This window comes from Aeromicrobium sp. EU05-FHT14F07, assembly GCF_058790455.1.
On sequence record NZ_JBYTCR010000002.1, the window covers coordinates 1 to 54,302 of the forward strand.

Annotated in this window: 50 protein-coding genes and 1 riboswitch; of the genes, 11 read left to right on the forward strand and 39 right to left on the reverse strand. The window is 72.0% G+C overall.

Translation table 11 applies throughout. The features are described 5' to 3' along the window. Positions 1-316 precede the first annotated feature (316 nt). The 13 genes from metK to AC3WRM_RS02395 all read right to left on the reverse strand — a co-directional run bounded on the left by metK (position 317) and on the right by AC3WRM_RS02395 (position 14,034). Positions 317-1,504 carry a methionine adenosyltransferase gene (metK, locus tag AC3WRM_RS02335; protein ID WP_492247319.1) on the reverse strand — a complete coding sequence of 396 codons (1,188 nt, stop codon included), beginning with the start codon at positions 1,502-1,504 and terminating at the stop codon, positions 317-319. Between the two features lie 83 nt (positions 1,505-1,587). Beyond that, on the reverse strand, positions 1,588-2,841 hold the full coding sequence (gene coaBC, locus AC3WRM_RS02340; RefSeq protein WP_492247318.1) for a bifunctional phosphopantothenoylcysteine decarboxylase/phosphopantothenate--cysteine ligase CoaBC: 1,254 nt from the start codon (positions 2,839-2,841) through the stop codon (positions 1,588-1,590). Positions 2,842-2,851: 10 nt separating this feature from the next. After that, on the reverse strand, positions 2,852-3,160 hold the full coding sequence (gene rpoZ / locus AC3WRM_RS02345; protein ID WP_083516376.1) for a DNA-directed RNA polymerase subunit omega: 309 nt from the start codon (positions 3,158-3,160) through the stop codon (positions 2,852-2,854). Positions 3,161-3,196: 36 nt separating this feature from the next. After that, a complete protein-coding gene (gmk, locus tag AC3WRM_RS02350) occupies positions 3,197-3,793 on the reverse strand; it encodes a guanylate kinase (protein ID WP_492247317.1) in 597 nt (198 codons plus the stop codon). After that, the gene (mihF, locus tag AC3WRM_RS02355; RefSeq protein ID WP_492247316.1) at positions 3,783-4,106 is read right to left on the reverse strand and encodes an integration host factor, actinobacterial type; all 324 of its coding nucleotides are present in this window, start codon (positions 4,104-4,106) and stop codon (positions 3,783-3,785) included. Before mihF ends, gmk begins: the two co-directional genes overlap by 11 nt. Positions 4,107-4,167: 61 nt before the next feature. Then, on the reverse strand, positions 4,168-4,611 hold the full coding sequence (locus AC3WRM_RS02360; RefSeq protein ID WP_492247315.1) for a hypothetical protein: 444 nt from the start codon (positions 4,609-4,611) through the stop codon (positions 4,168-4,170). Positions 4,612-4,677: 66 nt separating this feature from the next. Continuing rightward, a complete protein-coding gene (gene pyrF, locus AC3WRM_RS02365) occupies positions 4,678-5,529 on the reverse strand; it encodes an orotidine-5'-phosphate decarboxylase (protein ID WP_492247314.1) in 852 nt (283 codons plus the stop codon). After that, positions 5,526-8,846 (reverse strand): carbamoyl-phosphate synthase large subunit, encoded by a 3,321-nt coding sequence (carB, locus tag AC3WRM_RS02370; RefSeq protein WP_492247313.1) that lies wholly within the window; start codon positions 8,844-8,846, stop codon positions 5,526-5,528. The genes pyrF and carB overlap by 4 nt, the downstream gene beginning before the upstream one ends. After that, entirely contained in the window at positions 8,846-10,048 is a 1,203-nt protein-coding gene (gene carA, locus AC3WRM_RS02375; protein ID WP_492247312.1) for a glutamine-hydrolyzing carbamoyl-phosphate synthase small subunit, read from the reverse strand. The genes carB and carA overlap by 1 nt, the downstream gene beginning before the upstream one ends. Next, positions 10,045-11,358, reverse strand: coding sequence for a dihydroorotase (locus AC3WRM_RS02380; RefSeq protein WP_492247311.1), 1,314 nt, complete (start codon positions 11,356-11,358; stop codon positions 10,045-10,047). Before AC3WRM_RS02380 ends, carA begins: the two co-directional genes overlap by 4 nt. After that, a complete protein-coding gene (locus tag AC3WRM_RS02385; protein WP_492247310.1) occupies positions 11,355-12,362 on the reverse strand; it encodes an aspartate carbamoyltransferase catalytic subunit in 1,008 nt (335 codons plus the stop codon). The genes AC3WRM_RS02380 and AC3WRM_RS02385 overlap by 4 nt, the downstream gene beginning before the upstream one ends. Beyond that, positions 12,359-12,967 carry a bifunctional pyr operon transcriptional regulator/uracil phosphoribosyltransferase PyrR gene (gene pyrR, locus AC3WRM_RS02390; protein ID WP_492247309.1) on the reverse strand — a complete coding sequence of 203 codons (609 nt, stop codon included), beginning with the start codon at positions 12,965-12,967 and terminating at the stop codon, positions 12,359-12,361. Before pyrR ends, AC3WRM_RS02385 begins: the two co-directional genes overlap by 4 nt. Positions 12,968-13,056: 89 nt before the next feature. Beyond that, a complete protein-coding gene (locus AC3WRM_RS02395) occupies positions 13,057-14,034 on the reverse strand; it encodes a hypothetical protein (protein ID WP_492247308.1) in 978 nt (325 codons plus the stop codon). A 142-nt stretch (positions 14,035-14,176) separates the two neighbouring features. On the opposite strand from AC3WRM_RS02395, the gene AC3WRM_RS02400 reads away from it, so the two are divergent. Beyond that, complete coding sequence (locus tag AC3WRM_RS02400; RefSeq protein ID WP_492247307.1) at positions 14,177-15,349, forward strand: HNH endonuclease; 1,173 nt, start codon at positions 14,177-14,179, stop codon at positions 15,347-15,349. 40 nt (positions 15,350-15,389) lie between these two features. Then, positions 15,390-15,962, forward strand: coding sequence for a GNAT family N-acetyltransferase (locus tag AC3WRM_RS02405; RefSeq protein ID WP_492247306.1), 573 nt, complete (start codon positions 15,390-15,392; stop codon positions 15,960-15,962). Positions 15,963-15,965: 3 nt separating this feature from the next. Here AC3WRM_RS02405 and AC3WRM_RS02410 read toward each other — a convergent pair whose 3' ends face one another. From AC3WRM_RS02410 to aroC, 10 genes are all read right to left on the reverse strand, one after another. Then, positions 15,966-16,937 (reverse strand): glycine betaine ABC transporter substrate-binding protein, encoded by a 972-nt coding sequence (locus tag AC3WRM_RS02410; RefSeq protein ID WP_492247305.1) that lies wholly within the window; start codon positions 16,935-16,937, stop codon positions 15,966-15,968. A 1-nt stretch (position 16,938) separates the two neighbouring features. After that, positions 16,939-17,730 (reverse strand): ABC transporter permease, encoded by a 792-nt coding sequence (locus tag AC3WRM_RS02415; RefSeq protein WP_492247304.1) that lies wholly within the window; start codon positions 17,728-17,730, stop codon positions 16,939-16,941. Beyond that, positions 17,727-18,920, reverse strand: a complete 1,194-nt coding sequence (locus AC3WRM_RS02420; protein ID WP_492247303.1) for a betaine/proline/choline family ABC transporter ATP-binding protein — start codon at positions 18,918-18,920, stop codon at positions 17,727-17,729. Before AC3WRM_RS02420 ends, AC3WRM_RS02415 begins: the two co-directional genes overlap by 4 nt. Then, positions 18,913-19,560 carry an ABC transporter permease gene (locus tag AC3WRM_RS02425; RefSeq protein WP_492247302.1) on the reverse strand — a complete coding sequence of 216 codons (648 nt, stop codon included), beginning with the start codon at positions 19,558-19,560 and terminating at the stop codon, positions 18,913-18,915. Before AC3WRM_RS02425 ends, AC3WRM_RS02420 begins: the two co-directional genes overlap by 8 nt. Positions 19,561-19,689: 129 nt before the next feature. Then, positions 19,690-20,094: a transcription antitermination factor NusB gene (gene nusB / locus AC3WRM_RS02430; protein WP_492247301.1), complete on the reverse strand. Its 405-nt coding sequence runs from the start codon at positions 20,092-20,094 to the stop codon at positions 19,690-19,692. Then, a complete protein-coding gene (efp, locus tag AC3WRM_RS02435; RefSeq protein ID WP_492247326.1) occupies positions 20,094-20,660 on the reverse strand; it encodes an elongation factor P in 567 nt (188 codons plus the stop codon). The genes nusB and efp overlap by 1 nt, the downstream gene beginning before the upstream one ends. After that, a complete protein-coding gene (locus tag AC3WRM_RS02440) occupies positions 20,657-21,766 on the reverse strand; it encodes a M24 family metallopeptidase (RefSeq protein WP_492247300.1) in 1,110 nt (369 codons plus the stop codon). Before AC3WRM_RS02440 ends, efp begins: the two co-directional genes overlap by 4 nt. Next, on the reverse strand, positions 21,763-22,941 hold the full coding sequence (locus AC3WRM_RS02445; protein ID WP_492247299.1) for a 3-dehydroquinate synthase family protein: 1,179 nt from the start codon (positions 22,939-22,941) through the stop codon (positions 21,763-21,765). Before AC3WRM_RS02445 ends, AC3WRM_RS02440 begins: the two co-directional genes overlap by 4 nt. After that, positions 22,938-23,453 carry a shikimate kinase gene (locus AC3WRM_RS02450; protein WP_492247298.1) on the reverse strand — a complete coding sequence of 172 codons (516 nt, stop codon included), beginning with the start codon at positions 23,451-23,453 and terminating at the stop codon, positions 22,938-22,940. Before AC3WRM_RS02450 ends, AC3WRM_RS02445 begins: the two co-directional genes overlap by 4 nt. Further along, positions 23,450-24,655: a chorismate synthase gene (gene aroC / locus AC3WRM_RS02455; protein ID WP_492247297.1), complete on the reverse strand. Its 1,206-nt coding sequence runs from the start codon at positions 24,653-24,655 to the stop codon at positions 23,450-23,452. The genes AC3WRM_RS02450 and aroC overlap by 4 nt, the downstream gene beginning before the upstream one ends. Positions 24,656-24,746: 91 nt before the next feature. Then, positions 24,747-24,811, forward strand: a riboswitch (guanidine-III (ykkC-III) riboswitch). An 11-nt stretch (positions 24,812-24,822) separates the two neighbouring features. Here aroC and AC3WRM_RS02460 point away from each other — a divergent pair. After that, positions 24,823-25,137 carry a DMT family transporter gene (locus AC3WRM_RS02460; RefSeq protein ID WP_492247296.1) on the forward strand — a complete coding sequence of 105 codons (315 nt, stop codon included), beginning with the start codon at positions 24,823-24,825 and terminating at the stop codon, positions 25,135-25,137. A 35-nt stretch (positions 25,138-25,172) separates the two neighbouring features. On the opposite strand, the gene AC3WRM_RS02465 is transcribed toward AC3WRM_RS02460, so the two are convergent. The 8 genes from AC3WRM_RS02465 to AC3WRM_RS02500 all read right to left on the reverse strand — a co-directional run bounded on the left by AC3WRM_RS02465 (position 25,173) and on the right by AC3WRM_RS02500 (position 33,877). Further along, complete coding sequence (locus AC3WRM_RS02465) at positions 25,173-25,880, reverse strand: prepilin peptidase (protein WP_492247295.1); 708 nt, start codon at positions 25,878-25,880, stop codon at positions 25,173-25,175. A 9-nt stretch (positions 25,881-25,889) separates the two neighbouring features. Next, positions 25,890-26,723 carry a shikimate dehydrogenase gene (locus tag AC3WRM_RS02470; RefSeq protein WP_492247294.1) on the reverse strand — a complete coding sequence of 278 codons (834 nt, stop codon included), beginning with the start codon at positions 26,721-26,723 and terminating at the stop codon, positions 25,890-25,892. Continuing rightward, positions 26,716-27,843, reverse strand: coding sequence for an endolytic transglycosylase MltG (gene mltG, locus AC3WRM_RS02475; RefSeq protein WP_492247293.1), 1,128 nt, complete (start codon positions 27,841-27,843; stop codon positions 26,716-26,718). The genes AC3WRM_RS02470 and mltG overlap by 8 nt, the downstream gene beginning before the upstream one ends. A 7-nt stretch (positions 27,844-27,850) precedes the next feature. Beyond that, positions 27,851-28,297: a Holliday junction resolvase RuvX gene (ruvX, locus tag AC3WRM_RS02480; RefSeq protein ID WP_492247292.1), complete on the reverse strand. Its 447-nt coding sequence runs from the start codon at positions 28,295-28,297 to the stop codon at positions 27,851-27,853. A gap of 38 nt (positions 28,298-28,335) precedes the next feature. Next, positions 28,336-31,014: an alanine--tRNA ligase gene (alaS, locus tag AC3WRM_RS02485; RefSeq protein ID WP_492247291.1), complete on the reverse strand. Its 2,679-nt coding sequence runs from the start codon at positions 31,012-31,014 to the stop codon at positions 28,336-28,338. Next, the gene (locus tag AC3WRM_RS02490) at positions 31,014-31,346 is read right to left on the reverse strand and encodes a DUF6167 family protein (protein ID WP_492247290.1); all 333 of its coding nucleotides are present in this window, start codon (positions 31,344-31,346) and stop codon (positions 31,014-31,016) included. Before AC3WRM_RS02490 ends, alaS begins: the two co-directional genes overlap by 1 nt. After that, on the reverse strand, positions 31,343-31,867 hold the full coding sequence (locus tag AC3WRM_RS02495; protein ID WP_492247289.1) for a hypothetical protein: 525 nt from the start codon (positions 31,865-31,867) through the stop codon (positions 31,343-31,345). The genes AC3WRM_RS02490 and AC3WRM_RS02495 overlap by 4 nt, the downstream gene beginning before the upstream one ends. Positions 31,868-32,506: 639 nt before the next feature. Then, the gene (locus AC3WRM_RS02500) at positions 32,507-33,877 is read right to left on the reverse strand and encodes a replication-associated recombination protein A (RefSeq protein ID WP_492247288.1); all 1,371 of its coding nucleotides are present in this window, start codon (positions 33,875-33,877) and stop codon (positions 32,507-32,509) included. A 74-nt stretch (positions 33,878-33,951) separates the two neighbouring features. Between AC3WRM_RS02500 and AC3WRM_RS02505 the strand changes: the two genes are divergently transcribed. Next, complete coding sequence (locus AC3WRM_RS02505) at positions 33,952-35,007, forward strand: DUF695 domain-containing protein (protein ID WP_492247287.1); 1,056 nt, start codon at positions 33,952-33,954, stop codon at positions 35,005-35,007. A gap of 77 nt (positions 35,008-35,084) precedes the next feature. Beyond that, complete coding sequence (locus tag AC3WRM_RS02510; protein ID WP_492247286.1) at positions 35,085-35,393, forward strand: putative quinol monooxygenase; 309 nt, start codon at positions 35,085-35,087, stop codon at positions 35,391-35,393. 47 nt (positions 35,394-35,440) lie between these two features. Here the strand turns inward: AC3WRM_RS02510 and aspS are convergent, their stop codons facing one another. The 3 genes from aspS to AC3WRM_RS02525 are packed head-to-tail and all read right to left on the reverse strand — an operon-like array spanning position 35,441 to position 39,361. Then, positions 35,441-37,246 (reverse strand): aspartate--tRNA ligase, encoded by a 1,806-nt coding sequence (gene aspS, locus AC3WRM_RS02515; protein ID WP_492247285.1) that lies wholly within the window; start codon positions 37,244-37,246, stop codon positions 35,441-35,443. Then, a complete protein-coding gene (gene hisS, locus AC3WRM_RS02520) occupies positions 37,243-38,649 on the reverse strand; it encodes a histidine--tRNA ligase (RefSeq protein ID WP_492247284.1) in 1,407 nt (468 codons plus the stop codon). Before hisS ends, aspS begins: the two co-directional genes overlap by 4 nt. Before the next feature lies 1 nt (position 38,650). After that, positions 38,651-39,361: an MBL fold metallo-hydrolase gene (locus AC3WRM_RS02525; RefSeq protein ID WP_492247283.1), complete on the reverse strand. Its 711-nt coding sequence runs from the start codon at positions 39,359-39,361 to the stop codon at positions 38,651-38,653. 117 nt (positions 39,362-39,478) lie between these two features. Between AC3WRM_RS02525 and AC3WRM_RS02530 the strand changes: the two genes are divergently transcribed. Further along, positions 39,479-40,711, forward strand: a complete 1,233-nt coding sequence (locus AC3WRM_RS02530) for a DUF349 domain-containing protein (RefSeq protein WP_492247282.1) — start codon at positions 39,479-39,481, stop codon at positions 40,709-40,711. 48 nt (positions 40,712-40,759) lie between these two features. Here AC3WRM_RS02530 and AC3WRM_RS02535 read toward each other — a convergent pair whose 3' ends face one another. Then, positions 40,760-42,334, reverse strand: coding sequence for an alkaline phosphatase D family protein (locus AC3WRM_RS02535; RefSeq protein WP_492247281.1), 1,575 nt, complete (start codon positions 42,332-42,334; stop codon positions 40,760-40,762). Between the two features lie 889 nt (positions 42,335-43,223). On the opposite strand from AC3WRM_RS02535, the gene AC3WRM_RS02540 reads away from it, so the two are divergent. The 5 genes from AC3WRM_RS02540 to opgC are packed head-to-tail and all read left to right on the forward strand — an operon-like array spanning position 43,224 to position 49,612. After that, complete coding sequence (locus AC3WRM_RS02540) at positions 43,224-44,471, forward strand: PP2C family protein-serine/threonine phosphatase (RefSeq protein ID WP_492247280.1); 1,248 nt, start codon at positions 43,224-43,226, stop codon at positions 44,469-44,471. Continuing rightward, a complete protein-coding gene (locus AC3WRM_RS02545; RefSeq protein WP_492247279.1) occupies positions 44,468-46,423 on the forward strand; it encodes a glycosyltransferase in 1,956 nt (651 codons plus the stop codon). The genes AC3WRM_RS02540 and AC3WRM_RS02545 overlap by 4 nt, the downstream gene beginning before the upstream one ends. After that, positions 46,420-46,749, forward strand: a complete 330-nt coding sequence (locus AC3WRM_RS02550) for an STAS domain-containing protein (RefSeq protein ID WP_492247278.1) — start codon at positions 46,420-46,422, stop codon at positions 46,747-46,749. Before AC3WRM_RS02545 ends, AC3WRM_RS02550 begins: the two co-directional genes overlap by 4 nt. Further along, complete coding sequence (locus tag AC3WRM_RS02555) at positions 46,749-47,174, forward strand: ATP-binding protein (RefSeq protein ID WP_492247277.1); 426 nt, start codon at positions 46,749-46,751, stop codon at positions 47,172-47,174. The genes AC3WRM_RS02550 and AC3WRM_RS02555 overlap by 1 nt, the downstream gene beginning before the upstream one ends. Next, positions 47,171-49,612: an OpgC domain-containing protein gene (gene opgC, locus AC3WRM_RS02560; RefSeq protein ID WP_492247276.1), complete on the forward strand. Its 2,442-nt coding sequence runs from the start codon at positions 47,171-47,173 to the stop codon at positions 49,610-49,612. Before AC3WRM_RS02555 ends, opgC begins: the two co-directional genes overlap by 4 nt. A 33-nt stretch (positions 49,613-49,645) precedes the next feature. Here the strand turns inward: opgC and AC3WRM_RS02565 are convergent, their stop codons facing one another. The 4 genes from AC3WRM_RS02565 to secF all read right to left on the reverse strand — a co-directional run. Beyond that, positions 49,646-51,979: a RelA/SpoT family protein gene (locus tag AC3WRM_RS02565; RefSeq protein ID WP_492247275.1), complete on the reverse strand. Its 2,334-nt coding sequence runs from the start codon at positions 51,977-51,979 to the stop codon at positions 49,646-49,648. 165 nt (positions 51,980-52,144) lie between these two features. Next, positions 52,145-52,669, reverse strand: a complete 525-nt coding sequence (locus AC3WRM_RS02570) for an adenine phosphoribosyltransferase (protein ID WP_492247274.1) — start codon at positions 52,667-52,669, stop codon at positions 52,145-52,147. Positions 52,670-52,674: 5 nt separating this feature from the next. Further along, entirely contained in the window at positions 52,675-53,124 is a 450-nt protein-coding gene (locus tag AC3WRM_RS02575; protein ID WP_492247273.1) for a hypothetical protein, read from the reverse strand. A 50-nt stretch (positions 53,125-53,174) separates the two neighbouring features. Continuing rightward, the coding region (gene secF, locus AC3WRM_RS02580) for a protein translocase subunit SecF (RefSeq protein ID WP_492247272.1) at positions 53,175-54,302 on the reverse strand (1,128 nt) is incomplete at its 5' end.

Below are 54,302 nucleotides of genomic sequence, written 5' to 3' on the forward strand. Positions count from 1 at the left end.
AAGATTCTGCATTCACGCGAACCAGACCGAACGCTTCTGCGTTCACGACGGGATCCCGTAGCAAACGCAGCATCCTTCGAGTCCCAACGCACGAACGCAGAATCCTGCGTCCCACGCGAGCCACAGCCCGAGACCCGAAACCGACCCCCGCCCAACCGCCCGGTCGAGGCCCTTTCGGAGCGCAGGACGAGGACAAGCCGCGCCGACGCAGCCGCAGGACGACGCCGAACCGCGCAGCCCCACCCGCAGGACGATCACCCCCACGCACCACCGCCCGCCACCCCTCAGGGGCGGCGGGCGGTGGTGAGGTGCGGAGTCAGGCGTGCGCGGCGGCCTTGAGCGCCTCGGCGCGGCTGGTGTCCTCCCACGGCAGGCCGGGGCGGCCGAAGTGGCCGTAGGCGGCGGTCTGCGCGTAGATGGGGCGGAGCAGGTCGAGGTCGCGGACGATGGCGCCGGGACGCAGGTCGAAGACCTCGAGGACGGCCTCGCGGATGGTGTCGACCGGGACGGTCTCGGTGCCGTAGGTGTCGACGTAGAAGCCGACCGGCTTGGCGACGCCGATCGCGTACGCGACCTGCACCTCGGCCTTGGTGGCGAGGCCGGCGGCGACGATGTTCTTCGCCACCCAGCGCATCGCGTACGCGGCGGAGCGGTCGACCTTGCTCGGGTCCTTGCCGGAGAACGCGCCACCGCCGTGGCGGGCGTAGCCGCCGTAGGTGTCGACGATGATCTTGCGGCCGGTGAGGCCGACGTCGCCCATGGGGCCGCCGATGACGAACCGGCCGGTCGGGTTGACGTGCAGCTTGTAGTCGCTGGAGTCGATGTCGTACTGGCCGAGGACGACGTCGATGACGTGCTCCTTGACGTCGCCGCGCAGCTGGCCGTCGAGGTCGATGCCCTCCTCGTGCTGCGTCGACACGACGATCGCCTCGACACGCTTCGGCTTGTCGTCGTCGCCGTACTCGATGGTCACCTGGGTCTTGCCGTCGGCGCGCAGGTAGGGCAGCGTGCCGTTCTTGCGCACCTCGGTGAGCCGCTCGGCGAGCCGGTGGGCGATGGTGATCGGGAGCGGCATCAGCTCGGGGGTCTCGTCGATCGCGAAGCCGAACATGAGGCCCTGGTCGCCGGCGCCCTGCAGGTCGAGCGGGTCGACGGAGCCGTCGGCGCGGTTCTCGAACGCGGTGTCGACGCCCTGGGCGATGTCGGGGCTCTGCGCGTCGAGGGTGATCTGCACGGCGCAGGACTCACCGTCGAAGCCCTTGACGGACGAGTCGTAGCCGATCTCGAGGACCCGGTCGCGGGCGATGCGGGCGATGTCGGCGTAGGCCTCGGTGGTGACCTCGCCGCCCACGAGGACGAGACCGGTCGTCACGTACGTCTCGCACGCGACACGGCTCTTGGGGTCCTCGGCGAGCAGCGCGTCGAGCACGCTGTCACTGATCTGGTCGGCGATCTTGTCGGGGTGGCCCTCGGTCACCGACTCGGACGTGAAGAAGCGGCTCACTCGATCTCTCCTGTTGACTGGATGCGCTGGCGCCCGACGGCGTCGGACGGTGTGCGGGGTGGCTCCCCGGAGTGTAACGACGCTCAGCGCGAAGGGTTCTGCCGTCCCGAGCGTCGGACGATCTCGTCCCACAGGGTGTGGGCGAGCCTCGACTTGGAGCCCGGCGGGACGGGCACCTCGCTGCCGTCGGCGGCCAGGATGACGGCCTCGGTGTCCTCGCGTCCGAAGACCTTGCCGTCGCTGACGTCGTTGACGACGAGCAGCTCGCAGCCCTTGCGCTCGAGCTTGGCGCGGCCGTGCCCGGCGACGCTGGCGTTCTCGTCGCCGGTCTCGGCGGCGAAGCCGACGATGAACGGGCGTCGGGACTCGGCACGGTCGCGGACGAGGCCGGCGAGGATGTCGGCGTTCTCGACGAGCTCGACGACCGGGGTGCGCCCGTCGTCGCGCTTCTTGATCTTGCTGCCGGAGACGTCCGCGGGCCGGAAGTCGGCGGGGGCCGCCGCCATGACGACGACGTCGGCGCGGGCCGCGGCCTCGACCACGGCCGCGTGCAGCTCGGCGGTCGTGACGACCTCGACCACGTCGACACCGGCCGGCGCGGGCAGCCCGACGTTGGCGGCGACCAGGGTGACCGTCGCGCCGCGCGCGACGGCGGCCTGGGCGATGGCGATGCCCTGCAGCCCGGACGACCGGTTGCCGAGATAGCGCACCGGGTCGAGGAACTCGCGGGTGCCACCGGCGGAGACCACGACGTGCTGCCCGACGAGGTCCGGCTCGTGCGCGTCGAGCACGTCCTGGCAGACCGCGAACAGCTGGTCAGGCTCCGGGAGCCGACCCTTGCCGGTGTCGGTGCCCGTGAGCCGTCCGGCGGCGGGCTCGACCACGAGCACGCCGCGCGAGCGCAGCGTCTCCACGTTGGCCTGGGTGGCCGCATGCTCCCACATCTCGGTGTGCATGGCCGGAGCGAGCACCACCGGGCATCGCGCCGTCAGCAGGGTGTTGGTGAGCAGGTCGTCGGCGAGACCGTGCGCGGCCTTCGCGAGCAGGTCGGCGGTCGCCGGTGCGACGACCACGAGGTCGGCCCCCTGACCGAGCCGGACGTGGGGCACCTCGTGCACGTCGGACCACACGTCGGTGGCGACGGGCTGGCCGCTCAGCGCCTCCCACGTGGGCGCGCCCACGAACTGCAGCGCGGACCGGGTCGGCACGACGCGGACGTCGTGCCCCGACTCGGTGAACAGGCGCAGCAGGGACGCCACCTTGTAGGCGGCGATGCCCCCGCCCACGCCCAGCACGACACGGGGACGTCGGACGTCACCCTGCACGGGATCGCTCATGCGGCGCAGGTCAGACCTGGGACGACGCGGCAGCCCCGTTGCTTTGGTAGCCCTCGCTGCCGTCGGTCTCCTCGACCGTCAGCAGGTCCGCGTTGATCTCGCGCAGGGCGATGGAGAGCGGCTTCTCCTGGACCTCGGTCTCGAGCAGCGGTCCGACGTACTCCAGCAGGCCCTCGCCGAGCTGGGAGTAGTACGCGTTGATCTGGCGCGCACGCTTGGCGCTGTAGAGCACCAGCTTGTACTTGGAGTCGGCCTTGTCGAGCAGGTCGTCGATGGGCGGGTTCGTGATGCCCTCGGCCACGGAACGCGTGCTGGTCACTGTGCCTCGCAGAGAATGGATGGCGGAAAGTTCGGGTCAGGCCCGCGCGGGCCCGTCGAACAAGTCTATCAACTCCCGGCACGCGGCCCGGACGTCGGTGTTGACGATGGTGAGATCGAACTCAGCCTCGGCCGCGAGCTCCTCGCGGGCGGTGCGCAGTCGGCGCTCCCGCTCCTCGGGGCCCTCGGTGCCACGCCCGACGAGCCGTCGCTCGAGCTCCTCGAACGACGGCGGCGCGAGGAAGCACATGAGGGCGTCCGGCATGGCGTGCCGCACCTGCCGCGCACCCTGCAGGTCGAGCTCGAGGAGGGCGGGCTCCCCCGCGTCCAGGCGCGCCTCGACCGGGCCGCGCGGCGTGCCGTAGCGGTGCCGCCCGTGCACGACGGCCCACTCGAGCAGCCCGTCGGTCTCGACCAGCCGGTCGAACTCGGTCTCGCTGACGAAGTGGTAGTGCACGCCCTCCCGCTCGCCGGGTCGCGGGGGGCGGGTCGTCGCGGACACCGAGATCCAGATGTCCGGTCGCTCCCGGCGCACGCACGCGGCGACCGTCCCCTTGCCGACCGCGGTCGGACCGGCGAGGACGACGAGCCGGGAGCGGCCTGCTGACTCGGACGTGGCCGGGTCAGCGCTCACGGCTGCCGAACTCGCGCAGCAGCGCCTGCACCTGGTTGACGCCCAGGCCGCGCAGCCGGCGGCTGTCGGCGATGCCGATGCGCTCCATGATCTCCTTCGCGCGGACCTTGCCCACGCCCGGCATCGACTGCAGCAGGTCGCTCACCTTGAGCTTGGCGATGACGTCGTCCACCCGCGCCTCGTTGATCACGTCGGCCAGGCTGGCGCCGGAGTGCTTGAGGCGGTTCTTCACCTCGGCACGCACCTGCCGGGCCTGCGCGGCCTTGGCGAGGGCGGCCTGCCGCTGCTCGGGGGTCAGCTGTGGGAGGGCCACGATGTCGTCCTCTCTCGTGCCGGGCGCGTCGTCGGGCCGGCGTGGGCGGGATGCGGGGCGGTCACTTGAGGGTGATCTCGCACTCGGTCTTCGCGTTCTTCACGACGGCCGTCCGCTGGGCCGAGGTGTCGTTGAACTTCTCGTAGGCGTCGTTGAGGGTGCTGAGCTGCGTCTCGTCCAGCTTGGCCACGACGGCCTTGTCCTTCATGTCCTCCAGCGGCAGGCCGACCTTCTTCTGCGCCGCGAGCACGCCGTCGGTGACGTCGGCCAGCGCGGCCCAGTCCTTGCGGACGGACGCGGGCGCCTCCTTCGCGACGGTCCGGAAGGCCTTCGCGTAGGACGTGTAGCCGGCGTCGGTCCGGGTCTTGCCGAAGGAGTTGAGCGCGTCCGCGTTCTTCTCGATGGCCGAGCAGTACGGGCTCTGGCCGCTGCACCCGGTGAGCAGCAGGGTCGTCAGCGCGGCCGCGGCAGCCGTGGCGACGTGCTTCGCACGGGGTCGCGTCATGCGGGTCTCCTCGAGGGGGTCGGGATGCTCTGACCAGGGCCGACGGACGTCGGCCACGAGGGGAGCCTACAACTGCAGGGAGTCGTTCACGGCGACGGCGGCGCCGCGCAGGGCGGCCACGTCGGGTCCGGCCTGCAGCACCTGTCGCGACGTGGACGGCAGCACGTGCCGGGTGACGCCGGCGAAGATGCGGCGCAGGTCGTCGACGGTCCCGCCCTGGCTGCCGAACCCGGGCACGAGCAGCGGCCCGTTCACGTCGAGGTCCTCGTCGGTGGACCCGATGGTCGCCCCCACGACGGCGCCGTAGGAGCCCATCGGCGTCGCGCCCGCGTTCGCCTCGCGCAGCGCCGCGAGGACGTCACCGGCGACGGTTCCAGTCTGCCGCCCACGGCCCGGCACCCCCGCCGCGCGGCCGTGCTGCACGAGGGCGTGCTGCACCTCGGGCCCCTCCGGGTTGGAGGTGAGCGCGAGGACGAAGACCCCGGCGTCGTTCTTCTCGGCCTCCTCCAGGAACGGCGCGAGCGAGCCGAACCCGAGGAACGGGCTGACGGTCACCGCGTCGGCCGCCATCGGGCTGTCCTCGTCGAGGTAGGCCTCGGCGTAGGCCGCCGCGGTCGAGCCGATGTCGCCGCGCTTGACGTCGAGCACGGTGAGCGTGCCCGTGTGGCGCAGGTCCTGCAGCGTGCGCTCGAGGATCGCGACGCCGCGTGACCCGAAGCGCTCGAAGAAGGCCGACTGCGGCTTCACGAACGCGACCTGGCCGGCGAACGCCTCCACGCACGCGGCGGCGAACCGGTCGAGCCCCTCGAGCGTGTCGCCCACGCCCCACGCCTCCAGCAGCGACGCGTGCGGGTCGATGCCGACGCAGACCGGGCCGTACGCGTCCATCGCGGCACGGGCCCGCGAGCCGAAGCTCACGACGCGGTCACCTGCGCCGCCCAGTCCTGCAACGAGCGGACGCCGACCCGCTGCTCCAGCAGGGCCTCGATGCCCTGCACGGCGGCCGCCAGGCCCTGGACCGTCGTGATGCACGGGATGCCCTCGGCCACCGCGGCCGTGCGGATCTCGTACCCGTCCATGCGGGCGTTCGTACCGGCCGAGATGCCGTGCGGCGTGTTGATGATGAGGTCGACGTCCTGCTCGCGGATCTTGTCGACGATCGTCGACGGCTCCTGGCCGGGAAGCGGCGTCTCGTGCAGCTTGCGGATCACCGTGGCCTGCACGCCGTTGCGCGCGAGCACGACGGCGGTGCCGCTCGTCGCGAGGATCTCGAAGCCGAGGTCCGCGAGCCGCTTGATCGGGAAGATCATGTGCCGCTTGTCGCGGTTGGCGACCGAGACGAACACCTTGCCCGACGTCGGCAGGCCGTTCTGGGCGCCGGCCTGGCTCTTCGCGAACGCGGTGCCGAACGTCGTGTCGAAGCCCATGACCTCGCCCGTCGAGCGCATCTCCGGCCCGAGCAGCGTGTCGACGTAGGTGCCCTCGTAGGTGCGGAACCGGTTGAAGGGCATCACGGCCTCCTTGACCGCGATCGGTGCGTCGTCGGGCAGCCGCCCCCCGTCGCGGCCGGTCGGGAGCAGGCCCTCGGCGCGCAGGTCGGCGATCGACTCCCCCAGCATGATCCGGGCGGCGGCCTTGGCGAGCGGGGTCGCGGTCGCCTTGGAGACGAACGGCACCGTGCGGCTCGCCCGCGGGTTGGCCTCGATGACGTAGAGGATGTCCGAGGAGAGCGCGAACTGGATGTTCACGAGCCCGCGCACGCCGACGCCGCGCGCGATGGCCTCCGTCGCCTCGCGGATGCGGTCGACCTCCAGCCCGCCGAGGGTGATCGGCGGGAGGGCGCAGGCGGAGTCGCCCGAGTGGACGCCGGCCTCCTCGATGTGCTCCATGACGCCGCCGAGGAACAGCTCCTCGCCGTCGAACAGCGCGTCGACGTCGATCTCGATGGCGTCGTCGAGGAATCGGTCGACCAGCACCGGACGCTCCGGGGTGATCTCCGTGGCCCGGGAGATGTACTCCTCGAGCGTCTGCTCGTCGTAGACGATCTCCATGCCGCGGCCGCCGAGCACGTACGACGGGCGCACCAGCACCGGGTAGCCGATCTCGTCGGCGATCTGCCGGGCGTGCTCGAACGTCGTCGCCATGCCGCTCCTGGGCGCGACGAGTCCGGCGGCGTCGAGCACCTGGCCGAACGCGCCCCGCTCCTCCGCGAGGTCGATGGCCGACGGCTGCGTGCCGACGATGGGCACGCCCGCCGCCTCGAGGCCCGCAGCGAGGCCGAGCGGGGTCTGGCCCCCCAGCTGCACGATGACGCCCGCCACCGGGCCGGCCTGCTGCTCGGCGTGCACGACCTCCAGCACGTCCTCGAGCGTCAGCGGCTCGAAGTACAGCCGGTCGGCGGTGTCGTAGTCGGTCGAGACCGTCTCGGGGTTGCAGTTGACCATGACGGTCTCGTACCCGACGCCGCTGAGCGCCTGGACGGCGTGCACGCACGAGTAGTCGAACTCGATGCCCTGGCCGATCCGGTTGGGGCCGCTGCCGAGCACCAGCACCGCCGGCGTCTCCCGCGGCTCGACCTCCGTCTCCTCGTCGTAGGAGGAGTAGTGGTACGGCGTCCGAGCCGCGAACTCCGCCGCGCACGTGTCGACCGTCTTGTACACGGGGCGCACGCCGAGCGCGTGCCGCACCCCGCGCACGACGTCGGCCGACATGCCGCGGATCCGGCCGAGCTGCGCGTCGGAGAAGCCGTGCCGCTTCGCGCGGCGCAGCAGCGCCGGCGACAGCTCGGGCGCCTCGATCAGCTCCGTGGCCACCTCGTTGATCAGGGCGAGCTGGTCGACGAACCACGGGTCGATGCTCGTGGCATCGAAGATCTCGTCGGGCGTCGCGCCGGCGCGGATCGCGTCCATGACCTTCTTCAGACGGCCGTCGTGCGGACGCCTGATCTCCTCGAGCAGGCTCGCCTTGTCGAGCTCGACCCACTCCTTGCTCCAGTCGAACTCCGCTCCCGGGCGCTCCAGCGAGCGCAGCGCCTTCTGCAGCGCCTCGGTGAAGCTGCGGCCGATGGCCATCGCCTCGCCGACGGACTTCATGTGCGTCGTCAGGGTCGAGTCGGCGGCCGGGAACTTCTCGAACGCGAACCGCGGCACCTTGACCACGACGTAGTCGAGCGTCGGCTCGAACGACGCGGGCGTCTCGCGCGTGATGTCGTTCGGGATCTCGTCGAGCGTGTACCCGATGGCCACCTTGGCGGCGATCTTCGCGATCGGGAAGCCGGTGGCCTTGGAGGCGAGCGCCGACGAGCGCGACACGCGCGGGTTCATCTCGATGACGACGATGCGGCCGTTCTCGGGGTTGACCGCGAACTGGATGTTGCAGCCGCCGGTGTCGACACCGACCTCGCGGATGACGCCGAGGGAGATGTCGCGCAGCCGCTGGTACTCGACGTCGGTGAGCGTCAGGGCCGGGGCGACGGTGATCGAGTCGCCCGTGTGGACGCCGACCGGGTCGAAGTTCTCGATGGAGCAGACGATCACCACGTTGTCGGCGGTGTCGCGCATGACCTCCAGCTCATACTCCTTCCAGCCGAGGATCGACTCCTCCAGGAGCACCTCGGTGGTGGGGCTCAGCGCGAGGCCGGACCCGGCGATGCGGTGCAGGTCCTCCTCGTCGTAGGCCAGGCCGGAGCCGGACCCGCCCATCGTGAACGACGGACGCACGACGACGGGGTAGCCGCCGAGCTGGTCGACGCCGGCGAGGCACTCGTCCATCGTGTGGCAGATGACCGAGCGGGCCACCTCGGCGCCCCACTCCTTCGGCAGGCCTTCGACGATCCGCTTGAAGATCTCGCGGTTCTCGCCCTTCTCGATCGCCTCGACCGACGCGCCGATCAGCTCGACGCCGTACTTCTCGAGCGTCCCGGCCTTGTCGAGCGCGATGGCCGCGTTGAGCGCGGTCTGGCCGCCGAGCGTCGCGAGCAGGGCGTCGGGACGCTCCTTCGCGATCACCTTCTCGACGAACTCGGGCGTGATCGGCTCGACGTACGTGGCGTCGGCGAACTCGGGGTCGGTCATGATCGTCGCGGGGTTGGAGTTCACGAGGATCACGCGGATGCCCTCCTCGCGGAGGACGCGGCACGCCTGGGTGCCGGAGTAGTCGAACTCGCAGGCCTGCCCGATGACGATCGGGCCGGAGCCGATGACGAGGATCGAGGAGATGTCGGTGCGCTTGGGCATCAGTCGGTCACCTTCGCGTGGTCGGGGGCGTGGTCGGTCATCAGCTGGACGAACCGGTCGAACAGGTAGGCCGCGTCGTGCGGGCCGGCGGCCGCCTCCGGGTGGTACTGGACGCTGAACGCGGGGCCGTCGACGAGCGCGACCCCCTCCACGACCTGGTCGTTGAGACCGACGTGGGTCACGTGCGCGTCGCCGTAGGGCGTCTCGAACGTGCCGTCGAGCGGCGCGTCGACCGCGAAGCCGTGGTTCTGGCTCGTGATCTCGACCTTGCCGGTGGTGCGGTCCTGCACGGGCTGGTTGATGCCCCGGTGGCCGTACTTGAGCTTGTAGGTGCCGCGGCCGAGGGCCCGGCCCAGCATCTGGTTGCCCAGGCAGATCCCGAAGTACGGGATGCGTCGCTCGAGCACCTCGCGCAGCACGCCGACGACGTGGTCGGCGGTGGCGGGGTCGCCCGGACCGTTGGACATGAAGACACCGTCCGGCCCCTTTCCGTCGGCACCGACCGCCAGCACGTCGTCGATGGTCGAGGAGGCGGGCAGCACGTGCACCTCGATCCCGCGCTCGGCCAGCCGGCGCGGGGTCATGCCCTTGATGCCGAGGTCGACGGCGGCCACGGTGAACCGCTTCTCCCCCACGGCGGGCACCACGTAGGGCTCGGGCGTGGTGACGTCGTCGAGGAAGCTGGAGCCCTCCATCGGGGGTGCCTCGTTGACCAGCGCGACGAGCGCGTCGAGCGAGCCCTCGACGTGCTGCGGCTCGCTGCTGATGGCCGCGCGCATCGAGCCGCGCTCGCGCAGGTGGCGGGTGAGGGCGCGGGTGTCGACGGCGCTGATGCCGACGACGCCCTGCTCGGTGAGCAGGTCGTCGAGCGACCGGTTGGAGCGCCAGCTGCTCCGCACGCGGGAGGGGTCGCGCACGACGTAGCCGTCGACCCACACGCGGCGGGACTCGAAGTCCTCGTCGTTCACCCCGGTGTTGCCGATGTGCGGCGCCGTCATGACGACGATCTGGCCACGGTAGGAGGGGTCGGTGAGCGTCTCCTGGTACCCGGTCATGCCGGTGGCGAAGACGATCTCGGCGATGGTCGTGCCCTGGGCGCCGAAGGACTCGCCGCGGAAGGTGCGACCGTCCTCGAGCACCAGCACGGCGGGGGTGCCGGGCGCCGGGCGGCGGGAGGAGCCGGCTTCGTGGGTCTGGGTCATGCGTGGACTCCTTCGGTGAGCTCGCCGGACAGGACGGTGGGGACGCCGCGCAGGAAGGTGGCGACGACCCGGCCGGGCAGCTCGTGCCCGGCGTAGGGGGTGTTGCGCGACAGCGACGCGGTGTCACCGGGGGTGACGGTGCGCGTGGCCTCCGGGTCGTAGAGCACGACGTTCGCCGGCTCGCCGACGGCGAGGGGACGTCCGTGGTCGGGCACGCGCCCGATCCTCGCCGGACGTGCCGACATCACCTCGGCGACCTGCTCCCAGGTGAGCGCGCCGGTGTCGACCATCGTCTGCTGCACGATCGACAGCGCCGTCTCGAGGCCGATCATCCCGAAGGCGGCCGCGGACCACTCGCACTCCTTGTCCTCCATCGGGTGCGGGGCGTGGTCGGTGGCGACGATGTCGATCGTGCCGTCGGCCAGGCCCTCACGGACCGCGGCGACGTCGTCGGCGGTGCGCAGCGGCGGGTTGACCTTGTAGATCGGGTCGTAGCTGCGCACGAGGTCGTCGGTGAGGAGCAGGTGGTGCGGCGTGACCTCGGCGGTGACGTCGATGCCGCGGCTCTTGGCCCAGCGGACGATCTCGACCGAGCCGCGGGTGGAGAGGTGGCACACGTGCAGGCGCGAGCCGACGTGCTCGGCCAGCAGCACGTCGCGGGCGATGATCGCCTCCTCCGCGACCGCCGGCCAGCCGACGAGCCCGAGCTCGCCGGACAGCGCGCCCTCGTTCATCTGGGCGCCCTCGGTGAGCCGCGGCTCCTGCGCGTGCTGCGCGACGACGCCGTCGAAGGCCTTGACGTACTCGAGGGCCCGGCGCATCAGCACCGCGTCGGACACGCAGATGCCGTCGTCGGAGAAGACGCGGACGCCGGCGGCGGAGTCGGCCATGGCGCCGAGCTCGGCCAGCCGCTCACCCTTCAGACCGACGGTGACGGCACCGACCGGCTGGACGTCGCAGAACCCGCCCTCGCGGCCGAGCCGCCACACCTGCTCGACGACGCCTGCGGTGTCGGCCACCGGCGAGGTGTTCGCCATCGCGTGCACGCAGGTGAACCCGCCGCGCGCCGCGGACTGCGTGCCGGTGAGCACCGTCTCGGCGTCCTCCCGGCCCGGTTCGCGCAGGTGGGTGTGCAGGTCCACCAGACCGGGCAGCGCCACCAGGCCGGACGCGTCGATGGTCTCCAGCGGCACGCCCTCGCGGGCGTGCGCGAGGTCGGCACTGAACGCGGCGATCACGCCGTCGCGCAGCACGAGGTCGGTGGGCTGCCCGCCCAGCAGCCTCGCGCCGAGGATGAGGTAGTCGGTCATGCGTGTCCTTCGTTCTGGAGCTCGGTGGCCGGCGCGGGCGCCCCGCCGAGGAGGAGGTAGAGCACGGCCATGCGGACGGCGACGCCGTTCGTGACCTGCTCGACGATCACGGAGCGGCCGGAGTCGGCCACGTCGGCGCTGATCTCCATGCCGCGGTTCATCGGCCCGGGGTGCATGACGATCGCGTGGTCCGGCAGCCGGTTCATGCGGGCGACGTCGAGGCCGTAGCGGCGGCTGTACTCGCGGGCGCTCGGGAAGTACGCGGCGTTCATCCGCTCCCCCTGCACGCGCAGCATCATGAGGGCGTCGGTGCCCTCGATCGCCTCGTCGAGCGAGTACGACGTGCTCACCGGCCAGGAGTCGACGCCCACGGGCAGCAGCGTCGGCGGTGCGACGAGCGTGACGTGCGCGCCGAGCGTGTGCAGCAGGAGCGCGTTGGAGCGCGCGACCCGGCTGTGCAGCACGTCGCCGACGATCGTCACGCGCTTGCCTGCCAGGTCGGTCCCCGTCCCCGCGCCGGCACCATCCGCCGCCCGCGGCCCGGCACCCCCGCCGACCAGATGGCGGCGCATCGTGAACGCGTCGAGCAGGGCCTGGGTCGGGTGCTCGTGGGTGCCGTCGCCGGCGTTGACGACGGCACCCTTGGTCCACGCCTCGTGCGCGAGCCGGTGCGGGGCGCCCGAGGCGCCGTGGCGCACGACGACGGCGTCCGCACCCATGGCCTGCAGCGTGAGGGCCGTGTCCTTGAGGCCCTCGCCCTTCGAGGCGCTCGACCCCTTGGCGGAGAAGTTGATGACGTCGGCGGACAGCCGCTTGGCGGCCGCCTCGAAGCTGATGCGGGTGCGCGTGGAGTCCTCGAAGAACAGGTTCACGACCGTGCGGCCACGCAGCGTCGGGAGCTTCTTGATGGGCCGCTGGGCCACGCCGAGCAGCTCCTCGGCGGTGTCGAGGATGCGGACGGCCTCGTCGCGGCTCAGGTCGCCGGCGCTCAGCAGGTGCTTCACGCGACCCCTCCTCGGATCGACACGGAGTCGGCCTGGTCGTCGACCTCGGCGAGCCGGACCCGGACCTTCTCCGCGAGCGACGTCGGCAGGTTCTTGCCCACGAAGTCGGCACGGATCGGCAGCTCCCGGTGGCCCCGGTCGACGAGGACCGCCAGCTGCACGGCCTTCGGCCGGCCCAGGTCGGCGAGCGCGTCGAGCGCCGCACGGATCGTGCGACCGCTCATCAGCACGTCGTCGACGAGCACGACAGTGCGTCCGTCGACGTCCTCGGGGATCTCGGTGTGCTCCAGCGACCGGACCGGCCCGCTGTGCAGGTCGTCGCGGTACATCGTGATGTCGAGCGCCCCGGCGGTGATCGTCCGACCCTCGACCTCGCTCATGCGCGCCGCGATGCGGCGCGCGAGCGGGACACCCCGCGTGGGGATGCCGAGGATGACGAGGCCGTCGGCGTCGCGGTTGCGCTCGAGGATCTCGTGGGTGATGCGGGTCAGCGCCCGCGAGATGTCAGTCTCGTCGAGGACCGTGCGACCGGCCTCGTCTGCAGCGGATGCGCCGGGTGCCGGGTCACGCGTGTCAGGACCGGGAGTGCCGTCGGGCACGACCATGTCTGACCTCCTTCTCCGCCTCACGGGACGGTGGTTAAAGGACGTCGGATGGAACGGGTCGAGCGTAGCAGCGGCGGGCCTCGGTCCGATCAGGGGTCGGGGGTGGTGGACAGGGCGCGGGTGCGGGCCTTCAGCTCCAGGACGAGACGCTCAGCGGCATCCGAGGTCACGCCGATCGCGCCGGTCGACCATCGCCAACGTTCGTCGGTCCACGATGTACTCCCACCGTCATCCTCGTGGTCCCAAGGGTCGTCCCGAGGCGAACGGAAGAGGTGGAAGCTGCCCTGGGCGTGCCAGTCCAGCCGTACGCGACCTGGACCGGACTCGTCGACGAACGCCATGACGTCGCCGTGAACCGGGACCGTGAGGTCGTCGAGCGGGATCGACTCGACGACCTCTCGCTCTGCGGCGCGGTGACGTGCGAAGACCTCTGCAAGGGGCTCGGGGAGGTCGTCACCCTCCCCGAAGGTGACGAGTCCCGTCTCGAACGGACCGTCCCAGGCGAAGAGCTCGGGCGGGTGCGGATCCACGACCGACACCTCTTCCCAACGGAACAGGATCCCTGATTCCTCGTGCTCCGAGGACAGCGTCCGGCCGTCGACGACGTCGACCAGGAAGCGCATCTCACGCCGGCTCCCAGGGAGGAGGAGCCGAACCTCCCAGACATCGTCGCCGAGGTAGCTCGTCTGTTGAGGCGGCGCAGCGAGCTCGGTCGCGTCGTCGTACCGAAGGTCGCCGCCGATCACCCAGTCGACCGGCCGAGGCCTGCTGAGCGCCTCCCCGACGGGACCATGCATGCGGCCCATCCCTCGAGCAACGCGCTGTGGCGGCCGATCGGAGTCGGTCTCGGGATCGAAAACATAGCCATGACGGTCGCCCTGGATGCTCCACGGGCGACCGGAGTCGTCGTCGACGCGCCACCGATGGCCGTGCTTGCGGACGTGGAAACGCGTGAGCTCCTCGGACTCCTCGTCGAGTCGGACGGCGAGCACGCCCTCCGTCGGCTCCTCGGACGCCTCCCCCGCCACCATGCGGACGAGGATCTCCAACCACTGCGCGTCGGTCATGGAGGAAGCGTCGCACGCCCGAGGTCCGACGAGATCGTGAACGAGTTCAGGACCTTCGGACGGCATCGAACCCACTGAAATCCGAAGGGAAACAGGACTTCGTCGTCTATGTTTTCGAACGTCTCTTCGGTATCATGGAGGCATGTCCAGCACCGCGCTCGTCGTCCGGCTCGAGGCCGTCGCTGCCGAACTGCGGACCTACCCGACGACCACCGATGCTCTGCGGCTGCTGCAGGGACTGTCGAACGCGATCGACGCGGAGAAGGTCGCGCTGGTCGCGGAGATGGACGAGCATCGGGACTTCGAGGCCGAGGGCTGCTCGAGCCTGAAGAACTGGCTGCGTGACCAGCTGCACCTCGACGGCAAGCAGGCTTCTCAGCTGGTCCGCTCGGCGCGGACCCTGCGGGACATGCCCGACCTGGAGTCACTCGCCAGTGAGGGGGCCGTCTCCCTGGACCACGTCGACGCGTTCACGTACGCCGCGAAGCACATCGACCCCATGGTCGTCGAGCAGTGCATGAACCCACTGCTCGACCTGGCCACCCACGCAGCGCCCACGACCGTGCGTCAAGCCGTCAAGAAGCTGCGCGCCACCGCCCACCCCGACGACCTCGACGAGGCCTGGATCAAAGGGATGGACCGCCACGACATCACCCTCACCCCCGTCGGCGACGGCGTCCACCTCACCGGGTTCCTGCCCGCCGACACCGGCACCAAGTTCCACACCGTCCTGCAGTCGCTCTCCGCACCCACCTGCGCCGAGGACGACCGACCTGCCGCCGAACGACGCGTCACCGCCCTCGACGCCCTGCTCTCATCCGTGCTCGCATCCGGTCTGCCGCAGGACAAGGGCGTGCGCCCGCACGTCACGCTGACCGCCGACCTGACCGACCTCGCCCAGGACGCGGACACCGCGACCGCCGAGCTCGCCGGGTTCGGGTCGATCGGCCCCGCCCAGCTCCAGCAGATGCTCTGCGACAGCGACCTCACGCCCATCCTGACCGCCGGCAGACACGCTGTCCTCGACGTCGGCCGCACCCACCGACTCGCCACACCCCACCAACGCAAAGCCGTCGTCAACCGACAAGGCGGCACCTGCGCCGGACCCGGCTGCCACGGACCCGTCGTCCACGTCCACCACATCGAGTACTGGTCCGAAGGTGGCGCCACCGACCTCGCCAACCTCATCGGGTTGTGTCCCCGCTGCCATGCGGCCGTGCACCGGGGGTTCTTCACCATCGACCCCCACACCCACCAGACCCACCGCAGCCTGCGCACCCGACGCACCAGCTCCCGCCGCACCCGCGCCGGCTGAGGCCCTGGAGAACGTCGGACTCCCGCCCCACACTGTCCCCATGACGGTCACCACCCGACCCGCCACCTCCTTCGACGACGTCCGCACGATGGTCGGACCCAAGCGGCCCGACGCGAACGTCTGCTGGTGCCTGAGCTACCGGCTCACGTCGTCGAAGGAGAACCGCGAGCTCGTCGGCCCCGCCCGCGGCGAACGCGTCCGCACCCTGATGTCCGAGGGGCCGCCCGGAGTGCTCGCCTACGACGGCGATGACGTGGTCGGGTGGGCCGCCGTCCACCCCCGGCGCGACACCTCCTTCGCCCGCAGCCGGACGATCCCGCACGTCGACGACCTCGACGTCTGGTCGATCTGGTGCATCCGCGTCCGCCCCGGCCACCGCGGCCAAGGCATCTCCCACGCCCTGCTCGCCGGGGCCGTCGCCCTCGCCCGCGACGCAGGAGCCCCCGCCGTCGAGGGCTACCCCGTCGACAACCAGGGCCAGAAGGTCGACCAGACCATGGCCTACGTCGGCACCAAGGCGCTCTTCGCCTCCGCCGGCTTCACCCAGGTCGCCACCACGACCTCGAGGCTGGCAGGCCACCCGCGCGTGCTCATGCGCCTCGACCTACAGTGACCGTTACTCGGTCACGAGTCCTTCGGACACCAGCCAGTCCCGTGCCACGATGGCCGGGTCCTGGCCCTCGACGTCGACCTTGGCGTTCAGCTCGAGCATGACGTCGTTGGTGAGCTTCGGAAGCACCTGGGCGAAGATCTCCGCCACCTCCGGGTGCTCCTTCAGGAACGCGGTCCGGGCGACGAAGCTGAGGTTGTAGAGCGGGAAGAACTCCTTGTCGTCCTCCAGCACGCGCAGCTTCAGGCCCGGGATGCGGCCGTCGGTCGTGAAGACCTCGCCGAAGGTGCAGGTGCCCCGCGCGGTGGCGGCGTAGATGACCCCGGTGTCGAGGGTCGTCACCTTGCCGAGGTCGGACTCCGTCAGCCCGTACGTCTTCAGCATCGGGACGAAGCCGTCGTCGCGCTTGGCGAACTCGCTCTCGACGCAGAACGTGCGCTGGTCCTTCGGCAGGTCCTTCAGCTGCGAGAGCTTGGTGATGCCGAGCTCCTCGCCCTTCTTCTCGGCGATCGCGAACGCGTACGTGTTGTTCATGGGGGCGTACGGCAGCCAGGTCAACCCGTTCTTCAGGTCGGCGTCGTACACCGCCTTGTACTGCTGCTCCTCGCCCTTCACCGGCTTCTGGTTGCCCAGGTAGTTGATCCAGCCGGTCCCGGTGTACTCGGGCGAGACGTCGACGCGACCGTCGAGCAGCGCCTGGCGGACGCCGAAGCTCCCGGGCGTGTTGCTGAGGTTCGTGACGTCCGCACCGGCGACGCTGAGCACCGTCGACATCATGTTGCCGAGCACGAGCTGCTCGGTGAAGTCCTTCGCCGCCACGGTCACCGGGACGCCCTCGAGGGACTTCACCGGCTTGATGGTGCCGGGCTCGGCGCCGAGCACCGCCCCGGAGGCCGATTGCAGGCCGCAGCCCGCGAGGGCAAGGGCGGCCAGGCCGACGACGGACGCGGCGAGCTTCCTGCGCAGATGACCTCGCACGTCAGCTCACTCCCTTCGGGGCGGCGGCGATCTCCACGAGACGCGCCACCCAGTCGATCAACAAGGCCAGGGCAGCGACGAGGATCGCGCCGACGACCAGCACGACGTCCTGCTGCAGCTTGATGCCGGTGGTGATGAGCTCGCCGAGCCCACCGCCGCCGGTGAACGACGCCAGCGCCGCCGTGCCGACGATCAGCACGAGCGCGGTGCGCACACCGGCGACGATCACGCGCAGCGCCAACGGCAGCTCGACCCGCACGAGGGTGCCACCGGCGGAGACGCCCATGCCGCGCGACGCCTCGACCAGGCGCTGGTCGACGCCGTCGAGCCCCGTGACCGTGTTGGCGACGATCGGCAGGATCCCGTAGACGGCGAGGGCGACGACGGCTCCGGTGGTGCCGATGCCGAAGATCACCGCACCGAGCGCGATGAGGCCGATGGCGGGCGCCGCCTGCCCGAAGCCGGCCACGGTGATGATCGGCTTGGAGAACCGTCGCATCGGACCCCGGGTCAGCGCGATGCCGAGCGGGATCGCGACGAGGCAGGTCAGGAGCGTCGCGACGACGCTGATCAACAGGTGCTGGCCGGTCAGGTCGACCAGGTTGCCGACCGTCAGCGAGCGGCGCTCGACGTCGGTGACGTCCGCGGTGTTCACGTACACCAGGCAGCCGACGACCGCGGCGACGACCACGAGCGGCTGGCCGATCCAGCGGCCGATGCCCGGGCGGTCGACGACGACGGTCGGGGTCGCTGCCTCACCGGTGGTGGACGGGGCGGCGGTGGCGGCGCTCACGGCTGCACCGGGTCGGCGTCCGCGGCGCTGCTGCTGAGCTGCTGCATCGCCTGCATGATCGTCTCGACGCGGATGACGCCCTGGTAGACGTTGCGACGACCGGTCACCACGACGACGCCGTGCGAGGAGGTGAGCATCTCGTCGAGTGCGTCGTTGAGCGTCGAGGCGGAGCTGACCGTCTCGAGCTCCAGGTCGCGCGACACGCGGTCCAGCGCTCCGCCCCGCTCGAGGTCGCGGACGGAGACCCATCGCTGCGGACGGTCCTGAGCGTCGAGGACGATCACCCAGTCGCGGCCCTTCGCGCGCGCGTCCTGCGCCGCCTCGGCCGGGTCGCCGCCGACGTGCGCGACGGCCGCCTCGTGCAGCTCGACGTCGCGCACGCGGGTGAGCGTGAGCTGCTTCAGGGCGGCGCCGTGGCCGACGAAGCCCTCGACGAACTCGTTCGCGGGGGCGGTGAGGATGGCCTCCGGCGTGTCGTACTGCACGATCCGTGAGCCGACGTCGAGGATCGCGATCCGATCGCCGAGCTTCACCGCCTCGTCGAAGTCGTGCGTGACGAACACGATCGTCTTGCGCAGTTCCTCCTGCAGGCGCAGCAGCTCGTCCTGCAGCCGCTGGCGCGTGATGGGGTCGACGGCGCCGAACGGCTCGTCCATGAGCAGCACGGGCGGGTCGGCGGCCAGGGCCCGGGCCACGCCCACGCGCTGCTGCTGCCCGCCGGACAGCTCCTTGGGGTAGCGGTCGCGGTACTGCTCGGGATCGAGGTTGACGAGGTCGAGCAGCTCGTCGACGCGGGCGGCGACGCGGTCCTTCTTCCAGCCGAGCAGCCGCGGCACGATGGCGATGTTCTCGGCGACCGTGTAGTGCGGGAACAGCCCGGCGCCCTGGATGACGTAGCCGATGCGGCGGCGCAGGTCGTCGGCGTCCTGGTCGGTGACGTCCTCGTCGCCGATGTAGATGCGACCGCTGGTCGGCTCGATCAGCCGGTTGATCATCTTCATCGTGGTGGTCTTGCCGCAGCCCGACGGGCCGACGAGCATGACGATCTCGCCGGCCGGGATCTCCAGCGTGACGTCGTCGACCGCGGCGGTCGGCTGGCCGGAGTACTTCTTGGTGACGTTCTCGAGCAGGATGCGCTGCCCGTGCGACTGGTGCCCGGAGGCGGAGGTGGAGGTGGTGGTCTCAGACACGGATGCCCCTGGAGGTCGTGGCTCGGGTGAGCAGGTTGAGGACGAGGTCGAGCACGACGGCGAGGAGGATGATCCCGACCGTGCCGGCCACGATGGAGTTCGTCGCGTTGGCGCCGCCGGTGCGCGAGATGCCCGAGAAGATGTAGCCGCCCAGGCCGGGTCCCAGCACGTAGGCCGCGATGGCGGCGATGCCCATGAGCATCTGGCCCGACACGCGGACGCCCGTCATGATCACCGGCCACGCGAGCGGCAGCTCGAGCCGGAGGAGGGTGGCCACGCGACCCATGCCCATGCCGCGCGCGGACTCCACGAGCGCCTGGTCGACGCCCGTCAGGCCCACGATCACGTTGCGCAGGATCGGCAGGAAGCCGAAGAAGACCAGCGCGATGACGGAGGGCAGCACCCCGATGCCGACCACGCCGACCAGCAGGCCGAGCAGCGCGTACGACGGGAGCGTGAGCCCGACGGAGGAGAGCGCCTGCGCCGCGGCGGTGCCCCAGCGCGACCGGTAGGCCAGTACGCCCACCACGATGGCGAGCAGGGTGGCCGCGGCCAGCGTCTGCACCACGAGGCTCAGGTGCTGGTAGGCCAGGAACGACAGCACCGACCACCGTTCCTGGACGAAGTCGAGGAAGCCCACACGTCACCTCTCGTCAGGACGGCGACGCAGGCGAACGCCGTCGTCCGCCGTCGCGGGTGACTCGACGGTAGCGAACCTGGCGGAAGGTGCAACTGCGCGTGACGGCGCGCCTGGGCGGCGCGCAGGGCGTCAGGCGGGGGTGGCGACCTCGAGGATGCGGCTGAGGAGGCCGCCGACGAACTTGGGGCTATCGTCGGTGGAGAGCTCCGCCGCGAGCTCGACGGCCTCGCTCACGGCAACCGGTCCGGGCACGTCGTCGACGTAGACGATCTCGAACACGGCCACACGGACGAGGTTGCGGTCGACCCCGGGCATGCGCTCGAGGGTCCAGCCGCGGGAGTGCTCCGCGATGAGGCCGTCGATGCGCTCCTGGTGCTCGACGACGCCCTCGACCAGCCGGACCGTGTAGGGGTTGACCGGCGGGTCGTTGGTCTCGCGCCGCACCGCGAGGGTCCCGCCCAGGGGCAGCCCCTGCAGCTCGGACTCGAAGAGGATGTCGAGGGCGCGCTTGCGGTACTTGGTGCGCGCGCCCATCAGGCCTTCACGCGGCCGAGGTAGTTGCCGTCGCGGGTGTCGACCTTGACCTTCTCGCCGGTGGTGACGAACAGCGGCACCTGGATCTCCCGGCCGGTCTCCAGACGCGCGGGCTTCGTGCCGCCGCTGGAGCGGTCGCCCTGCAGGCCCGGGTCGGTGTGCTCGATGACCAGCTCGACCGACAGCGGGAGCTCGACGTACAGCACGCGGCCCTCGTTGGTGGCCACCGTGGCCTCCTGGTTCTCCAGGAGGAAGTCGGGCGCGCTGCCCATCGCCTCGGGGGCGATCTCGATCTGGTCGTACGTCTGGACGTCCATGAACACGTAGTTCGTGCCGTCGTTGTACAGGTACTGCATGTCGCGCTTGTCGACGGTGGCGGTCTCGACCTTGGTCCCGGCGTTGAAGGTCTTGTCGACGACCTTGCCCGACTCGACGTTTTTCATCTTGGTGCGCACGAAGGCGGGGCCCTTGCCCGGCTTGACGTGCTGGAACTCGACGACGGTCCAGAGCTGGCCGTCGATGTTCAGCACCATGCCGTTCTTCAGGTCGTTCGTGGTGGCCATCAGGCGATCTCCAGGAGCTCGGTGGTCAGGTCGGTCAGCACCTCGGGGGTGCCCGTGGCGGCCGGCGTGACGAGGACGGTGTCTTCGATGCGCACTCCCCCGCGGCCCGGGACGTAGATGCCCGGTTCCATGGTGAGGACGGTGCGACGCTCCAGTGTACCGACGTGCGCCGCGGCGATGAACGGGTCCTCGTGGATCTGCAGGCCCACGCCGTGGCCCAGGCCGGTGGTGAAGTGCTCGAGCCAGCCGGCGTCGTCGAGCACGCCCCGCGCGACGGCGTCGGCCTCGGCCACCGGACGACCCTCGCGGAGCGCGTCGACGCCGGCGGCCTGCGACGCGCGCACGACGGCGTGGACCTCCCGCTGCCAGGCGTCGGAGGTGCCGAGCACGACGGTGCGCGTGCAGTCGGCGTGGTAGCCGGCGACGCGAGCCCCGAAGTCGGTCTTGAGGAGGTCGCCGGGCTGCAGCACCCGGTCGGTCGGGTGGTGGTGCGGGACGGCGGTGTTCGGGCCGGAGGCGAGGATCGTCTCGAAGGCGACGGCCTCGGCTCCGAGCTCGAGCATGCGCCACTCGAGGTCGCGCGCGACGTCGCGCTCCGTCCGGCCCACCAGCGGGCCCGCCCAGAGCGCCTCGAGCGCCGCAGCCGAGATCCGGCAGGCCTCGCGCAGCGCCGCCACCTCGACGTCGTCCTTCGTCTCGCGCGCCCGCTCGACCACCCGCCCGGCGGCGACGAGGTCGACCCCGGGCGCGGCGTCACGCAGCGTCGCGTGGGCGTCGACGCTCAGCGTGTGCGTCTCGACGGCCCACTCGCCGCCGACCTCGGAGAGCTGCGCGCCGGCGACGCCGACGAGGTCGCGCGTGATGGTGTGCTCGAGAGCGGGCACCTCCGCCGCAGCCTGGTCGCGGTAGCGGCCGTCGGTGAGGAACACGCCGCTGCCGTCGGCCCGCAGCACGAGCGCGGCGTTCGAGCCCGTGAAGCCGGTCAGGTACCGCACGTTGACCAGCGTCGTGACGACCATGCCGGCCCGTCCCGCCTCGGCGAGCGCCGCACCGACCCGCTCGCGACGTCGGCGCAGGGTCGTCGCGTCCGGCGCCAGGATCGCGCTCATCGCCCGGCGCCCGGCGACGGCGAGGGCGCGGCGAGCGCGGCGAAGGAGTCGCGCAGCGTCTCCTCGTCGGGCCCGGCGAGGATCGTCGTGCGCCCGAGGTCCTCGAGCACGACGAACCGGAGCTGGTCACCGCGGGTCTTCTTGTCCAGGCGCATCGCGGCGAGCAGCGGCGAGAAGGCACCCGCCCACGTGGTCGGCAGCGACAGCGACGACAGCACGTCGCGGTGGCGCTGCACGAGGTCGGCGTCGATGAGCCCGTGCCGGTGCGCCAGCTCCGCGACGTAGACCATGCCGATGCTGATCGCCTCGCCGTGGCGCACCGTGTACCGCTCCTCGCGCTCGATCGCGTGCCCGAGGGTGTGCCCGTAGTTCAGGGCCTCACGCCCGATCGTGTCGTCGTCCCCACCGGCACCCCCGCCGCCGCTCTTCGCCGCCCACGGCCCGGCACCCCCGCCGGTCTCGCGCAGGTCGCCGGCGACGGTCTGCGCCTTCACCCTGATGCCCTTGGCGACGAGCTCGGCCAGGATCGCCGACGTCGGGTCGAGCACGGCGCCGGTCCCGACGCTCTCGATGAGCTCCAGGATCGACGGGTCGGCGATGAACCCGCACTTGACCACCTCGGCCAGCCCGCTGCGCAGCTCGGCGGACGGGAGGTCGACCAGCAGGTCGAGGTCGCACAGGACGCCGACGGGCTCGTGGAACGCGCCCACGAGGTTCTTGCCCGACGCGGTGTTGATGCCCGTCTTGCCGCCGACCGCCGCGTCGACCATGCCCAGCACGGTGGTGGAGACGTTGACGAACCGGACGCCACGCAGCCAGCTCGCGGCCACGAAACCGGCCAGGTCGGTCGTGGCCCCGCCGCCGAAGCCGACGACGACGTCGGAGCGGGTGAAGCCGGAGCGCCCGAGCACGTCCCAGCAGTACTGCAGGACCTCCGCGTTCTTCGCGGCCTCGCCGTCGGGCACCTCGACGAGGTGCACGTCGAGCGCCTGCGTCGCCTGCTGCCGCAGCAGCGTCGAGCGGAGACGAGCGGCGCGCTCGCGCAGCACCGTCGGGTGCACGATCGCGACCCGGCGCACGTCGTCCCCGACGAGCGACGCGAGCTGGTCGCTCACGCCGGAGCCGACGAGGACGTCGTACGGGGCGGACGTCTCGACCCGGATGCGGACGGTCATGGGGTGGCGTTCTCCTGGATCAGCTGGTGGATGCGGGCGGCGACGTCCTCGGCGGTGAGGTCGTCGGTGACGACGGTGTGCGTGGCGAGGTCCTCGTAGACCGGGCGGCGCGCGTCCAGCAGCGCCTTCATGGTCGCGCGGACGTTGCCGAGGAGCAGCGGCCGGTTCGTGCCGAGGCCGACGCGCTGCGCCGCTGCGGACAGGCTGACGTCGAGGAAGACGACGCGGTGGTCCCGCAGCAGCTCCTGGGTGCGGGCGTGCAGGACGGCACCACCACCCAGCGCCAGCACGCCGTCGTGCTCCTGCAGCGCGGCTGCGACCGCGGCGGCCTCGAGCTCACGGAAGTGCGCCTCGCCGTGCTCGACGAACAGGTCCTGCACGCTGGCGCCCGTCGAGCGCTCCACGTCGACGTCGGTGTCGCGCACCGACGTGCCGAGCCGGTCGGCGAGGTGGTGCGCCACCGTCGTCTTGCCGGCCCCGGGTGCGCCGACGAGCACGACGACCGGCGTCACCGGTACCTCAGGTGCTCGCGGTACGCCTCGACGTTGCGCCGGACCTCCTCGACGGAGTCGCCGCCGAACTTCTCGGTGATCGCGTCGGCGACGACCAGCGCCACCATCGCCTCGGCGACGATGCCCGCCGCGGGCACGGCGCACACGTCCGAGCGCTGGTGGTGGGCGCGCGTCTCCTCGCCGGTGCTGACGTCGACGGTGCGCAGGGCACGCGGCACGGTGGCGATGGGCTTCATCGCGGCGCGCACGCGCAGCAGCTCACCCGTCGTCATGCCGCCCTCGGTCCCGCCGGAGCGGCCGGACGTCCGCCGCACCGTGAGGCGGCCGTCGGCCGAGCCGTCGGGCTCCTCGGCGGGCACGATCTCGTCATGCGCCGCGGACCCGCGCGTGCGGGCGAGCTCGAAGCCGTCGCCGACCTCGACGCCCTTGATGGCCTGGATGCCCATGAGCGCCGCCGCGAGACGTGCGTCGAGGCGCCGGTCCCAGTGGGTGTACGAGCCGAGTCCGGGCGGCAGCCCCTCGACGACGACCTCGACGACGCCGCCGAGCGTGTCGCCGTCCTTGTGGGCGGCGTCGACCTCGGCCACCATCGCCGCGCTGGTCGCGGCGTCGAAGCAGCGCACCGGGTCGGCGTCCAGCGCCTCCACGTCGGAGTACTGGGGCACGAGACCGGCCGGGGCGGTGACCGTGCCGAGCTCCACGACGTGCGACAGGACCGTCGCGCCCGTCGTCTGCTCGACGAACTTGGCCGCCACCTCGCCCAGCGCGACGCGTGCGGCGGTCTCGCGGGCGCTGGCCCGCTCGAGGACGGGACGCGCCTCGTCGAAGCCGTACTTCTGCATGCCCGCGAGGTCGGCGTGGCCGGGGCGCGGGCGCGTGAGCGGGGCCCCGCGCTTGAGGCCGTCGAGCACCTCGGGATCGACGGGGTCGGCCGCCATGACCTGCTCCCACTTCGGCCATTCGCTGTTGCCGATCCGCAGGGCGACCGGGCTGCCCATCGTCACGCCGTGACGGAGTCCGCCGATGACCTCAAGCTCGTCGGCCTCGAAGCTCATGCGGGCGCCGCGGCCGTAGCCGAGACGACGACGCGCCAGCGCGTCCTGGACGTCCTTGCTGGTCACGTGCACGCCGGCGGGAAGTCCCTCGAGGATCGCGACGAGCGCAGGTCCGTGGGACTCACCGGCAGTCAGCCATCGAAGCATGGGGGTCATTGTGTCAGGAGCCGTCCTGCCGGGGCCGAGGCGCCCGTCCCCGTGGACCCGGGCGGGCGTCCGCTCCGTCGTGCGATCATGGTCGCGCCCCCTCCCTGGGGGCTCGGACGAGGCTGCCGTACCCGACCAGCGCAAAGACGGCAGGTCAGGAGCCTGTCATGTCCTGGATCGTGCTCGTGGGGTCCGGCCTCCTCGAGGCGGTGTGGGCCACGGCCCTCGGCCGCTCGGAGGGCCTCAGCCGTCTCGTGCCCACCATCGTGTTCGCCGTCGCGCTCGTGACCAGCATGGTCGGGCTCGCGTGGGCCATGCGCGAGCTGCCGACCGGCACGGCGTACGCGGTGTGGGTCGGCATCGGCGCGACCCTCACCGCCGCGTGGGCGATGGCGCAGGGCGACGAGCCGTTGTCGGTGGCCCGGGTGCTGTGCCTGCTCGCGGTCGTCGGCGGCATCGTCGGCCTCAAGCTGACCCACTGAGCCGACCTCGCGCGACCTCTCGCGGGGCGGCGGGGTCAGCCGTGCACGAGCGCGGCGAGCGGCGGGCCGAGGAACGCGCCGACCAGGAGGTAGGGGCCGAAGGCGAACGGGTCGCGTCGGCCGATGCGACCGGTCCGGTAGAGGACCACGCCTGCGACGGCGCCGACGACGAAGCCCGCATAGGTGCCGTAGAGCGTCGCGCTCGGTCCGACCGCGCCGAGGAGCAGTCCCATGAGGGCAGCGAGCCGGACGTCGCCGAAGCCGAAGGGCTGGCGGACCCAGCGGCCCAGCGCGTAGACGGCACGGAACACCGCGAAGACGGCGACGTTGCCGACGAGCCCCCTCAGCAGGATGCCGAGGTCGTCGGCCAGCAGCGCCGCGAGCGCGACGAGCGCGAGGCACGCGGCGTGCAGCGGCAGCGTGAGGAGGTACGGCAGCAGGCGGGTGCGCAGGTCGATCCACGCCAGCCAGCTGCCCGCGCCCGCGAACGCGGTCCACGCCGGCAGCAGCCACGGCTCGTCCAGACCGGGCGCGGCCACCAGGACCAGCAGCGCGGACGTCAGCGCCAGCCCCGGCGCGAGGTGCCGGCGGCGGGCGAGGTCGACGTACGGGACCTTGGGCGGCTCGTCCGGGTCGTCCTCAGGATGCGGCGCGGGCTCGGGCAGCCGGGCGATCGCGACCGGGCCGAGGGCTCCCAGGATCCCGGCGCCCAGGGCGGCAGCCACGACGTACGCGATGTCCACGCCCGCAGACTATGCGCTCGCGAGGACCTCCAGCGCCGCCCCGCGCACGACGTCGACGTCGACCGACGCACCCGTCATCAGGAGCAGCTGCAGCACCGCCTGGTGCGCCAGGAGGTCCAGACCGGTGACGACCGGGAGGCCCGCTGCTCGTGCGGCGACGCTCAGACGCGTCGGCCAGGGGTCGTAGACGACGTCGAAGACCGCGGCCGCGCCGGCGGCCCAGGCGTCAGCCCGCTCCCCCGCGACGGCCTCGGGCACGGTGGAGACGAGCAGGTCGACCGTCCCGGGCAGGGTCGCGGCGTCGAGCACGCGGACGTCCAGGCCCGCGTCGTGGATCGACGCGACCGTCTCCTCGGCCCGGCCGGCGTCCCGCACGACGAGCTCGACCCGCCCGGCGCCCAGGCCCGCCACCGCATGCGCGACGGACGCTGCCGTCGCACCCGCCCCGAGGATGCGGACGACCGGCACGTCGACCACGCCGGCCTCCGAGAGCGCGGCCCGCGCGCCGGGGACGTCGGTGTTGTCGGCGCGCACGTGGCGACCGTGCGGACCGTCCTCCAGCAGCAGGGTGTTGGCCCCGCCCGCGACGCGCGCGACGTCGGTGGCGCTGTCGGCGAGGTCGAGCGCGTCGCGCTTGTGCGGTGCCGTGACCGCCAGCGCCCGCCACGAGGAGTCGAGCGCGCCGACGTGCTCGCGCAGCCCACCGGGGGCGACGTCGACGGCCTCGAAGGTCCAGTCGAGCCCGAGCACCGCGTACGCGGCCCGGTGCATCGTGGGCGACAGGGAGTGCGCGACCGGGTGGCCGACGACGGCGCAGCGCCGCCCCGAGCCGTGGTCAGCCACCGCAGGAGCCGGCGCCGTAGACCTTCTGGCAGTCGGCGGTGTGCTTCGCGAAGCTCGTGTTGAAGATCGTCACGCCCTGCTTGTCGGCGAAGAAGTACAGCCAGTCGCCCTGCGCCGGGTTCAGCGCGGCCTCGATGGTCTTCTCGCCGGGCGAGCCGATCGGCCCGGGCGGCAGGCCGGTGTTCTGGTACGTGTTGTACTCCGACGGGTTCGCGCGCTCCTCCGGCGTGGTCCAGACGTCGCCCTCGCGCTTGCTCACGTACGACACGGTCGAGTCGAGCTGCAGCGGCATGCCGTCGGCGATGCGGTTGTAGAGCACCCGCGCGACCTTCGGGTAGTCCTCGTCGCGGGCGGCCTCGTACTCGAGGATGCTGGCGACCGTCAGCACGTCCTCCTTCGAGAGCCCGAGCGCCTTCGCACGCGTGTCGATGTCGAGGTCGTTCTCGACGTCGAGGGTCTTCTTGACCATCTGCCGCAGCAGCTGCAGCGCCGTGGTCCCGGGCTCGACCGTGTAGGTGGCGGGGTACAGGTAGCCCTCGGGGTTGCCGTTCGCCTCCGGCGGGAGGCCGAGCTCGCTCGGGTCGTCGAGCACCTTCGTCACGTCGGCCTCGCGGATCTCCGAGCCGGCGGCGATCGCCTTGACGATCTGCCCGACCCTGGACCCCTCGGGGATGACGACGCGGCCCTCGACGCGGTTGGACGTGTCCGTCAGGCCGTCCAGGGCCGCCGCCGCCGACATCTTGCGGCGCAGCTGGTAGAAGCCGGGCTGGATGGTGGAGAACCGGTCGTCGTTGAGCGAGAGCTGGTAGAACGCCTCCGCGGACTTGACGACGTCCTGCTTGGCGAGGATACGGGCCATGGCCTGCCCGTCCGCGCCGGACGGGATCTCCACGACGACCTCGCCGCTCCCCCGGCCCGTGTAGTCCTGCGGACCATTCAGGTAGGTGCCGGCCTTGTCCCAGAGAACCTTGCCACCGAAGACGAGGCCGCCGAGCAGCGCGAGCACGAGGATGATGCGTCCCCACCGCGGACCTCGCCGCGGGGCGCGTCGGCCTCCGGGGCGGGTCGCGCGACGGTCGCCCGGCTCGCTGCCGAGGATGTCGAGTCCGCTGTCGCTCACGTAGACCTCAGATCGTCTCGCCCGGGGCGCTGCCCCGGGTCCGTTCGGTGTCCAGGGCGGTCTGCAGGATCACCGCGGCCGCGGTCTGGTCGATCACCTGACGTCGTTTCCGTCCCGGACGCCCGCCCTCACGGAGCAGGCTGTCGGCAGTCATCGTAGACATGCGCTCGTCGAACAGCCGGACAACCCGCGGATCGACGGCCTCGCGCAGACCCGCCGCGAACCCGCGGACCTTCACCGCGGCAGGCCCCTCGCGACCGTTCAGCGACACCGGCAGACCGACGACCAGCTCGAACGCGTCGACCTCCTCGGCCAGGGCCACCAGCCGCGCGACCGCGTCCGGTCCGGCGGCCACCGTCTCGAGCGGCGTGGCGACGAGACCGTCGGGATCGCACACGGCGACCCCGATGCGCACGTCGCCGACGTCGACGCCGAGCCGACGGCCCCACCTCATCGGCCCTTCCTCATCGGTCCGTCCTCATCGACGCTCCGTCATCGTCCGGCCGCCGCGCGGACCGCGTCGTGCACGGCGGCGAACGCCGCGTCGATGCCGCCGACGTCGGTGCCGCCGCCCTGCGCGACGTCGGGCTTGCCGCCGCCCTTGCCGCCGATCCGCTCACCCACCACGCCGACGAGGGCGTTGGCCGCGAGGCCGCGCTCCTGCGCGGCGGGCGTGACCGCCACGACCACGGAGGGGCGGTCGTTCGCGGTGCCGACCACGACGACGACGGCGGCGCGGTCCTGCAGCCGGCCGCGCACGTCGAGGGCGAGGCTGCGCACGTCGCCGCCGCCGACGCCGTCGGCGCGGTGGGTCACGACCGCGACCCCGTCGACGTCGACCGCAGCAGCGGCGACGTCGCCGGCCGCACCCTGCAGCTGGGCTGCCTTGAGCCGTTCGAGCTCCTTCTCGGTGGCCTTCAGGCGGGCCAGGAGGTCGTTGACCCGGGTGGGCACCTCGTCGGGACGTGCCTTGAGCACGTCGGTGAGCTGCAGCACGAGGTCGCGCTCCTTGGCGAGGTAGGCAAAGCCCTCGATGCCGGTGAGCGCCTCGATCCGTCGGTTGCCGGCGCCGACGGAGCCGTCGGACGTGACGACGACGGTGCCGATCTGGCTGGAGCGGTCGACGTGCGTGCCGCCGCACAGCTCGCGCGACCAGGGCCCGCCGATCTCGACGACACGCACCTCCTCGCCGTACGTCTCGCCGAAGAGCGCGAGCGCGCCCCACTCCCGCGCCTCGGGCAGCGTCATGTACTGCGCCGAGACGGGCAGGTCCTCGCGGAGCGCCCGGTTCGACACGTGCTCGACGTCGTGCAGCTGCTCGGGCGAGAGCGCGCCGCTCCACCCGAAGTCGAGGCGCAGGTAGCCGGGCCGGTTGTACGAGCCCGACTGGAGCGCCGTGGGGCCGAGCACCTCGCGCAGCGCGGCGTGGACGACGTGCGTGCCCGAGTGCGCCTGGCGCGCGCCGAGACGCCACTCGGGGTCGACGTCGGCCGAGAGCTGCTCGTCGACCACCAGCTCGCCCTCCAGGACGCGCACCTGGTGCACGACCAGGCCCTTGATGGGGCGCTGGACGTCGAGCACCTCGGCCGTGCCGCCGCCGTGGCCCGACCACGTGAGGGTGCCGGCGTCGGCGTTCTGACCACCGGACTCGGCGTAGAAGGGCGTGCGGTCGAGCACGACCTCGCCGATGCTGCCGGCCGTGATGACGGGGACGTTCTCGCCCTGGCTGAGCAGCGCCAGGACCCGCGACTCGGTCGAGAGCGTCGTGTAGGCCTGCCAGTCCGTCGGGCCGTTGGCGTCGAGGGCCGCACGGTAGGCGTGGGTGTCGGCGTGGACGCCCTTCTTGGCCTTCGCGTCGGCCTTGGCACGCGCCTTCTGCTCGGCCATGAGGGCCCGGAAGCCGTCGGCGTCGACGCTGAGGCCCTGCTCCTGCGCCATCTCGAGGGTGAGGTCGATCGGGAACCCGTAGGTGTCGTGCAGGGTGAACGCGGCCTCGCCGGACAGCCCCGTGCCGCCGTCGGCCTTCACCTTCTGCGCCGCGACGTCGAAGATCTGCGTGCCCTTGCCGAGCGTGGAGCGGAAGGCGTCCTCCTCGGCGTAGGCGACCTGCTCGATGCGCGCGAAGTCGGCCTCGAGCTCGGGGTAGGAGGCCTTCATGCGCTCCTTGCTCACCGGCAGCAGCTCCGGCAGTGCCGGGTCCTCGAAGCCGAGCAGCCGCATGGAGCGCACCGCGCGACGCAGCAGGCGGCGCAGCACGTAGCCCCGGGCCTCGTTGCCCGGCGTGACGCCGTCGCCCATGAGCATGAGACCCGAGCGGACGTGGTCGGCGACCACGCGGAAGCGCACGTCGTCGTCGTGGTTCGCGCCGTAGCGGCGGCCGGTGAGCTCGGAGGCGCGCTCGATGACCGGGAACACCTCGTCGATCTCGTAGAGGTTCTGCTTGCCCTGCAGCAGGTAGGCGACCCGCTCCAGCCCCATGCCGGTGTCGATGTTCTGGCTGGGCAGCGGGCCGACGACGTCGAACTGGTCCTTGGCCCGGACGTTCGTGATCTCCTCCTGCATGAACACGAGGTTCCAGATCTCGAGGAAGCGGTCCTCGTCGACGACGGGGCCGCCGTCGGGGCCGAACTCCGGTCCGCGGTCGATGTAGATCTCGCTGCAGGGACCGCCGGGCCCGGGGACGCCCATGTGCCAGTAGTTGTCGTTGAGGTCGCGGTCCTGGATCCGCTCGTCGGGCAGACCGGCGACCGAGCGCCACAGCTCGCGCGACTCGTGGTCGCCCTCGAGGACGGTGACCCAGACCGAGTCGGCGTCGAACCCGAGGCCGCCGTCGTCGACGTGTCCGGTCACGAGGCGCCAGGCGTGCGTGATGGCGCCTTCCTTGAAGTACTGGCCGAAGCTGAAGTTGCCGTTCATCTGGAAGAACGTGCCGTGCCGCGTGGTCTTGCCGACCTCCTCGATGTCGAGGGTGCGCACGCACTTCTGCACGCTGGTGGCGGTGCCGTAGGGCGGCGTCTCCTGGCCGAGGAAGTACGGCTTGAACGGCACCATGCCCGCGTTCACGAAGAGCAGGTTGGGGTCCTCGAGCAGCAGCGGCGCCGACGGCACGACGGTGTGTCCGGCGGCCTCGAAGTGGGCGAGGAAGCGGCGCCGGATCTCTGCGGTCTGCATCAGGGGTGGTCTCTCTCGTCGGGGAGGTCGGGGGCTGCGTCGTCGAGCGGCGGGTCGTCGAGCGGTGGGGCGTCGAGCGGGGCGACGGTCGCGGCCGGGCCGAGGGGCTCGGGGTGGGGGTCGTCGGCGGCGAGCTCGCGGGCGAACCGGTGCTCGGCGGTGGTCATGCCGTCGCGGACCTCGTCGGCGAAGGCGCGGACGCCGGTGCCGAGCGCGGCGGCCTGGTCGATGAGTCCCGGCATCGACACCCGGTAGGCGGCCCGCCGTGCCTTGACGCTCGCGTACACGCCGGCGGCGGAGCCGGCGACGAACCAGATCAGTCGGGGGTTCATCTCTCCCCCAGCCACTGGTCGGCGGGGGCGGTGGGCAGCGCCGACGCGTGTGCAGCGCGGGCGGCGCGACGTCCGGCGCGCAGCCGCTCACGTCGACGTCCGCGGTACTCGCGTCGCATCAGCGCGCTGATCCGGTCGCGGCTTTCGGGGCGCAGCGCGTGCGCGAGGCCCTCGGCGACGACGGCGAGCCGCACCTGCGGACGGCTCAGCGTGGCGGCGACGACCTGGTCCTGCGTGGGCGGGACGACGACGCGCCCCTCCACGACGCGGGGGGCGAGCGCACCGGACCGCTCCGGCGCCGGGAGGTCGGGCTGTCGTGTGCGCTCGACCCGCACGAGGTCGCCGGAGACGACGGCGGGCGGGGCGTCGTCGCGGCCCACAGGCTGGGGGGACGGTGCCGGCGGTGCGGCGGCGGGACCGCGGGCGACCCGACGGGCGGCGAGGACCGCCACGACGGCAGCGACCACGGTCACGACCGCGAGCACCGCGGTGGCGACGAGGACGACGACGTCGGAGGGCATGGTGTCGAGGTTACTAGGAACGACGGGGTCGCTCCCGCGTGGGAGACGGGGTGCTGTCCTCGTGCGCGTCGAGTCCGGTGGTCGACACGGGGTCGCCCGCCCCTGCGGTCCGGCGCGAGGGGTACCGGGGCTCCGGGCGGGCTGGGGCGTGGTGCCTGGAGCGTCTGGTCCCGCGGCTGCGCAGCGCGACGGGGGTCTCGACCCGCTGGTGCGCTGCCTCGGCTCACGCTGGGGTCGGCCTCCGAAAGGCCTCGACCGCGCGGCTGGGCAGGGGCCGGGTCGGGTTCTCGGGGTGTGGCGGGGCCTGGGGTGACGCAGGATTCTGCGTTCGTGCGTGCTGAATCGAAGGCTTCTGCGTTGGCGACGGGATCCGGACACGAACGCATCATCGTGAGGCCCTGAGCGCACGAAGGAAGAATCGTGCGTCACCCGAACGCCCAGCCGCGCCCCGAGACCCCGGACCGGGTCCCGCCCAGCCGCCCGGTCGAGGCCCCTTCACAGGCCACCCCCAGCGCCAACCGAGGCAGCGCACCAGCAGGACGAGACCTCCGCGAACTTCGCAGCAGCAGGACGAGACCGCCGCAGGCAACGCACCACCGGGCGGCGGCATCGGCAGACTGACCCGAGCGGGATCCGGGCTCAGCGGTCGCGCAGGATCGCGCGGATCCGCGCGATGCGGTCGGCCACGGCCGCCTCGGCGCCGTGGCGGCCCGGCTCGTAGTAGTCGCGGCCGTCAACGTCGTCGGGGGCGTACTGCTGGGTGACGACGCCGCGCGGGTCGTCGTGCGCGTACCGGTAGTCGTGCCCGTGGCCGAGCTTCTTCGCCCCGGAGTAGTGCGCGTCGCGCAGCGCCGGGGGCACGGCACCGACCCGACCCGCCCGGACGTCGGCCTGGGCGGCGTCGATCGCGCGCACGACGGCATTGGACTTCGGGGCGGTGGCGAGGTGGATCACCGCCTGGGCGAGCGGGATGCGAGCCTCGGGGAACCCGATCAGCGCGACGGCCTGCGCCGTGGCGGTGGCGACGGGCAGCGCGGTGGGGTCGGCCATGCCGATGTCCTCGCTGGCGTGGATCATCAGGCGTCGGGCGATGAACCGGGGGTCCTCCCCCGCCTCGATCATGCGTGCCAGGTAGTGCAGGGCGGCGTCGACGTCGGAGCCGCGGATGCTCTTGATGAACGCGCTCGTGACGTCGTAGTGCTGGTCGCCCTGGCGGTCGTAGCGGACGGCTGCCTTGTCGACGGCGAGCGCGGCGTCGTCGACGGTCACCTCGGTGCGTCCCTGGCTCAGCGTCGCGCCGGCAGCGGCCTCGAGGTAGGTGAGCACACGACGTCCGTCGCCGCCGGCCAGCCGCACCAGGTGGTCGCGGGCGTCGTCGGTGAGGCTGACGCGCCCGCCGAGACCGCGGTCGTCCTCCACGGCCCGGTCGATCATGACGGCGACGTCGCCGTCGTCGAGCGACTGCAGGGTGAGCAGCAGCGACCGGCTGAGCAGCGGGGAGATCACGCTGAAGTGCGGGTTCTCGGTGGTGGCGGCGATGAGCGAGACCCAGCGGTTCTCCACGCCGGGCAGGAGCGCGTCCTGCTGGGCCTTGGAGAAGCGGTGCACCTCGTCGACGAACAGCACCGTCTCGACACCGTTCTGCAGCGCTCGCCGGGCACCTGCGATGACGTCGCGGACCTCCTTCACACCGGCGGAGACGGCCGAGACCTCGACGAAGCGTCGGTGCGTGTGGTTGCTGATCAGGGAGGCGATGGTGGTCTTGCCCGTGCCCGGAGGGCCCCAGAGCAGGATCGTGAGCGGCTGGTCGCCGTCGATCACCTGCCGCAGCGGCGACCCCGGCACGAGCAGGTGCTCCTGGCCGACGAGCTCGTCGAGGGTGCGCGGACGCATGCGCACCGCGAGCGGCGCCGAGGAGTGAGCGTTGCCGGCGAGCGAGCCGGAGGAGTCCGGGCGCGCCGCGGGGCGCACGTCGTCCCCGGGCAGGTCGAACAGTCCGTCGTCGCTCACCCTACGAGCGTAGTCACCGGTCCCGACACGCCGGGACGCTGTACCGCGGCGGACGCATGGGCCAGGGTGGAGCCATGGGCCTGTTCTCCCGCCGCACCTCGTCCGAGTCCGACCCGCACGCCGACCCCGACGGCTCCGGGACCGCACGGCCCGCCCCCACGCCGGTCGGCGCCTTCTGGGACTGGTGGACCGACGAGGGGCGGCGCGTCGACCCGTCGCAGGCAGGGCCCGCCCACGCCGTGCTGGACGGGCTGCTGACGGCGATCGACCCCGGCCTGACCTGGCACTTCGGTCCCGGACGCGGCGCGCAGCACCGGCTCACGGTCTCGGCCGGTGGCCTCGCGGACGCCCGACCGGCCGCCGAGCGGTGGTTCCGCGCCGCTCCCCCGGCGGACGCGACCTGGGAGTACGCGCCGGCCGTCGAGGCCGACCCCGCCGCGTTCGACGCGGTGCTCCAGGTCGACGGTGCCACCGTCGACCTGGCGCAGGTCGTGCTCGCCGTCGAGACCGACCTGGAGGCGCTGCGCGTGCACGTGGGCGTGCACCACCCCGCCTTCGCCGAGCTGCCGGAGCGGGTGCGCGGCCCCGTGACCTTCATGGTGCTCGACTGGGCACTGGGCGAGGACGACGTCGCGCGCTGGGTGGGCGGGGTCGAGCCGCTCGTGGAGGCGCCGGCCGAGCCGCGCACGGTGGCGGACCTGCGTGCCGCGGTGGCCGTGTGCGCCGACGAGCGCGACCCGGAGGTGTGGTCCGCGCTCTCCGGACAGACCGCCGAGGGTCGCCCGGTGTTCGCGCTCGCCCGCACCGGCGCGCGATGGGTCGACGCACCGACCCTCGACCTGCACCACACGCTCGTCGCCACGTACGAGCCGGACGAGCGCGGCATGCCCTCCCCGGAGGAGCTCGGCATGCTGCAGGCCCTCGACGACTCCCTCACCGCCACCATCGAGCCGCGCGGGCTGGTCGTCGCCCGGGTGACGACCGAGGGCACCCGGACCCTGCACGTCTACACCGACGGCGAGGACCAGAACGCCGGCGCCGACGTCGCCCGCTGGGCCGAGACCCATGGGCTGCGGACGTCGAGCACGCCCGACCCGGGCTGGACCCGCGTCCGCCACCTGCTCGGCTGACGGCCCGACCCCCGACCCGCAGCCGGCCCGAGTTGGCGCGCCCGGAAGTGTCGGGAGCCACGGCGAGGTTGGGGCCCATGAGCCACGGACTGTTCATCCGACACCAGGCGCTGCCCGGCCGCCGCGCCGAGCTGGTCGAGGTGTGGGAGCGCTTCATGCCCGCCGCGATCAGCGCGAACGCGGGCCACCAGGCCTACGTCTACACCGAGGTCGCGGACGATCCTGACGCGGTGATGGTCTACCAGCAGTACGCCGACGCGGAGCAGGCCGCGGCGTTCCTGCGCGACGCCGCCTACCTCGCCTACCTCGACGCGTCCGAGCACCTGCTCGCGACGGCGCCCACGGTCACGGTCGTCCGACCGCGCTGGACGAAGCACGTCGGCTGACGGTCGACGGCCCGCCGGGCGGGCCGCCGGGCGGGCCGCCGACCGGGTCAGGCCTGGTCACCGGAGGTCGCGTCGTCCGCGTCCTCGTGCTCCTCGTCGTCGGGGACGGCGTCGACGCCGGCCTCGGCACGCTGCTCGGGCGTGATCGGTGCGGGAGCGGCCGTCAGCGGGTCGTACCCGCCGCCGGACTTCGGGAAGGCGATGACGTCACGGATCGAGTCGGTGCCCGCGAGAAGGCCGACCGTGCGGTCCCAGCCGAACGCGATGCCGCCGTGCGGCGGGGCGCCGTACGCGAACGCGTCGAGCAGGAAGCCGAACTTCTCCTGCGCCTCCTCCTCGCCGATGCCCATGATCTCGAAGACCCGCTTCTGCACGTCGGGTCGGTGGATACGGATGGAGCCGCCGCCGACCTCGTTGCCGTTGCAGACGATGTCGTAGGCCTGGGCGATCGAGCTGCCCGGGTCGGCCAGCGAAGCCGGGTCCTGCGGCGCGGTGAACGCGTGGTGCACGGCGGTCCACTCGCCACCGCCCACCGCGACGTCGCCGGAGTCGAGGTCGCTGACGGCCTCGAACATCGGCCAGTCGACGACGAAGCAGAACGCCCACGCCGACTCGTCGATGAGGTTCTCCCGGCGGGCGATCTCGATGCGCGCGGCGCCGAGCAGCTGGCGCATCGTCTTCGTCGGTCCGGCCGCGAAGTAGATCGCGTCACCAGGCTTCGCCCCGGCTGCCTCGACGAGGCCCTCGCGCTCGGCCTCGGACAGGTTCTTCGCGACCGGGCCGCCCAGGGTGCCGTCCTCGCCGACCAGCACGTAGGCGAGGCCGCGCGCACCGCGCTGCTTGGCCCACTCCTGCCAGCCGTCGAGCGTGCGACGTGCCTGCGAGCCGCCGCCCGGGTGCACGACCGCGCCGACGTACGGCGCCTGGAACACGCGGAAGGGGGTGTCCTTGAAGTAGTCGGTCAGCTCGACGAGCTCGAGGTCGAACCGCAGGTCGGGCTTGTCGGAGCCGTAGCGACGCATGGCGTCGGCGTAGGTGATCCGCGGGAAGGGACGCGGCAGCTCGACGTCGACGAGACGCCACAGCTCGGCGTAGATCTCCTCGGCCAGCGCGATGACGTCGTCCTGGTCGACGAAGCTCATCTCGATGTCCAGCTGCGTGAACTCGGGCTGGCGGTCGGCGCGGAAGTCCTCGTCGCGGTAGCAGCGCGCGATCTGGTAGTACCGCTCCAGGCCGCCGACCATGAGCAGCTGCTTGAACAGCTGCGGGCTCTGGGGCAGGGCGTACCAGCTGCCCGGACGCAGACGTGCTGGCACGAGGAAGTCGCGGGCACCCTCGGGGGTGGAGCGCGTCAGGGTGGGCGTCTCGACCTCGACGAAGTCGTGGCGGCCCAGCACCTCGCGCGCGACGGCGTTGACCTTGCTGCGCAGGCGGAGGTTGTGGGCCGGGCCCGAGCGGCGCAGGTCGAGGTAGCGGTGGCGCAGACGCACCTCCTCGCCGACCGTGCCCGCGCTCGACGACGCGGCGTCGTCGATGGGGAACGGCAGCGGCGCCGAGGCGCTGAGGATCTCGACGTCGGTCGCGATGACCTCGATCTCGCCCGTCGGGATGGCTGGGTTCTCGTTGCCCTCGGGCCGCTTCTCGACGGTGCCGACGACCTTGAGGCAGAACTCGGCGCGCAGCTGGTGCGCGACCTCCTCGCGGACCACGACCTGCACGACGCCGCTGGCCTCGCGCAGGTCGACGAACGCGACCCCGCCGTGGTCGCGCCGACGCGCCACCCATCCGGCGAGGGTGACCTGGTCGCCGACGTTGGCGGCGGTCAGGCTTCCGGCGGCGTGGGTGCGGATCACGGCGTGGTCTCCTTCGAGTGGTGACCGAGCCCGACGACGGTGGGCGTCAGGTCGGCGGCGGGGGGCGTCCAGGTGTCGGGGTCGACGTCGACCTGGTCGCCGGTGCGGATGTCCTTGACACTAGGGGGTTCGCCCGGGAACAGGACGTACGGGATGCCACGGCGCTCGGCGGTGCGGATCTGCTTGCCGAACTTCTGCGCCGCGGACGACACCTCGGTGGGGATGCCCCGTCTCCGCAGGCGTTGCGCGAGGGCGTCGCTGGTCGCGCGTGACTCCTCGTCGGTGACGGCCACGAGCACCGCCGACGGCACGGGGCGGCTGCTGGTGAGGCCGTTCGCGACGAGCGGCACGAGCAGGCGGGACAGACCCAGCGAGATGCCGACACCGGGGTACGTGCGCCTCCCGTCGGAGGCGAGCTCGTCGTAGCGGCCGCCGGAGCAGACGGACCCGAGCTGCTCCTGGCCGGTCATGCGAGTCTCGAACACGGTGCCCGTGTAGTAGTCGAGGCCGCGGGCGATGCGCAGGTCGGCGGTGACGCGGACCCCCTCGACGTCGGCGCAGGCGGCGACCACGGTCGCGAGCTCGTCGAGACCCTCGTCGAGCAGCGGGTGCTCGACCCCCAGCTCGCGGACGCGCTCGACGAACGAGGTGTCGTCGGTGCTGATCTCCGCCAGCGCCAGGCAGGCCCGGGCCGACGTCTCGTCGAGGCCGGTCTCCGCGAGCAGCTCGAGGATCCGCTCGCCCGGCAGCTTGTCGAGCTTGTCGACGACCTGCATGACGGCCGTCGGCTCCTCGACGCCGAGGCCGCGGTAGAAGCCCTCGAGCACCTTGCGGTTGCTCACCTGCAACGTGAACAGTGCTGGTTCCGCCGCCCGGGGCCCGGCACCCCCGCCGAGCGGGCTCGTCGACCCGAAGCCGAGGACGGCCGACACCGCGGCCAGCGCCTCGGCCATCACCCGCGCGACCTCGACGTCGGCGTGGAACGGCAGCGTGCCGTCGCCGACGATGTCGATGTCGGCCTGGGTGAACTCGCGGAAGCGACCCTGCTGCGGGCGCTCGCCGCGCCACACCTTCTGGACCTGGTAGCGCCGGAACGGGAAGGCCAGCCTGCCGGCGTTCTCGACGACGTAGCGCGCGAACGGGACCGTCAGGTCGAAGTGGAGGGCCAGGGTGTCGGAGCGCGAGGTCCCGCTGTCGGCGCCGTCGTCGTGGATGCGGCGGACGACGTAGACCTCCTTGTCGATCTCGCCCTTGCGCAGCAACGTCTCGACCGGCTCCACGGCGCGGGTCTCGACGTTGGCGAACCCGTGCAGCTCGAAGACCCGGCGCAGGGCGTCGACGACCGCCACCTCCACGGCGCGGTCGGCGGGCAGCAGCTCGGGGAATCCACTCAGCTTCGCCATGTCAGCCCTCCTGCAGCTCGGCGAGGAACGGGTTGGTGGCGCGCTCGCGCCCGATCGACGTCTGCGGGCCGTGGCCGGGGAGGACGACGACGTCGTCGGGCAGCGGCAGGACCTTCTCGCGCAGGCTCCGCAGCATCTGGTCGTGGTCGCCGCCGGTCAGGTCGGTGCGTCCGATCGACCCGGCGAACAGGAAGTCGCCGGAGAACATCACCTGCGACACGGTGCCCTCGGAGACTCCGCTCCCGTCCCAGTCGACGCGGTAGTAGACGGTTCCGGGCGTGTGGCCCGGGACGTGGTCGACGCTGAGGCTCAGGCCGTCGACCTCGATCACGGCGCCGTCGACGGCGTCGCGCACGTCGGCGGGCTCCACGAACTCCGGGAGGTCGTGCAGGCCGAACTGGGCGCGCAGCATGGCGGCGGACGGTCCGGAGATGGCCGCCATCGGGTCGCTCAGCAGGTGCCGGTCGGCGGGGTGGATCCAGACCGGCGCGTCGAACTCCCGCGCGACGTCCTGCGCGTTCCACAGGTGGTCGAAGTGGCCGTGGGTGACGAGGACGGCGTCGACGCGCAGGTCGTGCTCGGTGACGACCTGGCGGACACCGTCGAGGGCGTCCATGCCGGGGTCGACGACGACGCACCCGGCGCCCGCCTCGCGGGCGAGCACGTAGCAGTTGGCCTGGAGGGGGCCGGCGGGGAAGGACGTGAGCAGCACGCCCCACAGGGTACGCGGGACGCAGCGGCCCGCGGACCACGGCGGGCGCCCCCGTCGAGGCGTCCCGACGGGCGGCGGGGTGGCGGAGTCGGGGTGGCGTCCTCCTAGACTGTCGCCATGACCACCGCCGAGCACCCGTGGGGCCGCGTCGACGCCGAGGGGACGGTCTTCGTCAAGACCGGTGACACCGAACGAGAGATCGGCGAGTGGAAGGTCGGGGACCCCGCCGAGGGGCTCGCCTTCTACGTCCGTCGCTTCGAGGGCCTCGAGACCGAGGTCGACCTCCTCGAGAAGCGTCTCGCCTCGGGCGCCCTGTCGCCCGACGAGGCCGCCAAGGCGGTCGCGAAGGTGCGCACGGAAGTGAGCGACGCGGCCGCGATCGGCGACCTCGCGTCGCTTGAGGCGCGGCTCGACGCACTGGCCCCGGCCATCGAGAAGCAGCGCGAGGAGCGTCGGGCGGAGCGCGAGGCGAAGGTCGCCGAGGCGACCGTCGCGAAGACGCGCATCGTCGAGGAGGCCGAGAAGATCGCGGCCGGTCAGGACTGGCGCGCCGGCGCCGACCGCCTGCGCGCGCTGCTCGACGAGTGGAAGGCCCTCCCCCGACTGAGCAAGTCGGCCGACGACCAGCTCTGGCACCGCTTCAGCGCCGCCCGCACCGCCTACACGCGCAAGCGCAAGGCCCACTTCGCGGAGCAGAACACGCAGCGCGAGGCCGCGCAGAAGGTCAAGGAGAAGCTCATCGCCGAGGCCGAGGCGCTCTCCTCCTCCACCGAGTGGGGCCCGACGTCGGGCGCCTACCGCGACCTCATGACGCGCTGGAAGGCCGCCGGCTCCGCGCCGCGCAACGTGGAGGACAAGCTCTGGAAGCGGTTCCGCGCCGCCCAGGACGTCTTCTTCCAGGCCCGCGACGCCGCGAACGCCGCGCTCGACGAGGAGTTCGCCGCCAACGCCGTCGTCAAGGAGCAGCTCCTGGTCGAGGCCGAGGCACTGCTGCCCGTGACCGACCTCGACAAGGCGCGCCGCGCGCTCAACGACATCGCCGACCGCTGGGAGGCCGCGGGCAAGGTCCCGCGCGGCCGGGTCAAGGAGCTCGAGGGACGTCTGCGGACCGTGGAGCAGGCCGTCCGCGCCGCCGGCGAGCAGGAGTGGAAGCGCTCGGACCCCGAGAAGTCGGCCCGCGCCGACGACATGATCGGCAAGCTGCAGCGCGCGATCGACGAGACCCGCGAGGCGCTCGCGAAGGCCGAGGCTGCCGGCGACGCACGGAAGGTCAAGGACCTCACGGCGAAGCTGGAGTCGAACGAGTCGTTCCTGGCGATGGCGCAGAAGGCCGCCGCCGACTTCGGCTGAGCGACCTCCCCGCCGACCTCAGCGCCCCGACGTCAGCACCGTCCGACGTCAGCGCCGCTGGGGCTCGAGGGTGCGCGTGTAGAGCGCCTGCCCGTCCACGTCGCGCAGGGTGACGGTCAGGGCCTCGGTGGCCGCGTCGATCTCGACCTCGCCGAAGAACTGGAAGCCGTCCGCCGGGCCGGTGTTGGGGGTCGGCGGGGCGGCGACGAACTCCGCGCGCGGGCCGAAGGTGGCGTCGAGCCGGTTGGGCCCGAACGCACCCGCGTTGAGCGGACCGGACACGAACTCCCAGAACGGGTCGAACCGCTGGTAGGCGGCTCGGTCGGGAGAGTAGTGGTGCGCCGCCGTGTAGTGGACGTCCGCCGTGAGCCACACGTGGTTGCGGATGCCGGCGTCCTGCAGCGCCGTGAGCACGCGCGCGATGTCGATCTCGCGACCGCGCGGCGCCCCGCCGTCACCCTGGGCCAGTCCCTCCTGTGCGCTGCTGCCGTCGGGCACGACCAGGCCGATCGGCAGGTCGGCCGCGATGACCTTCCACGTGGCGCGGGAGGCGCGGAGCTCGCGCAGCAACCAGCGGGTCTGCTCCGCCCCGAGCACCCCGCCGTCGCCCGCCGTCTCGTCGTTCGCCGTGTTCGGGTCCTTGTGGGTGCGCATGTCGAGGACGAAGACGTCGAGCAGCGGACCCTGGTGCAGGACGCGGTAGACCCGTCCGACGCGGTCGGGCGAGATCTCGGCGACGGGCACGTAGTCGTGGAACGCCCGCCGCGCCCGCGCGGCGAGCACGTCGACGCGACGCTCGGTGTAGCGCGCGTCGTCGAGCACCTCGCCGGGGTACCAGTTGTTCGTGACCTCGTGGTCGTCCCACTGCGTCACCTGGGCGGTGCTCGACAGGAACGCGCGCCAGTTCTCCGCCTCGAGGTTGTAGCGGTACTGGCCCCGGTACTCGGCGAGGGTCTCGGCCACCTTCGACTTCTCCTCGGTGACGAGGTTCGTCCACGTCCGGCCGCCCGACAGCGGCACGGACGCCTGCACGGGGCCGTCGGCGTAGACGGTGTCGCCGCTGCAGAGGAAGAAGTCGGGGTCGCGGCGGGCCATCGCGTCGGCGATGCGGAACCCGCCCAGGTCGGGGTTGACGCCCCACCCCTGCCCGGCGACGTCGCCCGACCACAGGAAGCGGACGTCACGCCGACGTCCGCCGAGCGTGCGGAGGTGGCCGGACACGGGGCGCCCCGACCGGCGCGGGTCGTGCAGGTCGACGGCCCGCAGCCGGTAGTGCACGTCGGTGCCGGGTGGGAGGCCGCGGACCGTCCACTGCCCCGTGAGGTCGGTGTCGGGCGTGACCCGCGGGCCCGGGACGGTGACGGCGCGCCGGAAGGAGGGGTCGCGGGAGATCTCCGCGACGAGTCGCGCCGGACGGTCGGCCCGTCCCCACAGCGTCGCCTGGCCGGCGTGCACGTCACCGGCCTGCACCCCGTGCGTCAGCTCCGGCCTCCCCCGCCGCACGAGAGCCGGCACCCCGCGCGCGGACGCCGACCCACCCCCCAGCAGCACCCCACCCGAGGTGGCGGCAGCGAGCGCAGCAGCGCGGACGACGGTACGGCGATCGATCTCCCCCGAGCTCATGGCGCCACCCTCCCCCGTCCGTCTGACCACCGGGTGTCCCCGCGGTGACCTGCGCGTGGCGCCCGGCTCGGCACGGGGGTCGACCCTGCGGCTGCGTCGGCGCGGCTTCCTGCGGAGGTGGGGCTGCGTCGGCGTGGCTTCTCGGTCGGGTGGGGGTGCGTCGGCGTGGCTTCTCGGTCGGGTGGGGGTGCGTCGGCGTGGCTTCTCGTTCGGGTGGGGCTGCGCTGGCGCGACTCTGACTCGTCCTGCGCTCCGAAAGGGCCTCGACCGGGCGGCTGGGTGGGAGTCGGCTTCGGGTCTCGGGCTGCGGCTCGCGCTGTGGGACGCAAGTATCTGCGTTCGTGCGTTGGGGCTCGAAGGATGCTGCGTTGGCTACGGGATCCCGTAGCGAACGCAGAAGCGTTCGGTCTGGTTCGCGTGAATGCAGAATCTTGGGTGCCGTTTGGGTTGGGGGGACGAAGGATTCTTCCTTCTCGTGGACCGTTCCACGAGAAGGAAGAATCCTTCACACCCCTCGCCCGCTCAGCGGTGGATCTGCCACCTGTAGAGCGCTCAGAAGGTGGCGGATCCACCGCCGGCACGCGCAAACGCAGAATCTTGCGTCCAACGCGGGCCACAGCCCGAGAACCCAGCCCACCGGCCCGCCAGCCGCCCGGTCGAGGCCCTTTCGGAGACCACCTCCACGAGAAGCCGCAGCAGCGCAGCCCACCCGAGAGAGAAGCCGCACCAACGCACCCCCACCCGACCGGGAGCCCACACCAACGCAGCCCCACCCACCCGAGAACCCTCAGCAACACTGCGTGGCCCCACCCCCCACCCCGGCTTCCACCCGAGCAGCGTGCGGGTCAATCGGTGGCAGGGTCGGCGATCCTCCGGTTAGATAAAACATATGGACGATGCCCACGGGGAGGGCGGGACGCGGACGTTGACCGCGACTCGCGCGACGCCCACCACGACGACCGACCCCGACCGCGCGGTGCAGGCGACGGGACTGCTCGACACCCCGCGCGAGGAGCGGTTCGACCGGTTCACGCAGCTGGCCCGCACCATCTGGGGCGTGCCCATGTCGAGCATCAACCTGTTCGACCACGAGCGGTCCTTCCTGAAGTCGACCGCCGGCATCGACGGCGTCACCGAGGTGAGGACGCGCGACACGTTCTGCGAGACCACGCGCGAGCACGACGCGCCGCTCGTGGTCACCGACGCCGTGCAGGACCCGACGTTCGCGTCGCTGCCCACCGTCACGGCGTTCGGGGTCCGGTTCTACGCCGGTCACCCGATCCGCGACCAGCAGGGCACGACGATCGGCACGCTCTGCCTGTACGACACGAGCCCGCGGGACTTCGGCGACCACGACCTGACGATGCTCGAGCAGCTCGCCACGTGCGTGGAGGACGAGGTGCACCTCAGCTCCGACCGCGACCGTGCCACGTCGGTGCAGCAGGCTCTCCTCCCCCGCGCCGTCGCCCCGGTCCCCGGCTACACGTTCGCCGCCACCTGCGTCGCCACCGGGCTCCTCGCCGGCGACGCGTTCGACCACCGCGAGATCGACGGCGGCCACTACGTCCTCGTGGCCGACGTCATGGGGAAGGGCACCGCCGCCGCGATCCTCATGTCGGCGGTGCGCACCGTGATCCGTGCCGAGATGCGCCGCTTCGCCGAGACCGACCCGGCAGCGCGCGGCCACCTGGGCGGTGTGCTCGAGCGGGCCCGCGACGTCGTCCAGGACGACCTCGACGCCGCGGAGGCCTTCGTCACCGTCTTCCTCGGCTGGGCCGACCCGCACACCGGCGTCCTCTCCTTCGTCGACGCCGGCCACGGGCTCTCCGTGGTCGTCCACCACGACGGGAGCACCACGACCCTCGGCTCCGACGACCTGCCGCTCGGCGTCGACGCGACGTCCGACTGGCACGAGCAGCGCGTCGAGCTCGCCGCGGGCGACACGTTCGTCTGCTTCAGCGACGGGCTGCTCGACGTCGTGCCCGACATCGAGGTGCCCTCCGCCGCCGTGAGCCGGCTCGTGGCCGCCACCGGCTCGCCCCAGCGCCTCGTGCGCGAGGTCGAGCGTCTCGCGCTCGCCGTGCCCGTGCGCGACGACGTGACGGTGCTGGCGGTGCGCAAGGACGCGGCGGAGTGAGCTCACCCCTCTGGCAGGTCCGGCTCCTGGTCGTCCTCACGGCCGTCCTCGGAGTCAACTACGTCATCTGGCGCTGGTTCTTCTCCGTCAACTGGCCGGCCTGGTGGATCGCGGTGCCCCTCGTCGTGGCGGAGACCTACAGCGTCATCGACTCGTTGCTCTTCGGCATGACGATGTGGCGCGCGAAGCGACGTCCCGCGCCGCCCGACGCCCCACCGGACGCCACCGTCGATGTCTTCATCACGACCTACAACGAGCCGCTCGACCTGGTCCAGCGCACGGCCCTGGCGGCCGCCGAGATCCGTCACCCGCACCGGACGTGGATCCTGGACGACGGCAACCGTCCCGAGCTCGCCGCCTGGGCGGAGCAGCACGGCATCGGGTGCCTGCACCGCACCGCCGACTGGGTCGACCGTCCACGGCACGCGAAGGCCGGCAACATCAACAACGCGCTCATGGCGACGGACGGCGAGTTCATCCTCATCCTCGACGCCGACCAGGTGCCGACCCCCGAGATCCTCGACCGGGTCCTCGGCTACTTCGACGACCCGCGCATGGCGCTCGTCCAGACGCCGCAGTACTTCGTCAACGTCGACGACGCCGACGTCCTGGGCAGCCAGGCACCGTTGTTCTACGGCCCCATCCAGCAGGGCAAGGACGGCTGGAACGCGGCGTTCTTCTGCGGCTCGAACGCGGTCGTCCGCCGCGAGGCGCTCATGCAGCTCGGTGTCTCGCGCTACGCCGACGAGCTGGAGCGCAGCGTGCGCACCGCGTTGCGCACGGCCCGCAAGATCGTCGGCCGGGCGAGGTCGGGTGTCGAGGAGTCCGACGCGTCCCTGCGCACGCTGCTCGACAGCATCGACTACGACGCCCGACGCGCCCTGAACGCGCTCGACCGTGGCGAGGCCGTCGCCGACGTGACGTTCCGGTTCGGGCAGCGGCTGCGCGACGCCGAGCGCGAGGTGGCCCGCTCCGACGCCCGTCTGCTCGCCGACGACCTCGCAGCCATCGCCGCCCTCGAGGACGGGCTGTCGACGGACGGCGTCGACGCGGTCGACGTCGAGGTGCTCGCCGCGACGCTGGAGCGCGACTGGTCGGCGGCCGGTGCGCTCAGCAGCGTGCGACGGCTGGTCGACGCGGTCGACGTGTCACGGCTCGACGAGGCCCAGCCGGTCATGCCGCTCGCCACGATCTCGGTCACGGAGGACATGGCCACCGCGATGCGCCTGCACGGCATGGGGTGGCGCACCGCGTACCACCACGAGGTCCTCGCGCACGGGCTCGCGCCCGAGGACATGGCCTCGATGCTCACCCAGCGGCTGCGCTGGGCCCAGGGCACCGTCCAGGTCATGTTCCGCGAGAACCCGCTCGTCCAGCGGAGCCTGTCCTGGCCGCAGCGCCTCATGTACTTCGCGACGATGTGGAGCTACCTGTCCGGCTTCGCCGCGATCGTCTACATCGGGGCCCCGGTCGTCTACCTGATCCTGGGCGTGCTCCCGGTGCAGGCCCTGAGCAGCGACTTCTTCATCCGGCTCGTGCCGTTCCTCGTCGTCAACCAGCTTCTGTTCTTCGTGGTGGGTCGCGGTGTGAGGACGTGGCGGGGCCAGCAGTACTCGCTCGCGCTCTTCCCGGTCTGGATCAAGGCGTTCACGTCGGCCTTCGGCAACGTCTTCCGTGGCCGTGCGCTCGACTTCGCGGTGACCCCGAAGGTCGTCACCCCCACCGAGGGGCGACCCCGCTGGGACCTGATCAAGCCGCAGCTCGTCGCGATGGGTCTCCTCGTCGCGGCCCTCGTCGTCGGCGGTGTCCGCCTCGGCGTGGGTCAGGCCCAGCTCCTGGGTACGGCACTCAACGTGGTGTGGGTCGTCTTCGACCTCGTCATCCTGAGCATCATCATCCGGGCCGCGCGGTACCGCGGTAGCTCGTCGGTCGAGGAGAGGACCCCCGCATGACCGAGATCCACGTCGCCCACACCGAGCGCGGGATCGGGGTCGTCACCCCGGTCGGCCGACTCACCATGGTGGTCACCCGCCAGCTGACCGAGGCCATCACGGGCCTCGTCGACGGCGGGACGTCCAAGGTCGTCGTCGACCTGGGCGAGACCACGTTCCTCGACTCCTCGGGGCTGGGGGCGCTCATCGCCGGTCTCAAGCGGTGCCGTCAGGCCGGTGGTGACCTGCGGCTCGCCCGACCGACGGAGCAGGTGACCACCGTCCTGTCCTTGACCAACCTCGACCGTGTGCTCCGCCCCCGCGCCTCCGTCGAGGAGGCGTTCTGATGACCGAGGTGCACGACGCCCGGCTGGTGCTGGAGGCCGTCCCGGAGCAGGTCGACACGCTGCAGGACGAGATCGTCCGGCTCTGGGAGAGCGTCCCGTCGGTGTCGACGAAGGATCGCGTGCGGTTCGAGATGGCGCTCGTGGAGATCTTCGCGAACATCGTCGAGCACAGCGTGCGCCACCACCCCGGCCCCCCGCTGCGCCAGGTGGCGATCCAGCTCGCCGTGTCCCCAGGACTGCTCGAGGCGCGGTTCGCCGACGACGGCCGTCCGGTCGGGCTCGACCTCAGCGACGTGACGATGCCCCCGCCGGACGCCGAGGACGGTCGCGGGCTCGCCCTGACCATCGCCGCCGTCGACGCCCTCGCCTACGAGCGCGAGGGCGACATCAACCGGTGGACGGTGACCTGCCGGAGGAGCGGGTGACCCTACGGCGTCTGCTCCTCACGGCGATCGTCGGCCTGCTCCCGCTGCTCGCAGGAGCGCCGGCCCGGGCCGCCGACGTGGTGCCGACGCCGACGGACGGCCCCTACGTGGGGCCGATGCTCGACTGGAGCCGCGACTCGGCCGACGACTACGCCGACCGCCTCGGTCTCTCACCGTCGGTCTACGCCCAGAAGGTGCGCTACCCCCTCGACCGCGACGACCGGCTCTACCTGCGCCAGTTCGCGCAGCAGACGGCGGCGCACGGGGCGATCGCGCAGCTCACGCTCGAGCCGCGGGTCCCGCTGGACCAGCTGACGGCAGCCGATGCGCGCGCCGTCGGCGCGCAGCTGCAGACCCTGCACGAGCAGCTCGACACGGACTTCGTGGTCCGCTTCGCGCCCGAGATGAACGGCTCGTGGACGGCCTGGGGGCAGCAGCCCGAGGCGTACAAGGCGGCGTTCCGCGAGGCGGCCCGCGGGATCGAGTCGCGCACCGACGCCGTCGAGATGGCCTGGGTCCCGGCCTACGGTGCCGGCTACCCCTTCGGTCGGTCCTACGGATCCGTCCCGGGCTCCGCTCCCCGGCCCCCCGGGCAGCTCGACACCGACGACGACGGCCGGGTGACCGGGGTCGACGATCCGTACGGTTCGTACTGGCCCGGCGCCGACGTGGTGGACCGCGTCGGGCTGGTGATGTTCCGGTTCGGCCGGGCGCAGCCGTTCGACACCGACTCGGTCCCGGCCTCCGACGAGCTCGTCGCCAGGCTGCAGGAGCGCTACGGCTACGACGACGACACCCGACGTCGCCCGTTCTACGACCGCTTCGCCCGCGACGGACGCTCGATGTCGCTGGAGACCGCGGCCGCCTGGTACGACCGCGGCGACGTCGACGAGCTCGCGGTGAAGTCGGCCTGGTGGAACCAGGTCTTCTCCCCCACCGTCCGGTCCGCGTACCCGCGCCTCGACCTCGTCACCTGGCTCGAGCAGCGACGTCGTGAGGACGAGGCCGACGGTCGCGAGACGGACTGGCGCGTGACGTCGCGGCCGGAGCTCGCCCGTCCGTTCGAGGCGGTCCTGCGCTCGAGTGCGACGACCGGTGCCGTCACGCGGGTGGTGGACCAGCAGGTCGCGAACGAGTCGACCGCCGAGTACCGCCAGGCCGACCCGGCCGACGGTGACCCGATGGCCTGGATCGTCGGCTGCGTCGTGCTCGCCGCCGCGCTCTTCGTCGGCTCGGGCCTGGTGCGGCGCCTCGCGCCGTCGTGGCGCTACCCCGACGACGGCGGACTGCGCGACGGACGGGTCGACTTCCTGCGCGGCTGGGTCATGGTGACGGTGGTCGTGATCCACACCGAGCTGGCAGGTCCGTACTCGTTCCTCAGCCGCAACGCCATCGGGGCGATCACCGGTGCCGAGATGTTCGTGCTGCTGTCGGGGCTGGTGCTCGGCATGGTCTACCCGCGGGCGGTCGAGCGTCTCGGCCCGAGGGCCGCGTCGGCCGCGGCCTGGGCCCGCGTGCGCAAGCAGTACCTGACCGCCCTCGGCGTCGTCGTGCTCGTCTACCTCATCGGGCTGGTCCCGGGCATCAGCGCGAAGGTCGTCACCACGTTCACCGACCGCGGCACGGGCACGGGCGGAGGAGCCGCCGCGGGCCAGGTGTACGACCTGTACGCGAACTTCCCGCAGCTCCTCGCCTACCCGCCGCCGTGGTATGCCGTGCGAGGCCTGCTGCTCCTGGAGATGGGCCCGTGGGTCTTCACCATCATGGGGCTGTTCGTCGTGCTCTCGGCGCTGGTGCCCGCCCTCATGTGGCTGCTGCGCCGCCGGCTCTGGTGGCTCGTCCTGGCGATCTCCTGGACGCTGTACGGGATCGAGGCCGTCACGAAGGCGTCCGTCCTGCCGTCGCAGTTCGATGCTGTGTTCCCGCTGCTCAGCTGGCAGCTGCCGTTCCTGCACGGGCTCGTGATCGGCTACTACCGCCGCCCCCTCACCCGCGCGCTCACGAGTCGTCGCGGGGTCGCGGTCGTCACGACCCTCGTCGTGGGCTACGCGGTCGTGCTCACGACGCTGTGGGCGACGCAGGGAGCGCCGTTCCTCGGGATCGTGCGCTACGACTGGCTGTACGAGAACCTGTACCAGCGCATCTACCTGCAGCCGGGCCGACTCCTCGACCTGCTGCTCGTCCTGGTCGTCGCCTACGCCCTGCTGACGGCCGCGTGGAAGCCGCTGAACCGCGCGTTCGGCTGGTTCTACGTGCCCATCGGTGCGGCGAGCCTCTCCGTGTTCATCGTGCACGTCTTCTTCGTCGTCGCGGTCGCCAACATCCCCGGCCTCGACCGCAGCAGCCCGTGGCAGGGCGCCGTCGTGCACACCGTCGAGCTCGGGCTCATCTGGCTCATGGTGCGCCGGCGCTTCCTGTTCAAGGTCATCCCGACCTGACCGCGCAGCGTGCGGCCGGCCGGGGCCGTCAGGTCACTGGGTGACGCGGTAGACGTCGAACACGCCCTCGATGTGCCGCACGGCCGCGAGCACGTGGTCGAGGTGCTTCGGGTCGCCCATCTCGAAGCTGAACTTGCTCTTCGCGACGCGGTCGCGACCGGTCGTGAGCGCCGCCGACAGGATGTTCACGTGCTGGTCGGAGATGATCCGCGTGATGTCGCTGAGCAGGCGGGGTCGGTCGAGCGCCTCCACCTGGATGGCGACGAGGAAGGTGCTGTGCGCCGTGGGCGCCCACTGCACGGGCACCAGACGCTCCGGCTGCGAGCGCAGCGACTGCAGGTTCACACAGTCCTTGCGGTGCACCGAGACGCCCGAGCCACGGGTGACGAACCCCTCGATGTCGTCGCCCGGCACCGGTGTGCAGCAGCGGGCGAGCTTGACCATGAGGTCGCCCGAGACGCCGACGACGAGCACACCGGCCTGGCCGTCACCGCGCGGGCGGCGCGAGCCGCTGCCCGGGATGACGGTCGCCTCGGCGAGGTCCTCCTCCGCGCCGTCACGGCCACCGGACAGGGCGATGACCCGCTCCACGACGTTCTGCGCGCCGACGTTGTTCTCGCCGACGGCTGCGTACAGCGCCGAGACGTCCGGGAGGTTGAGGTCCTTGGCGATCGCGTCGAGGGTGTCGTGCTTGAAGATGCGGTGCAGCGGCAGGTTCTCCTTGCGCATCTGCTTCGCGATGAGGTCGCGGCCGTGCTCGATCGCCTCCTCGCGCCGCTCCTTGGTGAACCACTGGCGGATCTTGTTGCGGGCACGCGGGCTCTTGACGAACTCCAGCCAGTCGCGACTCGGCCCGGCGTCGGGCGACTTGGAGGTGAAGACCTCCACGACGTCGCCGGTCTTGAGCTCGGACTCCAACGACACCAGCCGACCGTTGACACGGGCACCGATGCAGGCGTGCCCGACCTCGGTGTGCACCGCGTAGGCGAAGTCGACCGGGGTGGCCTGGGCCGGCAGCTGGATCACGTCGCCGCGCGGGGTGTAGGCGTACACGCCCGCGCTGTTCATCTCGAAGCGCAGGTTGTCGAGGAAGTCGACGGAGTCCTCGGTCTCGGACTGCCACTGGACGAGCTCGCGCAGCCACGCCATGTCGTCGCTGCCCGGCGAGGAGCCCTTGGTGGTGGTCGGCCGCGCGCTGCCGTTCTCCTTGTACTTCCAGTGCGCCGCGACACCGTACTCGGCCCGGCGGTGCATGGCGTGGGTCCGAATCTGCAGCTCGACCGGCTTGCCCTGCGGACCGATCACGGTCGTGTGCAGCGACTGGTACATGTTGAACTTCGGGACCGAGATGTAGTCCTTGAAGCGACCGGGGATCGGGTTCCACCGGGCGTGGAGCACGCCCAGGACGCCGTAGCAGTCCGCCACCGAGTCGACCAGGATCCGCACGCCGACCAGGTCGAAGATGTCGGTGAACTCGCGCTCGCGGACCAGCATCTTCTGGTAGATCGAGTAGTAGTGCTTGGGGCGGCCGCTGACCGTCGCCTTGATCTTCGCGTGCCGCAGGTCGGACTCGACCTCACCGATCACCCGCTCCAGGAACTGCCCGCGCGACGGCGCCCGGTCGGCGACGAGACGGACGATCTCGTCGTAGACCTTCGGGTGCAGGGTGGAGAACGCGAGGTCCTCCAGCTCCCACTTGATGGTGTTCATGCCGAGCCGGTGGGCCAGCGGGGCGAAGATCTCGACCGTCTCGCGGGCGATCCGCTCCTGCTTGTCCTGGCGCAGGTAGCGCAGCGTCCGCATGTTGTGCAGCCGGTCGGCAAGCTTGATGACCAGCACGCGGATGTCGCGGCTCATCGCCACGACCATCTTGCGGATGGTCTCGGACTGCGCGGAGTCGCCGTACTTGACCTTGTCGAGCTTGGTGACGCCGTCGACGAGCAGCGCCACCTCCTCGCCGAAGTCGGCGCTCACCGCGTCGAGCGTGTAGGGGGTGTCCTCGACGGTGTCGTGCAGCAGCGCCGCGCACAGCGTGGGACCGGTCATGCCCAGCTCCGCGAGGATCGTCGCGACCGCGAGCGGGTGGGTGATGTAGGGGTCGCCGCTCTTGCGCTTCTGGCCCTCGTGCATGCGCTCGGCGATCTCGTACGCCTTGCGGATGACGTCGACGTCGGCCTTGGGGTGGTTCTCGCGGTAGACGGCGAGCAGCGGGTCGAGCACCGGGTTCTGGGGCGTCGAACGACCGCCGATCCGCGCCAGCCGGCTGCGGACCCGCGCCCCTGCCGGGGCCGGGTCGACGCGGGCAGGCTCCGTCGCCGGCGCCACCTCGGGGGCTCCGGCCTGCGGTGTCTCGATGCGCTCAGCCACTCACTGCTCCTGTCGTGCCTTCCATCGTAGGCCAGGGGCGGCCACCACCGAAGCGGCGTGTCAGAGGAGCACGTCCAGGAGGGTGGCGGCCGCGCCCAGCACCAGGATGGCGACGAGCACGAGGGCGATCGTGCGGGTGTGTCGAGGGTTCACGGTCTCCGGTCCTCAGTAGCGGCGCAGGCTGACGAGCGGGACGTCGCCGAGCGTCCCGCGGCCCTCGAGCACGCCGATCTCGAGCACCACGGCGTTGCCCACGACCTCGGCGCCGCAGGTCGCCACGAGCTGGCCCGCGGCGCGCAGCGTGCCACCGGTGGCCAGCACGTCGTCGACGACGACGACGCGGGCGCCCGGCGCCAGCGCGTCGGCGTGGATCTCCACGGTCGCCTCGCCGTACTCGAGCGCGTAGGTCGCGCGGTGGGTGTCGGCGGGCAGCTTGCCCTCCTTGCGCACGGGCACGAAGCCGACGCCGAGCTCGAGCGCCAGCGGGGCGCCGAAGATGAAGCCGCGCGCCTCGACGCCCACGACGGCGTCGGGGCGCAGCTCACGGACGGCGTCGGCCAGCGCGGTCGTCACGGCGCCGAAGGCGTCCGGGTCGGCGAGCAGCGGCGTGACGTCGCGGAAGGTGACGCCCTGCACCGGCCAGTCCTCGACCGGCCGGACGCAGGTGTCGATCGCCGTGGCGGCGTCCACGGAGGTCAGGACGTCTTCAGGTCGACGTCGCACTCGTCCTTGGCGTGCTTCTCGATCGCGTCGGACGCCTTGGTGAACTTCTCGTCACCCAGCTTCTGGAACTCCGAGGCGAGACCCTGCAGCTTCGTCATGTCGACGCCCTCGGGGAGGTTGCCCGACTGGACCTTGGCGAGGTCGGCCATCTTCAGGCCGGCGTCGTCGAGCGCCTTCTCGACGGAGGTGATGCCGTCGTCGAGGACCTTCCAGTCGCTCTTGATGTCGGAGGGGGCCTCGTCGGCGAGCTTGTGGAACGTCTTGAACGCCTCGTCGATCTTGCCGAGGTCGTTGCTCTCGAGCGAGTCGAACTGCTTCGTGGCGGACTTCAGGTCGGAGCAGTAGGCGCTGCTACCGGATCCGCAGGCGGTCAGGGTGGTGGTGGCGGCGAGCAGGGCGCCGGCGAGGGCAAGCTTCTTCATGCCCGCAAGCATGTCATGCCGATCCTCGGCCGGGCCACGGCCCCACGCCGTCACCGTCCGCTGGACCCGCTGCCGCCCTTGCGCGCCGAGCGGGGCGGCCGGGACGGCTGGCGACGCTCGCCGAAGGCTCGATCGGCGGAGCCCTGCTCCCCCGCGGCCACCGGCTCGGCGTCGTCGGCGCCCGCCTGGTCCGCCGCGACCTGCGCGTCCTTCGCACGACGGGCGAGCACCCGCTTCGTGTGCGCCTTGACGGCGGGGTCGCGCTCGCGGAGCTGGACCGCGAGCGGGGTCGCGATGCAGATCGAGGAGTAGGTGCCGGCCGCCATGCCGATGAACAGCGCCAGGGCGAGGTCCTTCAGCGGGCCCGACCCCAGCACGCCCACGCCCACGACGAGCAGCGCGAGCACCGGCAGCAGGGCCGTGACGGACGTGTTGATGGAGCGGACGAGCGTCTGGTTGACCGCCAGGTTCGCCTGCTCGGCGTAGGTGCGACGGTTGGAGGCCAGCACCCCGTGGGTGTTCTCGCGCACCTTGTCGTAGACGACGACGGTGTCGTAGAGCGAGTAGCCGAGGATCGTCAGGAAGCCGGTGACCGTCGCGGGGGTCACCTCGAAGCCGGACCACGCGTACACGCCCGCGGTGATGAGGACGTCGTGCGCGAGGGCCACGACGGCGGCGAGCGACATCCGCCAGTCACGGAAGTAGGCGGCGATGAAGACGACGACCACCACGAGGAACACGAGGAGCCCGGTGAGGGCCTTGCTGGCCACCTGCTTGCCCCACGAGGGACCGATGAGGTTCTGGCTGACCTCCGTCGCGCCGGCGTCGGTGAGCGCCTTCTCGAGCGTGGCCGTCTGGTCCTGCGTCAGCGCCCGGACGTCGATGCGGATGGTGTCCCGGCCCGAGGTGGTGACGATCGGGTCGCCCGCCTCCGGCACGCCGGCCTCGTCGATCGCCCGCGTCAGCCGGTCGGCGGTGGCGCTGTCGGCCTGCTGCACCTTGGCGGTGAGCTCGACACCGCCCTTGAACTCGATGCCGAGGTTGAAGCCCTGCACGACGAAGCCCAGCGTGGACACCAGGATGATCACGACCGAGATCGCGTACCAGAGGCGACGTCGGCCGACGAAGTCGACCGACACGCGGCCGGTGTAGAGGTGCTGTCCGAAGCTGCTGAGACG

Coding starts and splice junctions, on each gene's coding strand:
- coaBC (WP_492247318.1), bottom strand. CDS start 2,841: ATGAGCGATCCCGTGCAGGGTGACGTCCGACGTCCCCGTGTCGTGCTG.
- AC3WRM_RS02360 (WP_492247315.1), bottom strand. CDS start 4,611: ATGACGCGACCCCGTGCGAAGCACGTCGCCACGGCTGCCGCGGCCGCG.
- carB (WP_492247313.1), bottom strand. CDS start 8,846: ATGCCCAAGCGCACCGACATCTCCTCGATCCTCGTCATCGGCTCCGGC.
- carA (WP_492247312.1), bottom strand. CDS start 10,048: ATGACCCAGACCCACGAAGCCGGCTCCTCCCGCCGCCCGGCGCCCGGC.
- AC3WRM_RS02380 (WP_492247311.1), bottom strand. CDS start 11,358: ATGACCGACTACCTCATCCTCGGCGCGAGGCTGCTGGGCGGGCAGCCC.
- pyrR (WP_492247309.1), bottom strand. CDS start 12,967: ATGGTCGTGCCCGACGGCACTCCCGGTCCTGACACGCGTGACCCGGCA.
- AC3WRM_RS02395 (WP_492247308.1), bottom strand. CDS start 14,034: ATGACCGACGCGCAGTGGTTGGAGATCCTCGTCCGCATGGTGGCGGGG.
- AC3WRM_RS02400 (WP_492247307.1), top strand. CDS start 14,177: ATGTCCAGCACCGCGCTCGTCGTCCGGCTCGAGGCCGTCGCTGCCGAA.
- AC3WRM_RS02405 (WP_492247306.1), top strand. CDS start 15,390: ATGACGGTCACCACCCGACCCGCCACCTCCTTCGACGACGTCCGCACG.
- nusB (WP_492247301.1), bottom strand. CDS start 20,094: ATGGGCGCGCGCACCAAGTACCGCAAGCGCGCCCTCGACATCCTCTTC.
- AC3WRM_RS02440 (WP_492247300.1), bottom strand. CDS start 21,766: ATGAGCGCGATCCTGGCGCCGGACGCGACGACCCTGCGCCGACGTCGC.
- AC3WRM_RS02445 (WP_492247299.1), bottom strand. CDS start 22,941: ATGACCGTCCGCATCCGGGTCGAGACGTCCGCCCCGTACGACGTCCTC.
- aroC (WP_492247297.1), bottom strand. CDS start 24,655: ATGCTTCGATGGCTGACTGCCGGTGAGTCCCACGGACCTGCGCTCGTC.
- AC3WRM_RS02460 (WP_492247296.1), top strand. CDS start 24,823: ATGTCCTGGATCGTGCTCGTGGGGTCCGGCCTCCTCGAGGCGGTGTGG.
- ruvX (WP_492247292.1), bottom strand. CDS start 28,297: ATGAGGTGGGGCCGTCGGCTCGGCGTCGACGTCGGCGACGTGCGCATC.
- alaS (WP_492247291.1), bottom strand. CDS start 31,014: ATGCAGACCGCAGAGATCCGGCGCCGCTTCCTCGCCCACTTCGAGGCC.
- AC3WRM_RS02490 (WP_492247290.1), bottom strand. CDS start 31,346: ATGAACCCCCGACTGATCTGGTTCGTCGCCGGCTCCGCCGCCGGCGTG.
- AC3WRM_RS02495 (WP_492247289.1), bottom strand. CDS start 31,867: ATGCCCTCCGACGTCGTCGTCCTCGTCGCCACCGCGGTGCTCGCGGTC.
- AC3WRM_RS02505 (WP_492247287.1), top strand. CDS start 33,952: ATGGGCCTGTTCTCCCGCCGCACCTCGTCCGAGTCCGACCCGCACGCC.
- AC3WRM_RS02510 (WP_492247286.1), top strand. CDS start 35,085: ATGAGCCACGGACTGTTCATCCGACACCAGGCGCTGCCCGGCCGCCGC.
- hisS (WP_492247284.1), bottom strand. CDS start 38,649: ATGGCGAAGCTGAGTGGATTCCCCGAGCTGCTGCCCGCCGACCGCGCC.
- AC3WRM_RS02530 (WP_492247282.1), top strand. CDS start 39,479: ATGACCACCGCCGAGCACCCGTGGGGCCGCGTCGACGCCGAGGGGACG.
- AC3WRM_RS02535 (WP_492247281.1), bottom strand. CDS start 42,334: ATGAGCTCGGGGGAGATCGATCGCCGTACCGTCGTCCGCGCTGCTGCG.
- AC3WRM_RS02540 (WP_492247280.1), top strand. CDS start 43,224: ATGGACGATGCCCACGGGGAGGGCGGGACGCGGACGTTGACCGCGACT.
- AC3WRM_RS02550 (WP_492247278.1), top strand. CDS start 46,420: ATGACCGAGATCCACGTCGCCCACACCGAGCGCGGGATCGGGGTCGTC.
- AC3WRM_RS02555 (WP_492247277.1), top strand. CDS start 46,749: ATGACCGAGGTGCACGACGCCCGGCTGGTGCTGGAGGCCGTCCCGGAG.
- AC3WRM_RS02575 (WP_492247273.1), bottom strand. CDS start 53,124: ATGAAGAAGCTTGCCCTCGCCGGCGCCCTGCTCGCCGCCACCACCACC.